53 protein-coding genes (2 of these 53 only partly in view) are annotated in these 56,417 nt (G+C 62.6%); 15 read left to right on the top strand and 38 right to left on the bottom strand.

Annotated features, from left to right (window positions below; all coding sequences use genetic code 11):
* The 12 genes from tilS to ruvC form a co-directional block, all read right to left on the bottom strand.
* Positions 1-444 carry the beginning of a tRNA lysidine(34) synthetase TilS gene (gene tilS / locus ACEN2R_RS12060; RefSeq protein WP_442042490.1) on the bottom strand. The gene continues 810 nt to the left of window position 1, outside the view, so only the first 444 of its 1,254 coding nucleotides appear in the window; its start codon is at positions 442-444; its stop codon lies beyond the left edge, outside the window.
* Positions 441-1,277: a tol-pal system protein YbgF gene (ybgF, locus tag ACEN2R_RS12055; protein WP_442042488.1), complete on the bottom strand. Its 837-nt coding sequence runs from the start codon at positions 1,275-1,277 to the stop codon at positions 441-443. The genes tilS and ybgF overlap by 4 nt, the downstream gene beginning before the upstream one ends.
* Positions 1,278-1,288: 11 nt before the next feature.
* Complete coding sequence (pal, locus tag ACEN2R_RS12050) at positions 1,289-1,819, bottom strand: peptidoglycan-associated lipoprotein Pal (protein ID WP_442042486.1); 531 nt, start codon at positions 1,817-1,819, stop codon at positions 1,289-1,291.
* Positions 1,820-1,900: 81 nt separating this feature from the next.
* Complete coding sequence (gene tolB / locus ACEN2R_RS12045; RefSeq protein ID WP_442042484.1) at positions 1,901-3,217, bottom strand: Tol-Pal system beta propeller repeat protein TolB; 1,317 nt, start codon at positions 3,215-3,217, stop codon at positions 1,901-1,903.
* Position 3,218: 1 nt separating this feature from the next.
* On the bottom strand, positions 3,219-4,400 hold the full coding sequence (locus ACEN2R_RS12040; RefSeq protein ID WP_442042482.1) for an energy transducer TonB: 1,182 nt from the start codon (positions 4,398-4,400) through the stop codon (positions 3,219-3,221).
* Between the two features lie 12 nt (positions 4,401-4,412).
* Positions 4,413-4,886, bottom strand: a complete 474-nt coding sequence (tolR, locus tag ACEN2R_RS12035; RefSeq protein ID WP_442042480.1) for a protein TolR — start codon at positions 4,884-4,886, stop codon at positions 4,413-4,415.
* A 3-nt stretch (positions 4,887-4,889) separates the two neighbouring features.
* Positions 4,890-5,585: a protein TolQ gene (gene tolQ / locus ACEN2R_RS12030; RefSeq protein WP_442042478.1), complete on the bottom strand. Its 696-nt coding sequence runs from the start codon at positions 5,583-5,585 to the stop codon at positions 4,890-4,892.
* A 112-nt stretch (positions 5,586-5,697) separates the two neighbouring features.
* Positions 5,698-6,087 (bottom strand): tol-pal system-associated acyl-CoA thioesterase, encoded by a 390-nt coding sequence (gene ybgC, locus ACEN2R_RS12025; RefSeq protein WP_442042476.1) that lies wholly within the window; start codon positions 6,085-6,087, stop codon positions 5,698-5,700.
* Positions 6,084-6,707, bottom strand: coding sequence for a hypothetical protein (locus ACEN2R_RS12020; RefSeq protein ID WP_442042475.1), 624 nt, complete (start codon positions 6,705-6,707; stop codon positions 6,084-6,086). Before ACEN2R_RS12020 ends, ybgC begins: the two co-directional genes overlap by 4 nt.
* Before the next feature lie 33 nt (positions 6,708-6,740).
* On the bottom strand, positions 6,741-7,769 hold the full coding sequence (gene ruvB / locus ACEN2R_RS12015; protein ID WP_442042473.1) for a Holliday junction branch migration DNA helicase RuvB: 1,029 nt from the start codon (positions 7,767-7,769) through the stop codon (positions 6,741-6,743).
* 3 nt (positions 7,770-7,772) lie between these two features.
* Positions 7,773-8,441 carry a Holliday junction branch migration protein RuvA gene (ruvA, locus tag ACEN2R_RS12010; RefSeq protein WP_442042471.1) on the bottom strand — a complete coding sequence of 223 codons (669 nt, stop codon included), beginning with the start codon at positions 8,439-8,441 and terminating at the stop codon, positions 7,773-7,775.
* A complete protein-coding gene (gene ruvC, locus ACEN2R_RS12005; protein ID WP_442042469.1) occupies positions 8,438-8,968 on the bottom strand; it encodes a crossover junction endodeoxyribonuclease RuvC in 531 nt (176 codons plus the stop codon). The genes ruvA and ruvC overlap by 4 nt, the downstream gene beginning before the upstream one ends.
* A 334-nt stretch (positions 8,969-9,302) precedes the next feature.
* On the opposite strand from ruvC, the gene ACEN2R_RS12000 reads away from it, so the two are divergent.
* Positions 9,303-9,512, top strand: a complete 210-nt coding sequence (locus ACEN2R_RS12000; RefSeq protein WP_442042467.1) for a DUF1127 domain-containing protein — start codon at positions 9,303-9,305, stop codon at positions 9,510-9,512.
* Positions 9,513-9,623: 111 nt separating this feature from the next.
* On the opposite strand, the gene ACEN2R_RS11995 is transcribed toward ACEN2R_RS12000, so the two are convergent.
* The 4 genes from ACEN2R_RS11995 to ACEN2R_RS11980 form a co-directional block, all read right to left on the bottom strand.
* Entirely contained in the window at positions 9,624-9,812 is a 189-nt protein-coding gene (locus ACEN2R_RS11995; RefSeq protein WP_442042465.1) for a hypothetical protein, read from the bottom strand.
* A 265-nt stretch (positions 9,813-10,077) separates the two neighbouring features.
* Positions 10,078-10,947, bottom strand: coding sequence for a 50S ribosomal protein L11 methyltransferase (locus ACEN2R_RS11990; protein ID WP_442042463.1), 870 nt, complete (start codon positions 10,945-10,947; stop codon positions 10,078-10,080).
* Between the two features lie 66 nt (positions 10,948-11,013).
* Positions 11,014-11,664 (bottom strand): peptide-methionine (S)-S-oxide reductase MsrA, encoded by a 651-nt coding sequence (gene msrA / locus ACEN2R_RS11985; protein ID WP_442042461.1) that lies wholly within the window; start codon positions 11,662-11,664, stop codon positions 11,014-11,016.
* Between the two features lie 67 nt (positions 11,665-11,731).
* Positions 11,732-12,973, bottom strand: a complete 1,242-nt coding sequence (locus ACEN2R_RS11980; RefSeq protein WP_442042459.1) for an MFS transporter — start codon at positions 12,971-12,973, stop codon at positions 11,732-11,734.
* 120 nt (positions 12,974-13,093) lie between these two features.
* On the opposite strand from ACEN2R_RS11980, the gene ACEN2R_RS11975 reads away from it, so the two are divergent.
* The gene (locus tag ACEN2R_RS11975) at positions 13,094-14,158 is read left to right on the top strand and encodes a YeeE/YedE family protein (protein ID WP_442042457.1); all 1,065 of its coding nucleotides are present in this window, start codon (positions 13,094-13,096) and stop codon (positions 14,156-14,158) included.
* 3 nt (positions 14,159-14,161) lie between these two features.
* Here the strand turns inward: ACEN2R_RS11975 and ACEN2R_RS11970 are convergent, their stop codons facing one another.
* Together ACEN2R_RS11970 and ACEN2R_RS11965 are read right to left on the bottom strand one after the other, a co-directional pair.
* Positions 14,162-15,016, bottom strand: coding sequence for a LysR family transcriptional regulator (locus ACEN2R_RS11970; protein ID WP_442042455.1), 855 nt, complete (start codon positions 15,014-15,016; stop codon positions 14,162-14,164).
* Positions 15,017-15,184: 168 nt separating this feature from the next.
* Positions 15,185-17,380: a primosomal protein N' gene (locus ACEN2R_RS11965; protein ID WP_442042453.1), complete on the bottom strand. Its 2,196-nt coding sequence runs from the start codon at positions 17,378-17,380 to the stop codon at positions 15,185-15,187.
* Positions 17,381-17,469: 89 nt separating this feature from the next.
* Between ACEN2R_RS11965 and fsa the strand changes: the two genes are divergently transcribed.
* From fsa to ACEN2R_RS11945, 4 genes are read left to right on the top strand one after another with little or no spacing between them, the layout of a single operon-like run.
* On the top strand, positions 17,470-18,123 hold the full coding sequence (gene fsa / locus ACEN2R_RS11960) for a fructose-6-phosphate aldolase (RefSeq protein WP_442042451.1): 654 nt from the start codon (positions 17,470-17,472) through the stop codon (positions 18,121-18,123).
* 36 nt (positions 18,124-18,159) lie between these two features.
* Positions 18,160-18,867 carry a DUF484 family protein gene (locus ACEN2R_RS11955; RefSeq protein ID WP_442042449.1) on the top strand — a complete coding sequence of 236 codons (708 nt, stop codon included), beginning with the start codon at positions 18,160-18,162 and terminating at the stop codon, positions 18,865-18,867.
* Positions 18,867-19,781, top strand: coding sequence for a tyrosine recombinase XerC (locus tag ACEN2R_RS11950; RefSeq protein ID WP_442042447.1), 915 nt, complete (start codon positions 18,867-18,869; stop codon positions 19,779-19,781). The genes ACEN2R_RS11955 and ACEN2R_RS11950 overlap by 1 nt, the downstream gene beginning before the upstream one ends.
* A 40-nt stretch (positions 19,782-19,821) precedes the next feature.
* Positions 19,822-20,511 (top strand): CDP-alcohol phosphatidyltransferase family protein, encoded by a 690-nt coding sequence (locus tag ACEN2R_RS11945; protein ID WP_442042445.1) that lies wholly within the window; start codon positions 19,822-19,824, stop codon positions 20,509-20,511.
* Between the two features lie 10 nt (positions 20,512-20,521).
* Here ACEN2R_RS11945 and ACEN2R_RS11940 read toward each other — a convergent pair whose 3' ends face one another.
* The 3 genes from ACEN2R_RS11940 to ACEN2R_RS11930 form a co-directional block, all read right to left on the bottom strand.
* Entirely contained in the window at positions 20,522-20,956 is a 435-nt protein-coding gene (locus ACEN2R_RS11940) for a GNAT family N-acetyltransferase (protein WP_442042443.1), read from the bottom strand.
* Entirely contained in the window at positions 20,953-23,856 is a 2,904-nt protein-coding gene (gene ileS, locus ACEN2R_RS11935) for an isoleucine--tRNA ligase (protein ID WP_442042441.1), read from the bottom strand. The genes ACEN2R_RS11940 and ileS overlap by 4 nt, the downstream gene beginning before the upstream one ends.
* A 179-nt stretch (positions 23,857-24,035) precedes the next feature.
* Entirely contained in the window at positions 24,036-26,729 is a 2,694-nt protein-coding gene (locus tag ACEN2R_RS11930; protein ID WP_442042439.1) for a DUF2339 domain-containing protein, read from the bottom strand.
* A gap of 167 nt (positions 26,730-26,896) precedes the next feature.
* Between ACEN2R_RS11930 and ACEN2R_RS11925 the strand changes: the two genes are divergently transcribed.
* Both ACEN2R_RS11925 and ACEN2R_RS11920 read left to right on the top strand, forming a co-directional pair.
* Positions 26,897-27,055 carry a hypothetical protein gene (locus tag ACEN2R_RS11925; protein WP_442042437.1) on the top strand — a complete coding sequence of 53 codons (159 nt, stop codon included), beginning with the start codon at positions 26,897-26,899 and terminating at the stop codon, positions 27,053-27,055.
* Complete coding sequence (locus tag ACEN2R_RS11920; protein ID WP_442042435.1) at positions 27,052-27,477, top strand: group III truncated hemoglobin; 426 nt, start codon at positions 27,052-27,054, stop codon at positions 27,475-27,477. Before ACEN2R_RS11925 ends, ACEN2R_RS11920 begins: the two co-directional genes overlap by 4 nt.
* A gap of 5 nt (positions 27,478-27,482) precedes the next feature.
* On the opposite strand, the gene ACEN2R_RS11915 is transcribed toward ACEN2R_RS11920, so the two are convergent.
* Together ACEN2R_RS11915 and ACEN2R_RS11910 are read right to left on the bottom strand one after the other, a co-directional pair.
* A complete protein-coding gene (locus tag ACEN2R_RS11915) occupies positions 27,483-28,481 on the bottom strand; it encodes a YcjF family protein (protein ID WP_442042433.1) in 999 nt (332 codons plus the stop codon).
* Positions 28,478-29,896: a YcjX family protein gene (locus ACEN2R_RS11910; RefSeq protein ID WP_442042431.1), complete on the bottom strand. Its 1,419-nt coding sequence runs from the start codon at positions 29,894-29,896 to the stop codon at positions 28,478-28,480. Before ACEN2R_RS11910 ends, ACEN2R_RS11915 begins: the two co-directional genes overlap by 4 nt.
* A 133-nt stretch (positions 29,897-30,029) precedes the next feature.
* On the opposite strand from ACEN2R_RS11910, the gene truA reads away from it, so the two are divergent.
* Positions 30,030-30,812 carry a tRNA pseudouridine(38-40) synthase TruA gene (truA, locus tag ACEN2R_RS11905; RefSeq protein WP_442042429.1) on the top strand — a complete coding sequence of 261 codons (783 nt, stop codon included), beginning with the start codon at positions 30,030-30,032 and terminating at the stop codon, positions 30,810-30,812.
* Between the two features lie 108 nt (positions 30,813-30,920).
* Here the strand turns inward: truA and ACEN2R_RS11900 are convergent, their stop codons facing one another.
* From ACEN2R_RS11900 to ACEN2R_RS11880, 5 genes are all read right to left on the bottom strand, one after another.
* Positions 30,921-31,790, bottom strand: a complete 870-nt coding sequence (locus ACEN2R_RS11900; protein WP_442042427.1) for a substrate-binding domain-containing protein — start codon at positions 31,788-31,790, stop codon at positions 30,921-30,923.
* Between the two features lie 88 nt (positions 31,791-31,878).
* Positions 31,879-32,829 (bottom strand): FAD:protein FMN transferase, encoded by a 951-nt coding sequence (locus ACEN2R_RS11895; protein WP_442042425.1) that lies wholly within the window; start codon positions 32,827-32,829, stop codon positions 31,879-31,881.
* Positions 32,819-35,026, bottom strand: coding sequence for a PepSY domain-containing protein (locus tag ACEN2R_RS11890; RefSeq protein ID WP_442042423.1), 2,208 nt, complete (start codon positions 35,024-35,026; stop codon positions 32,819-32,821). Before ACEN2R_RS11890 ends, ACEN2R_RS11895 begins: the two co-directional genes overlap by 11 nt.
* A gap of 27 nt (positions 35,027-35,053) precedes the next feature.
* Positions 35,054-35,524: a DUF2271 domain-containing protein gene (locus ACEN2R_RS11885; RefSeq protein ID WP_442042532.1), complete on the bottom strand. Its 471-nt coding sequence runs from the start codon at positions 35,522-35,524 to the stop codon at positions 35,054-35,056.
* 209 nt (positions 35,525-35,733) lie between these two features.
* Positions 35,734-36,087 (bottom strand): PepSY domain-containing protein, encoded by a 354-nt coding sequence (locus ACEN2R_RS11880; protein ID WP_442042421.1) that lies wholly within the window; start codon positions 36,085-36,087, stop codon positions 35,734-35,736.
* Between the two features lie 138 nt (positions 36,088-36,225).
* Here ACEN2R_RS11880 and ACEN2R_RS11875 point away from each other — a divergent pair, with 138 nt between their 5' ends.
* Together ACEN2R_RS11875 and ACEN2R_RS11870 are read left to right on the top strand one after the other, a co-directional pair.
* Complete coding sequence (locus ACEN2R_RS11875) at positions 36,226-36,888, top strand: response regulator transcription factor (RefSeq protein ID WP_442042419.1); 663 nt, start codon at positions 36,226-36,228, stop codon at positions 36,886-36,888.
* Positions 36,888-38,201 (top strand): ATP-binding protein, encoded by a 1,314-nt coding sequence (locus ACEN2R_RS11870; RefSeq protein ID WP_442042417.1) that lies wholly within the window; start codon positions 36,888-36,890, stop codon positions 38,199-38,201. The genes ACEN2R_RS11875 and ACEN2R_RS11870 overlap by 1 nt, the downstream gene beginning before the upstream one ends.
* Here the strand turns inward: ACEN2R_RS11870 and tcuB are convergent.
* The 3 genes from tcuB to ACEN2R_RS11855 are packed head-to-tail and all read right to left on the bottom strand — an operon-like array spanning position 38,186 to position 41,347.
* Positions 38,186-39,262, bottom strand: a complete 1,077-nt coding sequence (gene tcuB, locus ACEN2R_RS11865) for a tricarballylate utilization 4Fe-4S protein TcuB (protein WP_442042415.1) — start codon at positions 39,260-39,262, stop codon at positions 38,186-38,188. The two genes, ACEN2R_RS11870 and tcuB, sit on opposite strands and share 16 nt — an antisense overlap.
* Complete coding sequence (gene tcuA / locus ACEN2R_RS11860; protein ID WP_442042413.1) at positions 39,252-40,658, bottom strand: FAD-dependent tricarballylate dehydrogenase TcuA; 1,407 nt, start codon at positions 40,656-40,658, stop codon at positions 39,252-39,254. Before tcuA ends, tcuB begins: the two co-directional genes overlap by 11 nt.
* A gap of 5 nt (positions 40,659-40,663) precedes the next feature.
* The gene (locus ACEN2R_RS11855) at positions 40,664-41,347 is read right to left on the bottom strand and encodes a GntR family transcriptional regulator (protein WP_442042411.1); all 684 of its coding nucleotides are present in this window, start codon (positions 41,345-41,347) and stop codon (positions 40,664-40,666) included.
* Between the two features lie 91 nt (positions 41,348-41,438).
* Between ACEN2R_RS11855 and ACEN2R_RS11850 the strand changes: the two genes are divergently transcribed.
* Positions 41,439-42,479 (top strand): AbrB family transcriptional regulator, encoded by a 1,041-nt coding sequence (locus ACEN2R_RS11850; RefSeq protein ID WP_442042409.1) that lies wholly within the window; start codon positions 41,439-41,441, stop codon positions 42,477-42,479.
* Here ACEN2R_RS11850 and ACEN2R_RS11845 read toward each other — a convergent pair.
* The 3 genes from ACEN2R_RS11845 to ACEN2R_RS11835 form a co-directional block, all read right to left on the bottom strand.
* A complete protein-coding gene (locus tag ACEN2R_RS11845; protein WP_442042407.1) occupies positions 42,476-43,570 on the bottom strand; it encodes a 4-oxalomesaconate tautomerase in 1,095 nt (364 codons plus the stop codon). The genes ACEN2R_RS11850 and ACEN2R_RS11845 overlap by 4 nt on opposite strands.
* Before the next feature lie 11 nt (positions 43,571-43,581).
* Entirely contained in the window at positions 43,582-45,561 is a 1,980-nt protein-coding gene (locus tag ACEN2R_RS11840; protein ID WP_442042405.1) for a tripartite tricarboxylate transporter permease, read from the bottom strand.
* Between the two features lie 80 nt (positions 45,562-45,641).
* Positions 45,642-46,748, bottom strand: a complete 1,107-nt coding sequence (locus tag ACEN2R_RS11835; protein WP_442042403.1) for a tripartite tricarboxylate transporter substrate-binding protein — start codon at positions 46,746-46,748, stop codon at positions 45,642-45,644.
* A 168-nt stretch (positions 46,749-46,916) separates the two neighbouring features.
* On the opposite strand from ACEN2R_RS11835, the gene ACEN2R_RS11830 reads away from it, so the two are divergent.
* Together ACEN2R_RS11830 and ACEN2R_RS11825 are read left to right on the top strand one after the other, a co-directional pair.
* The gene (locus tag ACEN2R_RS11830; RefSeq protein ID WP_442042401.1) at positions 46,917-47,588 is read left to right on the top strand and encodes a response regulator transcription factor; all 672 of its coding nucleotides are present in this window, start codon (positions 46,917-46,919) and stop codon (positions 47,586-47,588) included.
* Positions 47,585-49,006, top strand: a complete 1,422-nt coding sequence (locus ACEN2R_RS11825; RefSeq protein ID WP_442042399.1) for a sensor histidine kinase N-terminal domain-containing protein — start codon at positions 47,585-47,587, stop codon at positions 49,004-49,006. Before ACEN2R_RS11830 ends, ACEN2R_RS11825 begins: the two co-directional genes overlap by 4 nt.
* Before the next feature lie 25 nt (positions 49,007-49,031).
* On the opposite strand, the gene ACEN2R_RS11820 is transcribed toward ACEN2R_RS11825, so the two are convergent.
* The 4 genes from ACEN2R_RS11820 to ACEN2R_RS11805 are packed head-to-tail and all read right to left on the bottom strand — an operon-like array spanning position 49,032 to position 53,747.
* Positions 49,032-50,204, bottom strand: a complete 1,173-nt coding sequence (locus ACEN2R_RS11820; RefSeq protein WP_442042397.1) for an OpgC family protein — start codon at positions 50,202-50,204, stop codon at positions 49,032-49,034.
* A complete protein-coding gene (mdoH, locus tag ACEN2R_RS11815) occupies positions 50,197-51,981 on the bottom strand; it encodes a glucans biosynthesis glucosyltransferase MdoH (protein WP_442042395.1) in 1,785 nt (594 codons plus the stop codon). Before mdoH ends, ACEN2R_RS11820 begins: the two co-directional genes overlap by 8 nt.
* A 3-nt stretch (positions 51,982-51,984) precedes the next feature.
* Positions 51,985-52,161 (bottom strand): hypothetical protein, encoded by a 177-nt coding sequence (locus ACEN2R_RS11810; RefSeq protein ID WP_442042393.1) that lies wholly within the window; start codon positions 52,159-52,161, stop codon positions 51,985-51,987.
* On the bottom strand, positions 52,158-53,747 hold the full coding sequence (locus tag ACEN2R_RS11805) for a glucan biosynthesis protein (protein WP_442042391.1): 1,590 nt from the start codon (positions 53,745-53,747) through the stop codon (positions 52,158-52,160). The genes ACEN2R_RS11810 and ACEN2R_RS11805 overlap by 4 nt, the downstream gene beginning before the upstream one ends.
* 344 nt (positions 53,748-54,091) lie before the next feature.
* On the opposite strand from ACEN2R_RS11805, the gene ACEN2R_RS11800 reads away from it, so the two are divergent.
* Positions 54,092-56,417, top strand: the 5' portion of a protein-coding gene (locus ACEN2R_RS11800) for an erythromycin esterase family protein (RefSeq protein ID WP_442042389.1). 341 nt of this gene lie beyond the right edge of the window; the window shows 2,326 of its 2,667 coding nt (coding positions 1-2,326); its start codon is at positions 54,092-54,094; its stop codon lies off the right edge, out of view.

Below are 56,417 nucleotides of genomic sequence, written 5' to 3'. Positions count from 1 at the left end.
CGACAACCCGTCAACACCCGCCCCGCGGCCAAGGCGCATCAGCACCGTTTCCGCCTGATCGGTCGCCGTGTGACCAAGGGCGATACAGGGAATACCCCGGTCTTTGGCCCAATCGGTCATCAGCGCATAGCGCGCCCGCCGCGCCTGATCTTGCAGGTTGCCTGTGGGGTCGCGGTCGGTCCAGCGCAGGATCGTGTGATCCACACCCAGCGCGGCGCACAGCCCCGCAACGCCTGCCGCCTCGGTCGCCGAAGCATCGCGCAGCCCGTGATCGACCGTCACCGCCGACACGCGCAGCCCGGACCGCGCCGCCCAGCCGACAGCCGCATGCAACAGCGCGACAGAGTCCCCCCCGCCCGAGACGGCAATCCCGATATGAGACAGGCGAAGCGGCGCGACCGCAGCCCCGAAGGCCTGCGTCAGGTTTTCGATCCCGACGCTCAATTGCAGCTGAGGTTGCGCATCGCCGTTTGCGCCAGCGCGGTCGCGGGCGAGGTCGGGAACCGGACCCCGACTTCTCCCAATGTCACGCAGGCCTCTTTGGTTTGGCCAAGCGCACCCAGCGATGTGCCAAGTTTATATAGCGCATCCGCCGATTTCGGGCCGGACGGCGAGCCACTGAAACTTTCGAGATAGGCGCGCGCCGCCCCCGATGTTTCGCCAAGCTGTTCCAATGCGTCGCCGCGCAGGTAATGCGCCTCGCCGCTTAGCGGACCACCCGGGTAGGTTTCGGTAAAGGCCGCAAACTGGTCAGCGGCGGTGCGAAAGTCACCCGAGGCGAGCGACCCCTGCGCCCGCTCGAAATCGGCTTTCTCTCCGACGGCCAGTTCCGGGCCTGACCCAGCGGGGGCGGCAGGCGGTGGCAAGGCGGCCCCCGCAACAGCTTCGCCGCCCAAAGGCAGTGTTTGCCCGATCGCCCCCAGATCGCCGCCCTCAAGCTCGACCAGCCGGAACTCCAGATCGCCCAGACGGTTGGTGCCGTCGGTGACAACGCGGTTGATCCGGTTTTCAAGCTCTTCGGTCTTGGACGTCAGGCGCTGCAATTCCGCCTCGATCGCATCGACGCGTTGCAAAGGCGTGTTGGGCCCCAAGTTGGCAGAGACGGCCCCCGTCGTGGACAGCTCTGTTTTCAGGCGTTGAACGTCAACGAACAGGATCGAAAGCTCTTGCCGGATGTCGGCAAGGGTTTCGGGCGAGGCTTGCGCATGGGCAGGTGCGGACATAGCCACACCCGCACCGATTGCTGCACTCAGGAATAGCGCCTTCAGGCGGGTCATCGCAGTCTCCGTTAGCTGCCAATACCGGCAGAAATGACCGTGACAGCACGGCGGTTTTTGGAATAGCAGGCCTCGGTCGAACACACCTCCAGCGGGCGCTCCTTGCCGTAGCTGACAACACGCATACGGCTGTTGGCGATGCCCTGGCTTGCAAGATATTCACGCACCGCATTGGCGCGCTTTTCGCCAAGTGCAAGGTTGTATTCGCGTGTGCCCTGCTCGTCGGCGTGGCCTTCGATGATGGCGGCAAATTCAGGGTTGTTCTGCAACCACAACGCCTGACCGTCCAGCGTATTGCGCCCCAGATCGGACACGGTGCTTTGGTCAACCGCGAACAGAACGCGGTCGCCCACTGTCTGCTGGAAATAGGCAACCGAACGCGGATCGTTCGCGCCGCCCAGCATGCTGCTGTCGATACCGGCGGCATTCGCGCCATTCAGGCCGGCGGCATCGCTGCCACCTGCGCCAAAGCGATCAGCGTTCGTGCAGGCCGTGACGGCCAGCGTTGCGATCAGAAAGACCGCCTTGGTCATATGTTTCATCTGCTCTATCCTGCGTTTGTTTCTTGGCTCGATTGCCGAAACCTTACCATTCCCGCCCCCGTTTGAAAACGAGGGTTTTCCCTATTTCAACAAAGGTGACCACGCCGGATCCGACGCGAAGCCTTCGGTTTTGACCTTGTTCAGAACCCGCCCCGAAATATCGACAGAGTAAAGCGCGGGTGCGCCGCCCTCGCCCTGCGTTTCGCGGGTGAACATGATGACGCGGCCGTTGGGTGACCATGACGGCCCCTCGTCAAGGAACGACGCGGTCAACAGCCGCTCTTCGCTGCCGTCGGTCCGCATCACCCCGATATGGAACCGGCCCGCGTTTTGCTTGGTGAAGGCAACGTAATCACCACGCGGCGACCAGACGGGCGTGCCGTAACGCCCCTCGCCAAAGCTGATGCGCCGCGCTTCGCCGCCGCCTGCGGGCATGATGTACAGCTGCTGCGTGCCGCTGCGGTCGGATTCAAACACGATCTGGCTGCCGTCGGGCGAATAGCTGGGCGCGGTCTCGATCGAGGGCGCATTGGTCAGGCGCGTTGGCGTGCCGCCTATGTTCTGGCTGTAAAGATCGGTATTGCCACCAGCGGACAGCGAATAAACCACCGTCTGGCCATTGGGCGCAAAGCGGGGCGCAAAGGTCATTGTGCCCGGTTGTTCGCCAAGCGCGGTGCGACCAACAGTGGCCACATCCAGCAAATAGATCTGCGGAAATCCCGACACATAGGAGGTATAAAGCACCCGGTCGCCATTCGGCGAAAAGCGCGGCGCAAGCACGATAGACGAGCTATCGGTCAGATACTGCACATTCGCCCCGTCATAATCCATGATCGCCAGACGCTTTTCGCGGGCGTTCTTCGGGCCTTTTTCCGATACGTAAACAACGCGGCTGTCGAAATACCCACCCTCGCCGGTGATCCGGCTGTAGACCTGGTCGGCGACCTTATGCGCAATCCGCCGCCAACTGCCCGTGGTCCCGCCCAACTGCATCCCGTCGCCAAGTTCGGTGCCCGAGAACACGTCATACAGGCGGAACTTTACCGTCACGCGCCCGTCGGACCCTGCGCTGACCGCGCCGGTGATCAGCGCTTGCGCATTGATCGCCTTCCAGTCCGCATATTGGACGGGGCTGTCAAAGCTGGTGACGTTCGAGATGAAGGCAGAGGCGGGCAGTTCCCGGAACAAACCGGTCCCCGACAGATCGGCGGCGATCACCCGTGCGATGTCCTGCGCATATTGCGCCGCCGCAGCGTTTTCCGCTATGAAAGCAGGCACCGCAAAGGGCAAGGGCTCGATCACGCCCTCGGTGATCTCGATCCGAAGCGGGCCATTCTGGGCCGCCGCGATTGTAGCACAGCCCAGACAGGCCAGCACGAGGGTCAGGATACGCAACATGTTATTTGATCCTCATTTTTTCGGGGTTAAACGTCATTTCAATATCTTGCCACTCTGCATATTTCTCGCCCGGCAGGTTAAAACCGCTGGCACCGCACCGGATGATCGCACGGCGCGCCGCCTCGAAGGCCTGCCGTGCCGCCCCATCTGATCCGCCATCGTACGAAGCCATCTTGATGCTCGATGCCTCTGGCTTTGCATCCTGCGTCATCGAGACCGTAACGACAACCGTTGTGCCCAATGCCTCTGTCGACAACGAACCGACGTTCCAGCACGCCTGAACCGCCACACGCAGCGCGTCTTTCTCTCCGCTGGTCATCGGCGGACCGGCGGGGGCGGAACTTGCGGCGGGTTTTGCCGCAGCAGCGGGCGTTGCTGTCGCCTCGGACACGGCGGCGGCCACAGCATCCGAGACCGCATCGGCCAACGGATCGGCGGCTGGCGTGGCGGGGGGCACCGGTTTCACAGGTGTCTCTGCCGCCGCGACCTGCGGTTTGGGGGGCGTTGGGCGCGACTTCGGGCGCGACGATGTGCTGGGTGCCAAAGGTGGCGCGGGGACTGCTGCCGCAGGTTTTTCCGCCTCGGTCACAATCTCGGTCGCGGCCTCTTCGGGGGCTGTTGCCTCCTGCGCGGGCTTCGGCTTTTCGGCGGCCGCATCCGGCACGGCCTCTTCCTGCACCGTCTCCGCAACCTTTGCGTCAGGGGCCGGGGCCTCTGCCGCCTTGGGCGCGATCCGGGGGGCCGGCTTTTCCTTCGGGGGGGCGGTGACCTTCGGCAAGGGCGCCACGCTTTGCTCGACCGGGGGCGGAGCGGGCGATGCCGGCGCGGGCTCGACCACCTGCTCTTGTGGCAAAGGCTCTATCTGGCTGGTGTCGGGGGCGGCGTCGGGCTCCGGCTGTGGCTCTGGTTCCGGCGCGGGCTGCGGCGCGGGCCTGGGCGCAGGCGCAGGCGCAGGCGGCGGCGTTTCCTCGGCCAAAGGGGCCTCTTGCACGGGAACGTCATCAGTCGCCTCGGGCGATGGATTGGGTGTGCTGAGCGCGGCAAACTGCTCTCCGGTGATAATCGACACCTCGGCCACGTCCAAAGGACGATCAGGGCGGGGATTGAACAACAATCCACCCATCAGGATCCAGGCAATCAGGGCGCCATGCCCGATCCCAGAGATATAGTTGCCGGTATTCATCAGTCGGATGCCTTATCCGTCGCTGCCATCAAGACGCGGCCCGCCGGTATCGGTCACCAGTCCGATGTTGCGGAACCCGCCCGCATTCAACGCCCCCATGACCTGCACCACTTGTTCGTAAGGAATTGCGCCGTCGGCCCGCAGGAACACTTTGTCGTCCTGACGTTCAGCCGCTATCGCGCGCAGCTTGGCGATCATTTCGGATGGCTGGATCTCGGTGTTCTGGATCATCATGATCCCGTCCAGCGTCAACGTGACCGTCAGCGGCTCTTCTTGTTCTGTCGGCAAACTTGACGCCGCCGTTTTCGGCAGTTCCACCGGAACCCCGACCGTCATCAAGGGTGCCGCGACCATAAAGATGATCAACAGCACCAGCATCACGTCGACAAAAGGCGTGACGTTGATTTCGGCCATGACGGCGGATTTCCCGCGGCGGCGGCCCCTGCGGCCACCCCCGCCCCCTGATTTGATGACACCTGCGCCCATGGCTCAGCTATCCAACTGACGCGACAGGATCGTCGCGAATTCATCGGCGAACGCCTCGTATCCATTGACGATACGGTCACTGTCAGCCGACAGTTTGTTGTAGAAAATGACGGCAGGAATAGCGGCCAGCAGGCCAAGCCCCGTTGCCAGCAACGCCTCGGCGATACCGGGGGCCACAACCGCAAGGTCGGTGTTCTTCGCGATCGCGATTTCCTCGAAAGCGTGCTTGATGCCCCAGACCGTGCCGAACAGACCCACAAACGGGCCGGTCGACCCGACCGTCGCCAGAAACGCCAGCCCGCCGGTCAGCGTCTCGGCTTCCTTGGCGATCGCCACATCCATGGACCGGTCGATCCGCGCCTGCGCACCCGCGATCAATCCACCGTCCTGGCGGTGGCTGCGACGCCATTCCATCATGCCGGACGCAAATATCTTTTCCGATGGTCCGCTTGGTTGCGGCCCGATCTTGTCGAACAGCTCGTCCAACGGCTCTCCCGACCAGAACGCGCGATCAAAGATGCTCGCCTCGCCGCGGGCCTTGCGGAAGGCGATGTGTTTCTGGATGATGATCGACCACGACCAGAAAGACGCGACGATCAACATGATCATCACGAGCTTCACGATAAGGGTAGCACGCATAAAAAGCGCCAGAAGGGAGAAATCAATCTCCTGCGCCATCGCAAGGGTTTCCGTATTCATGTGCCTGCTCGTTTAGGGGGCTGCATTGTCGCAGCTCTGATTACAGGCAGAAATACAGGAAGTTCAGAGGGATTGCCAACACATGCGCGTCATCGGCATCAAAATTCACATATTAGTGTAAGATTAGGCGAATATTCGCTGGTAATCTGGCCGCATGACCCGTTTCCGTCAGACAAACAAGGGTCACGAGCGCCGAAAACAGCACTGTGCCCGCGCGCGTCACCTCCTGCTTCATGACAATGCGGGCACCGGTGACCGCATCCAGCGTCGTCAGCACCACCAGTTCGTCGTCGAATTTGGCAGGCGCCAGATAATCCGCCTCGACACGGCGCACCGCAAACACCAGCCCCTCGTCCCGTTTCAGCGCGGTCTGGTCAATGCCAAGACCCCGCACATATTCCGTTCGCGCCCGTTCGATGAACTTCAGGTAATTGGCATAATAGACGATACCCGCAAGGTCGGTATCCTCATAGTAGACACGCAGCGGAAAACTATGGGTCATCGGGCTTTCTCCATTCTCGCAAACAATCGCAGCGCATGGGACGCATCCCCCGCCGCGACAGGCATAAGCGGATCATAGGCCGCGCGTATGACATTTGCGATATCGGGCCGCAAGATCGCACCCTCCCCCGCCGCAAGCAAGGGAGAGGCACCGGAAAACGCCGTATCGCTCCAAAGCACAATAGCCTGAACCGCCTGCCCCAGCGCGATGGTTTCCGCCGGCACGTCCTGCAAATGCGCGTCCATCCGCACAAAGACAAAGGCCGCCTTGATGCTGCCATCCGGGTCAAACCGGAACACGCGATACTGGTTCGCATCCCCGCTCTGCAACCGCTCGACAAGCGGCCCCAGGTCCGGCACGAGGCGGTCAAGGTTCGGCGTCTCGGTCAGTTCCCGCCAGTCACTGACGAAGAACACCATCAGGTTCGCGCCCAGCTCCGGGTCGGTCTCTGCCATCTTGTGACCGGCCAGCGTCACGACAGCCTCTATCGCGCCTTTCAGCACCGATAGCGTCGCGTCGTCGACCCCGAACACCATAGGCACAATCGGCCTGCCCCAGCGGGCAAACACATAATCCTTGCCCGACCGCGTAAATAGCGCCTGAACCGCCTCTGGCGTCATGCCCGCCCCCCACTTTGTTCCATAAATACTCTCTTACTTGCCGAACAAATCAGATTGTCCGACAGGTTTGGGCGCATCAAGCCCCAGATGTGTCCATGCCTTTTGCGCCAGCATCCGGCCACGCGGTGTGCGCTGGATCAATCCCTGTTGCAACAGGAACGGCTCTATCACCTCTTCCAGCGCATCGCGGCTTTCCGACAGGGCGGCCGACATCGTCTCGATCCCGACGGGCCCGCCGGCATAGTTTTCCGCGATCAGCGTCAGATAGCGCCGGTCGGCACCATCCAGCCCCAGATGATCCACCCCCAGCCGCGTCAGCGCGCTGTCAGCGATCGCCTGCGTGATCCGTCCGTCGCCCTCGACCAGCGCGAAATCCACGACGCGGCGCAACAGCCGCCCCGCGATCCGCGGCGTGCCACGCCCGCGCTTGGCAATCTCGCGTGCGCCTTCGGGGTCGGCGGGAATGCCAAGCATCCGCGCACCACGGGTAACGATCTCGTTCAATTCCTCGACGGTGTAGAACTGCAACCGCGTCGGGATGCCGAAACGGTCACGAAGCGGCGTCGTCAACAGGCCAAGCCGCGTTGTCGCGCCCACCAGCGTGAAGGGCTGCAATTCGATGCGCACCGTCCGCGCGGCAGGCCCCTCGCCGATCACAAGGTCCAGCTCGAAGTCTTCCAGCGCGGGATACAGGATCTCCTCGACCACCGGATTAAGCCGGTGGATCTCGTCGATAAACAGCACATCGCGGGCTTCAAGGTTGGTCAGGATCGCCGCCAGATCGCCCGCCTTGGCCAGAACCGGGCCCGATGTCATCCGGAAATTCACCCCCAACTCTCGCGCCATGATCTGCGCAAGCGTCGTCTTTCCCAACCCCGGCGGGCCGTGAAACAAGGTGTGGTCCATCGCCTCGCCGCGCATCTTGGCGGATTCGATGAAGATTTTCAGGTTTCCGCGCGCCTCTTGCTGGCCGATGAAGTCGTCCAGCACCTTGGGCCGCATCGCGCGGTCGTGGTCCTCTGGCTGGCGCACACCGCGCAGGGTCGGGTCGGGGGTTTCCATGCCCTAGCCCTTTGGTGCCAGCAGCTTCAGCGCTGCGCGGATCAGGGTGGATGTGTCGGACCCGGGGGCATCGCCAGCGGCCTGGGCCACGGCCCCTGCGGCCTCGCCCGGCGCATAGCCAAGGTTGGACAGCGCCGACAGCGCCTCTGCCTGCGCCGAGGCATTGGGGTTCGGGGCGGGGGCGGGCCGGGCCTTGGGCGGGTCGCTTTCGATCACGTCTGCCTGTTCCGTTCCCTGCGCCTGCGCCACGGTGCCGCCCATCGCCATGACGCCGGGCGCTTTGGCTTTCAGTTCCAGCACCACACGCTGGGCAATCTTGGGGCCGACGCCGGGGGCCGCCTTGACCGCGTTCCAGTCGCCAAGGGCAATCGCGCGGCCAACGCCATCGGGGCCAAGCGTGCCCAGTATGGCCATCGCGGCCTTCGCCCCGATCCCCTGAACCGAAATCAGCAAGCGGTGCCATTCCTTTTCGACCAGCGTGGTAAAGCCGAACAACTGCAACAGATCCTCGCGCACCAACAGTTCGGTATAAAGCGCCACCGCCTCGCCCGCCGGGGGCAGGCCGGCCAGCGTCCGGTCAGAGCAATAGACGATATACCCGACCCCGCGCACATCGATCAGAACGTGATCGGTCCCGCGATAGTCGATCCTGCCACTTAGTTTCCCGATCATGCCCCGGCTTTCATCTGTGACCTGTTTTCAGCCTGCAAAAGGGCCGCTGCCAGCCGCCCTGCCGACTTTGCATGATGCGCATGACAAAGCGCAATAGCCAGCGCATCGGTCGCATCGGGCCCCATCAGCACGACACCCGGCAATTGCAGCTTTACCATATGGGCAACCTGCGCCTTGTCCGCGTGCCCGACGCCAACGACCGTCTTCTTGATCGCGTTGGGTGCATATTCACCAACGGTCAGCCCCGCCTGCGCCGGAACCAGCAGCGCAATCGCCCGCGCCTGCCCCAGTTTCAGCGTGCCAGCCCCGTCCTTGTTCACGAATGTCAGTTCCACAGCGGCAGTGTCGGGCGCATAGCGCTGGACCACCTCGGTCATCTGCGTGTGAAGGCTAAGAAGTCGCTGCGCCAGATCATCCCCGACAGAGTGGCAGACCCCGTTCGCCACATGACTGAGTCGCGACCCGTCGACATCGATCAGGCCCCAACCCATGTTCCGAAGCCCCGGATCAATCCCCAAAACCCGCATGCCCTGTCCTGACTCAATAAAGTTGTTTCTTTTTTGACGCAGTAGCACGAAACGCGAACATCCGCCAGTCTTAAGACTTTCTGCAGGATGTTTACTCCATTTTCGCGGCAATCCATAAAATGCGGATGCAATACGTCGCGCGCCTGCCTGAAAACGACATTTGTCGCCTTTGAAGCATGCCCCGGAAACCGACCTTTTTCATCCGAAAGATGCCATGCATAAAACGCATAGTTATTATGCAATCGCACCGTATTGCTGTGCAGAATATTAGCTCCTAGATGACGGTCATCAAGGCAACAGCATAAGGCGTGTTGCGCATTCAAGGACCGCTGAAATGGCAGCTTTTGACACCACCCGCCCTCTGGCCACCGGCTCTTCTTTCGGAAGCCGCCTGTCCAAATTCGTGATGAACACTTTTGCGGCCGTTGCAACCTGGAACGATGCCCGCGTCACACGGTCGTCGCTGTCCAAGCTGACCGACCGCGAGCTGGACGATATCGGCCTGTGCCGTGGCGATATCGAGGCGATCGCAGGCAGCAAGTAGTCGCTGTCGGCATTCCTGTCGTTTTCGACATTGGCAAAAGGCCGCGACCGGATAAAACCGGCGCGGCCTTTCTCGTATGAAATGAATTTTCTTTGAATACCTTTTTAAAATTCACTTAAGAACATTGTGAATTTGATCCGCAACCCAAAGCGTTACAGGGTCGGCCTGCATGACATAGGCGCCGAACTGTTCGACGACAGTGCCGCTTTGCAGCTTTCCAACGCGTTCGGTGTAGGTGATTGCGCCAAGGTTCACATACAGGAACCCTTTCAGACCGAACAAGGCAATCAGCGTCAGCACCAAACCCTTTACGGGAACTCGCGGGCCGCTGCGTCTTGGTCGTGCAATGATAAGGCCGTCATGATTTACAGAGGTAATATACCCCTGCGCCATCTTTCGATGTTTACTGTTCAATCTGGTCAACCGTTTACCGAAATCCTGGAGATTGGCATCAGCCATAACAGCCTCCGAAGGTTCAGGCCCCCGCCCGCATGCCTTTATTAAGACACATTGTGGCAATACTAAGGCAACCCCGTGGATTCAGCCATATAAACAAGGGTTTTCGTTAAAGCTTGCCAAGCGTCAGGGTCGTCCAGTCAACAATCTCTTCACGATGGACCACATTAAATCCATTGCGTGCATAAACGCCCGCAACCTCATCCGCCTGTTCATTCAGAATTCCCGAAAGAATCGCATAGCCACCCGGAACAATGGCCTTGGCCATATCGGGCGACAGCATAATCAGCGGGCCTTTCAGGATATTGGCAAAGACCAGATCGAATGGCGCGGCGCCTGACAGCACAGGGTGGTCGAACCCTGCGGCCTCGACACATGTCACCCGGCCCTCCAGCGCGTTGCAGGCCACATTGGCAACCGCCACATCGACGGCGACCATGTCGATGTCGCTTGCCAGAACCGGATTTGGCCAGATCTTGGCCGCAGCCATCGCCAGAACAGCCGTTCCGCAGCCGATGTCGGCCACGTTCGACCCGACAAACCCAGCCGTTGCCAGACGGTCCAATGCGCGCAAGCAGCCCAGCGTCGTGCCGTGGTGGCCGGTGCCAAAGGCCATCGCGGCCTCGATCAGCAGGGGGATGCTATCCGCGGGGACCTTGTCGGCATCATGGCTGCCATATACGAAAAACCGCCCGGCGACGACCGGGGCCAGATCGCGGCGGACTTTGGCGACCCAATCGGTTTCGGGCAGTTCGGACACCGCGAACGGCGCGGCGTCATAGGCCGCGGCAAGCAAGGCCAGATCGGCGCTGTCCGGTGCCTCGACGAAATAGCCGCCGACCTCCCACAAGCCGCTGCCATCCTCGATCTCGAACACGCCGACGCCGGTGGGTTCCGGTGTCATCATCTCCATCGCCTCGCCCATCGCTTCGGCGGCGTCTTTGTCGGCAAGGGTTGTCAGGGCGGTGTAGGTTGGCATGTCAGCGACCTTTCAAACGGGTTAGGGCGCGGATAGACCGCGCCCCTGCCCCCGTCAAGCCATGCGTCAGGCGTTTGTGCCGATCGGGCAGGTCACGCCTGTGCCGCCGATGCCGCAATATCCCGCCGGATTTTTCGCCAGATACTGCTGATGATACTCTTCGGCAAAGTAGAAGGTCGGCGCATCGGCAATCTCTGTGGTAATCGCGCCAAAGCCCGCCGTGGCCAGACGCGGCGCGTAGCCGGCGCGCGACGCCTCTGCCGCTGTCTTTTGCGCGGCGGTATAGGTGTAGATACCCGAACGGTACTGCGTGCCGCTGTCGTTGCCCTGTCGCATACCTTGGGTCGGGTTGTGCCCCTGCCAGAAAACGCGCAACAGGTCGTCGTAGCCGATGACCGCAGGGTCATAGACCACGCGCACCACCTCGTTATGGCCGGTCTGGCCTGTGCAGACCTCCTGATAGGTCGCATTGGGGGTATATCCGCCCGCATAGCCGACCATGGTGGAATAGACGCCGTCCAGTTGCCAGAAGATACGCTCTACCCCCCAGAAACAGCCCATGCCGAACATCGCCTCCTCCATCCCATGGGGAACATCCAGCGACAAAGGCGCGCCGTTCACAAAATGGGTTTTGGCGGTGGGGATGGCGGTTGCGCGACCGGCAAGGGCGTCCTTGGCGGTGATCATATCGGTTTTCTTGCGGGAAAGGCCGAACATTGCAGGTCTCCTGTTTACGGGGTGCCTTTGTATATAAGCGGGTCCGCGCGATTTTCCACTCTGCGTTCTACTCTGCCGGCAGGGGCAGCGCGCGTGAAAACACCGTCTCGTGACCCTTGACCGGGTGGCGCGGGATCAACATTGCCAGCGCCAGCGACGTTGCCGCCATCCCTGCCGCAAGAAAAAACACGGCCCCCGGCGATGTCACCCAAAGATAGCCCAGGAAGGCCGGCAAAAACACCGCCGCGATGTGGTTGATGGTAAAGGCCACGGCGGCTGTCGGCGCGATGTCTTGCGGGTCGGCGATTTTCTGAAAATAGGTCTTTAGCGCGAAGGCCAGCGAAAAGAACAGATGGTCGATGACATACAGCGTTGCCGCCAGCAGGACACCCCAACCGGCATAGTAGATCCCGCCATAGGCCAGGAACACGCAGATCAGCCCGGCATATTCGAACATCAGCATCCGGCGCTCGCCAAAGAACGCAACGGCGCGGCCCATCAGGGGTGCAAAGATCATATTCGCCAAAAAGTTGATCAGGAACAATGCCGTGACCTCGTGCACCTCAAAGCCGAACTTTTCGACCATCATGAAGGCGGCAAAGACGGTGAAGATCTGGCGCCGCGCACCGGACATGAATTGCAGCGCATAATACAGCCAGTAACGGCGGCGCAGGACAAATGTTTTCAACTGCGGATGTGGCGATTCAAACTGTGGGTAGGCGATAAAGCAGAACAGCGCGATCAGCGCGGTGGTGCCGCCCGCGATCATGTAAACCGTATTGTAAGACAGATCGAACGTCTTCCACGTGGCGACCAGCAGCCCGTAGGACACCAGCGAAGCGGCCGACCCCATGGCGACGATCCAGCCCAAAGTCTGCGGCGCGCGGTCTTTGGGGATCCACTGCAACTGTAGCGACTGGTTGACCGTTTCAAAGTAGTGAAACCCGATAGAGCTGAGCAGGGTCAGCGTCAGAATCCCGTAAAGGCCGGGAAACCACGCGGTCAGCGCCGTGGCACAGCCCAGCAGCGCCAGCGCGATCAACCCCAGCACCTGCTCGCGGATGACCATGATCAGGGCGATTACCCCGATCGCCAGAAATCCCGGAACCTCGCGGACGGTATGAAGCCACCCGATGTGGACCCCGTCGAAATGCGCCACCTCGATGACAAAGTTGTTCAGCAGCGCCGACCATGTGGCAAAGGCGATCGGCATGGCAAAGGCCATGAGGAACAACAGCGTCTGCGGTCGTCGCCACCGCGGAAGATGCCGCGCTTCGGCAAGGGGGAAGGGTGCGAAATGTGAAGCCATCCCTCGCAGATATGCGGAAACCCGAACCTTGGCGAGTGAAACTTGACCCTATGATCTGAATCAATGTCGCCCCTTTGCCATTCTGGCATCAAGCAGCAAACATACGAAAAGGGCAGACGAATGGACATTCTTGGCATTGTAAATCGCATCGGCGAGGCCCCCACCGCCGCTCTGTTCGGGTTGATCACCGGCCTGATCTTTGGCGTCGCGGCGCAGCGGTCCAAATTCTGCCTGCGAGCGGCCACGGTGGAATTCGCGCGTGGCCAGATGGGCCCTCGCGTATCGGTCTGGTTGCTAACGTTTTCCACCGCTTTGGTCTGGGTTCAGGCCGCAGCGCTTGCGGGGCTGATGCGCCCTGCCGATGCCCGCATGATGGCCGTCACCGGATCGTGGTCGGGGGCCGTGATCGGCGGGCTTGTCTTTGGCGTTGGCATGGTTCTGGCGCGCGGGTGCTCTGGCCGGTTGCTGGTGCTGGCGGCATCTGGCAACCTGCGGTCGCTGGTTTCGGGCCTGATATTCGCCGTTGTCGCCCAGATGAGCCTTCAGGGCATGCTGTCGCCCTTGCGTGACCGGTTGGCGGCGCTTTGGATGACCGAAGGCGGCAAGAACGTGAACCTGCTCGACGCTTCGGGTTTGCCTGCGGCCTCGGGGCTGGTGCTTGGCCTGATGATCGCCGCGCTGGCCCTTGTGATATCGCGGCGCAACCGGATCGGGTTGTCGCGGCTGGTCTTTGCCTCTGGTGTCGGGTTTTCTGTTGCCGTGGGCTGGGTGCTGACCTTTGGGCTGGCACAGATAGCCTTTGACCCCGTCCAGATCGAAAGTGCGACATTCACCGGCCCGTCGGCGCATAGCCTGATGTTTTTCCTTAGCCGGAACGCGGTTCTGGAATTCGATGTGGGGCTGGTGCCCGGCGTTGTTCTGGGCGCTTTTCTGGCGGCTGTCGCAACGCGGGAATTCAAGTTCGAAGGGTTCGAGACAGAAGCCAACATGCGGCGCGCGATGCTGGGCGCGGCCTTGATGGGTTTTGGCGGGATGCTGGCAGGCGGCTGCGCCATCGGGGCGGGCGTGACCGGGGGGTCTATCTTTGTGGGCACCGCCTGGCTGGCGCTGGCCTCTATGTGGGCGGGGGCTATGGCAACCGACCTCATGGTCGATCAGCGCGCGGGCCGGTTGCAGGCAGGGTAGGTCCTATCTGCCAGACAGGTGCATGGATTTGAAGCAATGTTCGATCCAGTCCGCAACCCGCCGCAGGGTCGGATCCTTGCGCCGGGTTTCATGAAAGACCAACCAGATTTCACGCGTCACACTACACTGTCCTTCGCCCTGTGCCCCAAGCAAGGGGCGCAGGTTCGCCCCCTCGGGCACCTGAAATCCGGGCGCGACGCATCCCAGTCCGGTTATATCCGCCGCCGATACGATCGCTTGAAATGTCTGAAGCCGGATCTTGGGTGGGCGCCCGAAAAACGCCTCTGCCGCTTGCATCTCCGCTGTCCAGTCCAGTTCCCTTGGCAACCCGACCCAATCGGGGTTCGTTGACCCTTCATTGCGGAAAAACCCGATCGGGACTTCGCCGATCTGCTTTCCGATCAGCCGCCCTTCTGTCGGACGGCCAAGACGGACCGACAGATCGGCCTCGCCATAGGCAAGACTGACCGTCTTGTCGCTGGTGATGATATCAAGTTCGACATTCGGGCAGGTTTCCTGAAACAGGGGCAGGAACGGAATCAGGCATTCGTGCATCAGAAACTCGATTGTGCTGATGCTGATCCGGCGCAACGCCGTGTCTTCCTGAAGGACGCCCGCGTTCAATTCCGCCAGACGGCTGTCGAACTCTTCCGCAAGCTCCACCAGCGCGGCCCCGTGCCCCGTCAGCGCCCAACCGGTCTTCGTGCGGGTGACGATCTGCTCGTTCGTGCCTTCGGACAGCCGCTGGATCCGCCGCGAGACAGTCGTCACATTGGTGCCGATATTCCGCGCGGCATCGCTCATTGATCCAAAGCGGGCCAGTGCCATCACAATCCGGTAGTCGTCCCAGTTTTCCACACGCTCTCCCTGATTACAGACATTTTCTCGATATTTACCGAACCGACGCCCCTGATCACATATTGAAACGGCACGCGACAACCTGCCCATTTGGACAGGCGGCAGATCGCAAATATCCGAAGGCGGGCCACCCCTGTCCGGCCAGCCTACTGTAAATCCGCGAAAACCTTAGAAGAAATTCTGGGGATCAATATCAATCTGCAAACGGATGCTGTTCGGGATCTTGAACTGGGCCACCCATTTCTGCAGCGCCGATTGCAAAGGTGCCGCCTTTTCGGCTTTCACCAGCAACCGCACACGGTGCCGCCCCCTGATCCGCGCGATGGGGGCCGGTGCGGGTCCGTAGACCTGCGCCCCGATTGCCCGCAAAGGGCCGTCATGCCGCGCCATCTGTGCCCCCAGATCGAAGACCTGCGCAACATCGGGCGACGACAGGATGATCCCCGCCATCCGCCCGTAAGGGGGAACCCCCGCAGCCTTGCGCTCTTCCGCCTCGGCCTTCCAGAACCCCTCCTCGTCGCCGGACAGAATCGCGCGGATCACGGGGTGTTCGGGCTGGTAGGTCTGCAAAAGGGCCATGCCGGGTTTGTCCATCCGCCCCGCCCGCCCCGCAACCTGACGCATCAGCTGGAATGTCCGTTCGGCGGCCCGTAGGTCCGATCCCTGCAAACCCAGATCGGCGTCGATCACCCCCACAAGGGTCAGCAAAGGAAAGTTGTGCCCCTTGGCCACCAATTGCGTTCCGATGATGATATCGGCCTCGCCATCCGCGATTGCCTTGATCTGCGCCTTCAGCGCCCGCGCCGATCCGAACAGATCCGACGACAAGACCGCGACGCGGGCATCGGGGAACAGCGCCGCGGTTTCCTCGCCCAACCGCTCTACCCCCGGACCAACAGGGGCCAGCCGGTCTTCGGCACCGCAACCGGGGCAGATCGTGGGCATCGGTTTCGTCTCGCCGCACTGGTGGCACACAAGGCGGTTCTGGAACCTGTGTTCGACCATGCGCGCGTCGCAATGGTCACAGCCGATCTGATGCCCGCACGCGCGGCACAGCGTAATCGGGGCATAGCCGCGGCGGTTGATGAACAACAACGACTGTTCGCCCTTCGCCAACCGCTTGCGCACCTCGCCCGCCAGAACATCCGAGATCCAGCGGGTCGACGGCAACGCCTCTGGCCGCATGTCGATCGCCTTCATGTCCGGCATCACCGCCGCTCCGAACCGCGAGGTCAACGTCAGGCGAGTGTATTTGCCCGCGTCTGCATTGACCCAGCTTTCAAGACTGGGCGTTGCAGAGGCCAGAACCACCTGCGCCCCGCAGATGGCAGCCCGCAGAACGGCCATGTCGCGGGCGTTGTACATCACACCCTCTTCCTGCTTGTAGGATGTGTCGTGTTCTTCATCGACCACAATCAGGCCAAGGTCGCGGTAGGGCAGGAACAGCGCCGACCGTGCGCCCACAATCAGTTGCGCCTCCCCCTCGCCCACCATGCGCCAGCAGCGGCGGCGCTCGGTCGTGGTGACGCCGGAATGCCATTCGGCGGGGCGTGCGCCGAACCGCGCCTCGACCCGCGTCAGGAATTCCGATGTCAGTGCGATTTCCGGCAACAGCACCAGCGCCTGACGGCCCTTGCGCAGGCATTCGGCGACCGCCTCCAGATAGACCTCTGTCTTGCCCGATCCGGTAACGCCTTTCAGCAAGGTCGTGCCGTATTTGCCAGAGGCGACAGCGGCGCATAATCTGGCCGATCCTTCGGCCTGCTCGGGTGTCAGGTCCACCGCACTGTGACCCGCATCAAGGCGCGGATAGGGCAGATCACGCGGCGTGTCCTCTTCGACAATGACCCCTTGCTTGACCAATCCCTTGATCACGCCCGTGCCAACACCCGCGTATTCCGCAAGTTCGGCAGGGGTGAACGCCAGCCCGCCGTATTCCTGCATCACCCCGATCACCCGCCGCCGCGCGTCGGTGGCGCGATCGGGGTCGGCATTCGCCAATCGCAGAACCTTGCGCATCGAGGGCGGATCACCCAAGCCCGGCGACCGGGTGGCCAGCCGCAACATCGCGGTCAGCGGCGTCAGCGTGTAATCCGCCGCCCGGATCAGAAAGCTCCGCATTTCATGGCGCATCGGGACGGCATCCAGCACACGGATAACGGCCCGCACCTTGGCAAGGTCATATCCGCCCTGCCCTTCGCCCCAGACAACCCCCAGCACCTTGCGCGGGCCCAGCGGCACCTCGACAAAGGCCCCCAGCATACATCCGCCTTCGGGTGCCTTGTAATCCAGCACACGGTCCAGCGGTTGCGCGGTCAGAACACCGATCAGGGCGCCTTCGTGAAAAAATTGCAGGTCAGACAAACGGCAGGTTCCCTAAAGGGCTTTCAGCAAGCCCGTGCATAGGCTAGAACACAGCCGAACCAAAGACCAACCCAAGCAGGACAAAAACCATGAAATTCTTTGTCGATACAGCCGAGATCAACGAAATCGCCGAACTCAACGATCTGGGAATGGTTGATGGAGTCACGACCAACCCCTCCCTGATCATGAAGTCCGGTCGCAACATTCTTGAAGTGACCAAGGAAATCTGCGGGATCGTGTCCGGCCCCGTCAGCGCCGAAGTGGTTGCCACCGAAGCCGACGACATGATCGCCGAGGGCCGCAAGCTGGCCAAGATCGCCGATAACATCGCCGTAAAGGTGCCGCTGACATGGGCCGGCCTGAAGGCGTGCAAGGTTCTGTCGGGCGAAGGCAACATGGTCAACGTGACGCTGTGTTTTTCGGCCAATCAGGCGCTGCTGGCGGCCAAAGCCGGCGCAACCTTCATCTCTCCGTTCATCGGTCGCCTTGACGACGTGAACATCGACGGCATGGAACTGATCGCGGATATCCGCCAGATCTATGACAACTACGGCTTTGAAACGCAGATCCTTGCGGCCTCGATCCGCACTGTGAACCACATCACCGACGCCGCGCGCATCGGTGCCGATGTGATCACCGCACCGCCATCGGTCATCAAAAAGCTGGCCGATCACCCGCTGACAGACGCCGGTCTTGCGCAGTTTTTGAAAGACTGGGAAAAAACCGGTCAGAAAATCCTGTAACCTGCGCTATAGTTCGCGAAACAAGACGAGGCAGGCATGACAAACAGCGCCCTGATACAGGACGACCTTCGCGAAAAGATCATCGCGGACCCGGATGTGATTCTGGAAGATCATGACCTGATGCGTGCCTTGATCGCCGCGAACGAAAAGCAACTTGGCGGGAATATCGTCGATCTGCGCGGCATTGCCATGGAACGGCTCGAGGCGCGTCTTGACCGCCTCGAGGATACCCATCGCAGCGTGATCGCCGCCGCATATGAAAACCTCGCGGGCACAAATCAGGTTCACCGCGCGGTTCTGAAAATGCTCGATCCCGTCGAATTCGAAGCCTTCCTGAAGAACCTTGGCGTTGAAGTGGCCGAAATTCTGCGGGTGGATTGCGTCAAGCTGGTGCTGGAAACGGTGCAAAAGGGCGACGATCCGGCGATCCGGAAACTGGGGGCGGTCCTGCATTCCGCCGAACCGGGTTTCATCGACGCCTATCTGACCGGCGGGCGCAATATCCCCGTGCGACAGGTCACATTGCGCCAGCTGAAACCGAACGACAACGTGATCTACGGCGAAGCCTCTGACTGGATCAGGTCCGAGGCCGCGCTGAAGCTGGACTTTGGCGCAGGCCGCCTGCCCGGCATGCTGGTTCTGGGCGCCGAAGACCCGCACCAATTCAAACCACAGCAGGGCACCGACCTTCTGGCCTTCTTTGCGGGCGTCTTTGAAAGAGCCATGCGCCGCTGGCTGTCGTGATGATTTCCCCCGCCGCGCGGGATGCGATGGAGGGGTGGCTTTCCCACCTCAAATCGCTTGACGGCGCGGCGGCGAACACGATTTCAGCCTACCGGACCGATGTTCTGGGCTTTCTGGCGTTCATCACCCAACATTTTGGCGACAGCACCGGAATCGCCCCGCTAAAGACGCTTGCCCTGTCCGACATGCGCGCCTGGATGGCGCACGAGCGTGCGCGCGGTGTGGGCGCGCGGTCGCTGGCGCGGTCGTTGTCGGCGGTCAAGACCTTTTTCCGCTGGCTGGCAGAGCGCGAGGATTTCGACCCGACCGCCGTTCTGGCCACCCGCAGCCCGAAGTTCCAGAAAAAGCTGCCGCGCCCTCTGGCCGAAGACGCCGCCCGCGCGATGATCGAAACCGTCGAACTGCAATCGCGCACCGACTGGATCGCGCTGCGCGATGTCGCCGCCGTTACCCTGCTTTATGGCTGCGGATTGCGGATATCAGAGGCGCTGGGGCTGACCGGCGCCGACGCGCCCCTGCCAGAGGTTTTGCGCATCATCGGCAAGGGCGGCAAGGAACGCATCGTGCCCGTGATCGACGTCGCACGCGATGCCGTCGCCCGTTACACCCGCGCCTGTCCCTATCCGGTCGAGCGGGACCAGCCGCTGTTTCGTGGCGCACGCGGCGGGCCATTGTCGCCGCGTCTGATCCAAAAGGCGATGGAGCAGGCCCGCATGCAGCTTGGCCTACCCGCCACTGCGACGCCCCATGCCATGCGCCATTCCTTTGCGACGCATCTCTTAAGCGCGGGGGGCGACCTTCGGACCATTCAGGAATTGCTGGGCCATGCGTCCCTGTCAACCACGCAGGCCTATACCGCAGTCGACACCGCGCGCCTGATGGAAGTCTACGAAAAATCCCATCCCAAGGCCTGAGCCGTTGCACATTCGGCTATTTTCGGCCATGAGGCGATCCATGACACCACAAATCCGCGCCCTTGCCGTTCATCTGTTCACCGCCACCGGCGCGGTCTTTGCCATGCTTGCGATGCTGGCGGCCGTCGACCAGAAATGGAGCCTGATGTTCCTCTGGCTGGTCGTCGCCTTTGCGGTGGATGGCGTCGACGGCCCATTGGCCCGCAAATATGATGTGAAAACCCACGCGGCGCAGTTCGATGGCGTCCTTCTGGACCTGATCATCGACTACCTGACCTATGTGTTCATTCCGGCCTACGCCCTGTTCAAGTCCGGCCTGTTGCCCGGATGGACCGGCTGGATCGTCATCATTGTCATCACCTTTGCCAGCGCGATGTATTTCGCCGACACCCGGATGAAGACCAAAGACAACAGCTTTTCGGGCTTTCCGGGGTGCTGGAACATGCTGGTCATCGTATTGTTCGCGCTGGAGCCGAATTTCTGGATCATACTGGCACTGGTCAGCCTGTTGGCAGGGGCAATGTTCGTTCCGCTGAAATTCATCCACCCCGTGCGGACAGAGCGTTGGCGCAGCCTCTCTTTGCCGGTCGCGCTGGCGTGGACGGGTTTTGCCGGATGGTCGGCGTGGATTGATTTTGGCGCGGGCAGCTATTCCCATTGGGGGCTGGTTGTGACCAGCATCTATCTGCTGTTCGCCGGTATCGCCCAGCAGATTTTCCCGAAGCGCTGACAACAGCAGCCTAAAGGGTAAGCGCCATGTCGCGGTGCGTTATCCCCGCATCCAGATAGATGTCGCCAAAGGGTTCGAACCCCAGCTTTTGATAAAACCCGACCGCATGGATCTGCGCCCCCAGAACCACGCGCCCGACGGTGCCGCCGGTGCGGATATGCGCGATCACCTCGCGCATGATCGTCGCGCCAAGGCCCGTTCCCCGTGCGAACGGCAGGACTGCGACGCGTTGGATTTTGGCATAGCCATCGACCATGGCCAGACGCGCCGTGCCCGACACCTCGCCCTGATGGACCGCAAGGAAATGGGTGCAAGCGGCGTCCTGATCATCCCACTCGTCTTCGGCGGGAACCTTCTGTTCCTCGACAAAGACCTTGCGCCGGATCGCCAGGCAAAGGTCAAGGTCCGCCTGTGTTTCGACAACGCGGACCTTTGCACCGGTCATGACAACGCCGCGTCGCAGCGGGCGCAAACGCCTGCATGGGCATGGCGGCCCACGTCCGGCAGGATCTTCCAGCAGCGTTGGCACTTGTCGCCATCCGCCCGCGCGAACACCGCCGCAACGCCGACCACATCGTCCAGCGTGAACGCGCCATCGGGTGCCGCGTCGGTCGACACATGAATACCAGAGGTGATGCAAATGTCGTCGAAGGTGACGGTTTTCAGCACCTCTGCGGTCGCCGCATCGACATAGACGGTCGGGGCCGCTTCCAGACTTGCGCCGATCTCTTTTGCGGTGCGCTGGACCTCCAGCGCACCGGTCACAACGCGGCGCACACGGCGCACGGTGGACCATTTCGCGGCCAGGGCCTCGTCGCGCCACCGGGCAGGCGTTTCGGGGATATCGGTCAGGTGAACAGAGCTGTCATCGCCGGGGAACCGCTCCAGCCAGACCTCTTCCATGGTGAATACCAGAATCGGGGCCAGCCAGGTTGTCAGGCGGTGATACAGGATATCAAGAACCGTCAGCGCCGCATCACGGCGGGCAGAGGCACCGTCGCAATACAAGACATCCTTGCGCACGTCGAAATAGAACGCCGACAGATCGACCGTCGCGAAGGTGAAAATCGCCTGGAACACGCCCTGGAAATCGTATTTCGCATAGCCCTCGCGCACGGTCACATCCAGTTCGGCCAGACGGTGCAGCACCCAACGCTCCATTTCTGGCATCGCCTCTGGGGCCACGCGCTTGTCCTCTGAAAAATCGTTCAGCGACCCCAAAAGGAAACGCATGGTGTTGCGCAACCGGCGATAGCTGTCTGCAACGCCCTTCAGGATCTCGTCGCCGATCCGCAGGTCGGTCGTATAGTCGGACTGCGCCACCCAAAGCCGCAGGATATCGGCGCCGTATTGCTGGATCACCTTTTCGGGGGCGACGGTATTGCCGACCGACTTGGACATCTTGTTGCCCTTGGCGTCCAAGGTAAAGCCATGGGTCAGCACCCCGCGATAAGGCGCGCGGCCAATGGTGCCGCAGGCCTGCAACATCGACGAATGGAACCAGCCGCGATGCTGGTCGGTGCCTTCCAGATAGAGGTCGGCCAAACCATCGGCAGAACCATCCTTGCGGTCGCGCAACACGAACGCATGGGTCGAGCCACTGTCGAACCAGACGTCCAGAATGTCGAACACCTGTGTATAGGCGTCGGTGTCATGCAGCCCGCCAAGGAACCGCTCTTTCGCGCCATCCATATACCACGCGTCGGCGCCCTCGGCCTCGAACGCGTCAACGATGCGGGCATTGACCGCAGGGTCGCGCAGCAGAAAGTCGGGGTCTGTCGGCAGCGCATCTTTTTTGGTAAAACAGGTCAGCGGCACACCCCAGGCCCGCTGACGCGACAGAACCCAGTCGGGCCGCGCCTCGATCATGGAATACAGGCGGTTGCGGCCGGTCTGCGGCGTCCACGTCACCAGCTGGTCGATGCTGGTCAGCGCCCGCTGGCGGATCGTGGTGCCATAGGTGTCCTGCCCGTCGCCGACGGGGCGGTCGATGGCGGCAAACCACTGCGGCGTGTTGCGGAAGATGATCGGTGCCTTTGACCGCCAGCTGTGCGGATAGCTGTGGTTGACCGTGCCGCGCGCGATGATCGCACCGGCCTCGACCAGCTTCTGGATCACGGTGGTGTTGGCCTTGCCTTCCTTGCCCTTGCGGTCAAAGACCTGCAGCCCCGCAAAGAACGGCACATGCGGCAGGAATTCGGATTCCTCGCCGACGTTGTGGGTCATCCGGTCGGTCCAGCCGCGCTTCACGAACGCCTCGTAGTCGTCGGCGCCGTGGCTGGGTGCTGTATGGACAAAGCCCGTGCCCGCGTCATCGGTCACATGATCGCCGTCGATCATCGGAACCGGGTAGTCCCAGAAGCCGTTCGCACCGTCGAGACCGGCAAGCGGGTGGGCAAGGGTCAAACCGCCCAGTTCCTCTGCGCTGACATCGCGCAGGCGGGTGTGCTCTGTCACGCGGGATTTGGTCAAAACCTCTTCGGCCAGCGCGTCCGACAGCAGATAGAGATCGCCGGCGGCAGTCCAGCTTTCCTCTGCCGTCGCATCGACGCGGTACAGGCCGTAGGCGATGGACGGGTTGAACGCGACGGCCTTGTTCGACGGGATCGTCCAGGGGGTTGTCGTCCAGATCACGACGCGCGCGGATGCCAGATCACCGAAGCCGCCCGCAATGCGGAACGGCACCCAGATCGTGTGGCTCTTGTGGTCGTGATACTCGATCTCGGCCTCGGCCAGCGCGGTCTTTTCGACCGGCGACCACATCACGGGTTTCGATCCCTGATACAGCGTGCCTGTCATCAGGAACTTCTGGAATTCCTCGGCGATCACGCGTTCGGCGTGGAAGTTCATCGTCAGATAGGGGTTGTCCCATTTGCCGGTGACGCCCAGACGCTTGAATTCCTCGCGCTGGATATCCACCCAGCCTTCGGCGAATTTGCGGCATTCCTGACGGAAATCCACAACCGGCACTTCGTCCTTGTTCTTGCCCTTGGCGCGGTATTGTTCCTCGATCTTCCATTCGATCGGCAGACCGTGACAATCCCAGCCGGGGATATAGCGGGCGTCCTTGCCCATCATCTGCTGACTGCGCACGACCATATCCTTCAGGATCTTGTTCAGCGCGTGGCCGATGTGCAGGTGCCCGTTCGCATAGGGGGGGCCGTCGTGCAGCGTAAAGGGCGCGCGGCCGGTCTTTTCACGCAGGCGGTCGTAGACGCCGATCTTCGCCCAGCGGTCCAGCCATTCGGGCTCTCGCTTGGGCAGTCCCGCCCGCATCGGAAAGTCGGTTTCGGGCAGGTTGAGCGTGGCTTTATAGTCGGGAAGGTCGGGCGTATCGGCGCACATGGGGCGGTCCTGTCAGGGTATTCGGAATGGGGATCAGGGGCGGCGCGGAGGGATCATACGCCTTGTCCCGGCGGCTTGACTTGTCAAAGCGCCGGGCACGTAATTCGAATGATAATCGCGAATATACGGGTCATAGGCCGCGTTATAGGCCCGCCCGCGCGCCCCGTCCAGTGCCCGCGCTATGTTGGTGCGGGCGGCTCTGCCCCGCTGCCCCCCGCCCTGCCCGCCGCCCAGCGGTTCAGCCATGCCAGACCGGCCAGCGACAGGCCAAGCGCCAGCAACGAGAAGACCCGCGTCAGCCCCGAAAGCCCCGCAATGTCGATCAGGAACACTTTGGCCACGGTCAGCCCGATCACCCCCATTCCGGCCTTGCGCAACAAGGGCGCGCGCCGCGCGATGGCCTGATACAGCAACCCCGCCCCCGCGATCAGCAGCGCGACGGTATAGCTGTAGAGTTCGGGCGAGGTGACACCGGACGCGGCAATATCCGCGCCGCGCCAGAAATGCCGGATGGCAAGGCCGGTATAAAGCACCACAAGCGCCACCGCCAAGCCGCCCAACCCCTGCCGGACGCGCCGGTTCAGATGCGTCAACCGCTGCACGATCAGGCCCAGTGCCACCGCCGGAAACAGATAGGCAACCGCCAGCGTATTGGCAAAGACAGGACCAAGCACCGCATCCCTGCCGAACAAGAAGTTGCCCCCCGACAGCGGATTCAGCAAAACAGCCGCAAAGACCACCGCGACCAGCGCGATGGCCCAGAACACACCGCCCAACACCTTGCGCACCCCCGCCAAAGGCCCGCCCGCGCGGATCCGGTCGATCTGCGCAAAGCCTGCGGCAAGCCAGATGACGGCTGCAATACCCATGCCCCAATGGCTGAAAAACCCGCTTTCGCTGCCGGTCGAGGCCTTGATGGCGCGGAACAGCATGACAGAGGCAAACACCCCGATATAGCCGAACATCGCCGATTCCAGCACGACCTTTGTCGCGGGCCGGTGCCGGCTGCCCAACGCAAAGGACGCCCCCACAACCGCGCCGATCGCCCCGAGAAAGGACAACAGAACCGCGCCAAGCGGGCCATAAAAGCCGAAATCTATGCCCGGGTCCGCGACCAGCCGATACCCCAGAACGACCGCGCCCAGCTGAATGAAGGCCGACAGCGGCGGCAGGTCGAACCGCCGGTCCAGTGCCGCCGCCGCCAGAACCGTAATCGCCAGCGCCACAGTCAGCGCGGCAGAGCTGAGCACCAGAACAAAGGCAAGGGCGATCATCACCAAAGCGCCCAGCACGGCAAAGGATGTGCGCATCCTGTCCGCCCCGTCGCGCCGCGAAAAGCGTTCGGCCAGAACGGTCATCACTGCGGCGATCACCACCGCATGAAGCGCCCATGGGTAGGCCCCGATCACCCGCGCGGGATGCCACAGCGCCTCTAGCAGGATCGCGGTCAAAGGCGCGAATGTCGCCGACGCCCCCGCCCATTGGCGCGGCCAGTGCGTTTCGACCAGACTGCGCCAGCCGGCCATCAGGCTGCCCAGCAGCCCAAGGCCCGCAATCACGCTGGCCGCTATGGCAAAGGGCGCGTTGGTGTTCGGTTCGGGCAGCGTGCTGAACGCCCGGTAGACCGCGCCGTAATCCATCGCCTCGAATGCGACCACGGCAAGAAATCCGGCGGCGGGCAGGACCGCCAGATCGCCAAGCGCGGGCGCGTTGCGGCACCAAAGCGCCAGCGCCGCGATCAGCACAGTGAACAGCATCAGCGCCAGCCAGACCTCTGCCTGCCCTGCCTGCACAGCCTGCGCGGTCACGAACAGGATCGCACAGGCGGACATCAAGGTGCCCGCCACCAGCCGCGTCGGAAACTCGGGGAACACAGCCTTGCGTCGGGTGATCAGCGACGACAGCGCACTGCCGGACTGCGCGGGAGCAAGCGACAGGGGCGGGATTGCGATACTGGCCAGGGTCAGGGCGACCGCGAAGGTCATGTAATACTCTGCCCCGCCCGATCCCGCGTACAGCAGCCACGCCGCGCCAAATGCCAGCACAAGCGACAGCACCGACACCCAGGCCCAGCGTCTGACCGCATCCACCGCCAGCCCCGCGCCCGCAATCAGCGCGAAATACCCATACAGCCAATAGGGCGTGGTGCTGTCACCGCCGACGACGAATGGCGCGCCCATCGCGCCGGCAATCCCGATCGCCGCCAGTAACGGGCCATAGAACCAGCCCAGAACGATGCCCGAAGCGGCGGTCAACACCAATCCCGCCAAGGCCAGTTCGGGGCCGATCAGGCCATAAAGCTGACGCGCTGAGATGATAGCCGCGAACAGAACGACGATGCCCGCGCCGGAAAAGGTCGAGGGCAGATAGGCCGCGCTGCTGTCCTCTGTATCGCCGAACCGGCGGCGGATCACCTCTCCCGACGCGACCAGCGCGGCCCCGAAAAGCAGCGCAAAACCCACGCGTGCAACGGGGGGCAACAGGCCCCGCTCCATCCCGTATTGCACAAGGAATATCCCCGCCAACGCCAGCGACACTGCGGAAATTGCATAGAACCAGTTCTCGCGCAGCCATTTGGCCAAGGCGGTCAACCGGTCCCGACGCAAGACAATGGCGCGGGGCGGGGTCTGATGTTCGGCTGGGACAACCGGTTCAGCTGGCAAAGTTGCCGCCAACCCCTTGTCCCACGGGCCGGGCTGCGCCGGATCGGGCAGGCCCGTGGTCTTGGGAACAGCCGCGGACCGCAGGGTCGCAAGCTGGAGTTGCAGTGCGTCCACCCGCTGCCGCAGCCGGGTGTGACTGATCAAAAGATATAGCACCGCGACCGGAATACCGATCAAGACCACAACGCCCAGCAAGATAAGTCCGTCCACCGCCAAAATCCTTTTCCCACGACATTAGCACAGCGCACAGGCTTGGAAAGCCACGTTAGGGGGTTTGGCTGGGTAGCTGCGCTGCGGCCGGAATGAGCATTTGAAAGTTACGTAAAATACATCTATTAGTATTATACCTTAATCGCAGATCAAAGGAGAAACCGGCTATGGTGAAGAAAATCGCAGATGCGTTTTTGTGGCCTGGAACTAAGGTCTGCCTTTATCTGGGGGTAAACCCGGAGGACGACATGGGACTGATCCGTTCGATGTTCAACATGCTGTTCTATCTGACGCTCAGCCTGATCGTCGTCTGGATCGTCCTATGACCGCCAGCGCCCTGCCCCCCCGCCTGCCGCTCAATGCCACAGAGATCGACAGCGTCGTTGCGCTATTCTACGCCCGTATCCGCAATGACGCGGTTCTGGGGCCGGTCTTTTTCAACGCCATAGGCGATGACGCCGACATCTGGGCAACGCACGAGGCCAAGATCGCCGCCTTCTGGCGCAACAGCATCCTGCGCGAACGCAGCTATAGCGGCAACCCGATGCAGGTGCACATGGGCGTCAAAGGTATCGAGCCGGAACATTTCGACCGCTGGCTGGCACTGTTTTCTGCCACCTGTGCCGATGTCCTGCCCACAACCAAGGCCGAGGGGTTTGCCGGTCTTGCAACGCGGATCGGGGCGGGCCTGAAAATGGGTGTCGCGCAATCCCGGCGGGCGCCGACGGATGTGCCGATCCTGCGCTAAGCCCGTTAACGGCTGAACAAACCGGTCAGCGCCCTTTGCACCAATCCGGTGACCGAGGGCCGTTTGACGGTGTGAAACGGCATCGGGCGGCACACTTCCATCGCGGCAACACCCACGCGGGCGGTCAGGGCGCCATTGACCACGCCCTCGCCAAAGCGGCGCGATATCTTTGACAAAAGCCCGCCGCCGGCGATGGACTGGATCAGGTCATCCCCGACCGCAACGGCCCCCGTCGCCACCAGATGTGTCAGCACGGTGCGGGTCAGGCGCCAACTGCCCAGCGTTCCGGCGCGGCCTCCGTATACTTCGGCGACGCGGCGGATCATCCGCAGGTTTCCGGTTAGTGCGGCGGCCACATCCGCGAGCGCCAAGGGCACAATCGCAGTCACCGTGGCGACCTGCCGCGCGGCCGCCTCGACCTCTCGCATGGCACGCAGGTCCAGCGGCGCGATCACCTCGCGCTCTGCCAGACCAAGCAAGGCGTCGGCATCGAACATGTCGCCCTTGTGTTCTGCCAGCCGGTCCAGCCCCCACCGCACATCCGCGCGCCCCGCATAAAGCGCAGCAATCTGGTCGGTGACCTTTCGCGCCGCGCCAAGATCCTGCGCCGCCAGCGCCGCCACCGCAGCACGGTGCACCGCATCCAGTCGTTTCAGCCGCGCGAAAGAGGCCAGTTCCTTGACCGCAATCGCCAGCAGAACGGCAACGAACAGGCCCGTCAGAACCAGCGCCGTATAGCCAAGAACCGGGTTGCGGGCGATCATTCCGTTAACGAAATCCCACGCGGCGATTGAAACCACAAAGGCCAGAAGCGCCGACAAAAGCGTCCAGAACCACCGCGCCAGCCGCGATGGCTTGCGTGCGGCCAATGTCGCCAGCATTTCCATCGCCTTGCCGGTGGGGGCCTCTGTCATAAGGTCAGGCACGGCAGGAGCGGCATCAGGCGTTGCCGCCGGTGCATCGGCATCAAATTCGATCAGAACCGGACCAACGGGCTTTTTCATCTTAGGCGATCTCCGATCAGGAACTCTGTGGCCTTGTCCAGGCGGATATGCGGCGGACCATCGCCCGGCCTAAGGGTCAGGCTGGCAGGGGCGAAGTTCATGATCTGGTAATCGGCATCCAGCCAGTCCATTGCCCCCGCCCGCGCCGGGTTCAACAGATGCGCCGGATCATCCGGCAGTTCACCGGGATATAACGCCGCCTGCTTGCCCGTGGTCAGCAAGGCGCCACGCACGCAATCAAGTTTTGCACCGTTATGGTCCAGCGTTTCCTCGACCGTGGCGCGCAGCGATGCGATGGACATCGCCGATGTCACAGCGCCGGCAAAGTCGGCACGGTCACGGGCGTCACGCACAAGCGCCTCCATTATAGCGGTCAGCCGCGGATGCTGCCGGTGGTGCAGATGATCGGCTTTCGTTGCGCAGAACAGGATTTTTTCAACGCGCTTGCCCATGAACAGCTGGGTCAGGAACGCGTTGCGACCGGGGCGAAACGCCCCCAGAATGTCGGACATGGCATGGCGCAGATCCTCGACCGCCTGCGGGCCCTTGTGAATGGCCCCCAGCGCGTCGACCAGCACAACCTGACGATCAATCCGCGAGAAATGATCGCGGAAAAACGGCTGGACCACCTGTTTCTTATAGGCCTCGAACCGGCGATCCATCTCTCGATACATCGTGCCCCGTCCTGATTTGGCGGGCTTTGCCATCGGCGCAAAAGTCAGCACGGGCGACCCTGCCAACTCCCCCGGCAAGATAAAGCGCCCCGGCGTGCAATCCGAGAACCCCGCCTCGCGGGCGGCATTCAGGTAGGCCGTGAACGACGCCGAAAGGGACTTTGCCGCCGGTTCCTCGAATTTTGCGGTGGCATCGGTGGCCGCCACATCTGCCAGAAACGCCGCTGCGACGGGGCGCGCGCTGATGCGCGACAGGGTCTCGGCGGACCAGCTTTCATAGGTCTTGTCCATCAAAGCCAGATCCAGCAACCATTCGCCGGGATAATCCACAATATCCAGATGCACCGTGCGCGGCCCCTGCAACGCGCCGAACAGACCCGAGGGCTGCACCCGCAATGACAACCGCAACTCGCTGACCGTGCGGGTGCTTTCGGGCCAGTGCGGGGCCTTTGCCGTCAGCGCGGCGAGATGCGCCTCGTAGTCAAAGCGCGGGACGGTATCATCGGGTTGCGGCTGTAAATAGGCGGTCTTGATTGCACCGTTCGCGGCGGCCACCAGTTGCGGCATCCGGCCACGATCCATCAGATTGGCCACCAAAGACGTGATAAACACCGTCTTTCCCGCGCGACTAAGCCCTGTCACGCCCAACCGGATCACCGGCTCGAAAAAGGCGCCGGAGACCGCCTGGGTTACCCCCTCAACGCTGCGGGTCACCCCGTCGGCAATCGTTCCCAGCACCAAATCCGCAACTCCTGTTCACTTGCCATGCAACATAGGCGCACCGCGCCCCCCGCGCTAGGGGATGCCCGCAGGTATTGTCCCCGCTATTGTCACCACTATTGTCCCTGTGCAATTCCCGCGTTACCTAGCGCTTATGCCTCGTTATGCCCTCAAGATCGAATACAACGGCGCGCCCTTCTTTGGATGGCAGCGCCAAAAAGAGCACGTCAGCGTGCAGGGTGCGATTGAACACGCCCTGACGAAGATCACCCCCGAGGCCCCGCTGGTGCAGGGCGCGGGCCGCACCGACGCGGGCGTTCACGCCACGGGGCAGGTCGCGCATCTGGATCTGGCGCGCGACTGGGACCCGTTCCGCCTGTCCGAAGCACTGAATTATCACCTGCGCAACGATCCGGTGGCCATTCTGACCGCCGCCCGCGTAGACGACATGTTTCACGCAAGGTTCGGCGCGGTAGAGCGGGAATATCTGTTTCGCGTGATCAGCCGCCGCGCCCCCATGACCCATGAGGCGGGGCTAGTCTGGTGCGTGAAATACCCGCTTAATCTGGACGCAATGCGGCAGGCCACCAGCCACCTGATCGGCAAGCATGATTTCACCACGTTCCGGTCCACCATTTGTCAGGCGCAATCGCCGGTCAAAACGCTGGACGAATTGCGGATCGAGGCGGTCGACATTCCATATGGCACGGAATTCCGGTTCCATATCCGCGCGCGCAGTTTCCTGCACAATCAGGTGCGCAGCTTTGTCGGATCGCTGGTGCAGGTCGGGTCGGGGTCCTGGGCCCCCATTGACATGAAGACCGCGCTGGCGGCCCGCGAGCGCCCCGCCTGCGGCCCGGTCGCCCCGCCGCACGGGCTATACCTTGCCCATGTGCGCTATCCGGTGGACCCCTTCGCGGGGAAAACGCCGGTTTGATCCGTGACGGCGGAAAATCCGACCGGCCCACATGCTGATCCGTTGGATTTTTGGATATTTAAACCAAGAAGAACGCAAAGCGGTGTCTGCCTGACCGGGCAGGGCTGATCAGGCGTTGAACGTTATCTGGCCCAGACCGGACACATCGTAGCCATGCCAGTCCAGCGCGCGGGCCCGGAAACGGTCGCTGCGGCAGAAGGTCAGAAAAGTCTGCATGGGGGGATCGAACCACGCCTTGCGGTCCACCATCAGATCAAAGCGTTCGGTCAGGATCGGCACAAAAGCCAGCTTGTGCACTTTGGCCAGGGCGGACAGGCCAAGCGTCGCATCTGCCCGCCCCTCTGACACGATCTGCACGGCGTCGGCTTCGGTTCGGGCCGGATCGGTAAAGGTGACGTCGCCGGGGGTCAGCCCCGCTTGCGCCAGAAGCGACAGCAGCAGTGTCTGTGCGCCGGCCTCGGTTTGGCGGGTGGCGATGGTCAGCCCGCGCAGATCCGCCACCGTGCGCGGCTTTTGGGTGACATGGTCGGCGACAATCAGGCCGCGTTGGCGTTTGGCCCATTCGATCAGCACGATGTTGTCGTTGCTGAACCGCGCCGTCACCGCCGCCACGTTCCATGTGCCCGATGCCGCGTCGAACAGATGCAGCCCCGTTGCAATCCCCTCGTCTTCCGCGAAACGGTCCAGCCCGTCATCGCTGCCGTCAAAGAACGTCGCAAGACCGCAGCGGGATTCGCGCAAGGCCCAGTCAAGCAGGGGATCATGGCTGCCCAGCACCACGTTGGGCCGATTGCGCGGCACAGGTGCCATGGCACCACCGCCCCCCGCGATGAACCGGTTCACCGCATCGGCGGGAAATAACAGCTTTCCGGTGGCACGCGAACAGGGCAATGCACCGGAATTGGCAAGGTCATAGACCTTGCGTGTCTTGAGGCGCAAAAGCGCGGCAACTTCGCCCGTCGTCAGGTAATCAGGCATCACACCGTCACATCCAATGGAACACCAACATTCCCGATTGTTATGGCCGAGATCGGCACCAAGCGCAAAGCAAAGCTGCGACCCTATACTAGAGTGCCGCGAAAACTGTGCCCACCGCCACCCGCCTGAACCCTGCGCCATCGCGCAAGACGAACAGCGCGTCCAGCCCGTGTTTGCCTGCCAGCGCCGCTCCTCGCGCCTCGCCCGCGACCAAAAGTGCCGTGGCCCATGCATCCGCCATCATGCAGCTTTGCGCGATGACAGACACGGAGGCGACCCCGCCAAGCGCTGGCCCGCCGCGCGTCCCGTCCATGTTGTGTGACAGCCGCGCGCCCCCCACATCGACCCAATGCCGGTAGTCCCCCGATGTGGCGATGGCCGCATCCTGAAGGGTGATGACCGCCATCGGGCTGCGGGCCTCGTAATCCGGTTCTTCCAATGCGATGGCCCAAGGCGTCTGATCAGGCTTCAGCCCGATCGCCTTCAATTCGCCGTCCAGCCCGACAAGGGCGTTTTCGATGCCCGCCTCTTGCAACACGCGGATCATTTCGTCCACCGCGAAACCTTTGGCGATACCGGACAAATCGAACGTCAGGGGCGCAAGTTTGCAGGCGCGGGAACCGGCGGCATCCAGATCAAGCACATCATAGGTTGCGGGCCGCACCCTATGCAGCGCCGCCTGAACGGCAAGACCGTCGGGGTCCGCCCCCGTCGGGCCAAACCCCCAGGCGTTCACCATATCGCCCAGACCGATGTCGAAACATTCCCCCGACGCATGGCCAACCTCCAGCCCGGCCGCCAAAACAAAGGCCAGCTCTGGCGGCAGGTCCACCCATTGATCAACGCGGGCCGCGTTCAGGCGCATCAGGTCGCTGTCGGGCTTCCATGTCGACATCTGTTGGTCGACACGGGCCACCGCAGATGCCAATGCCGCATCGACCGGCGCAACATCAAAGCCCTGCGGCGCATGGAACAGCGCCGACCAGCGGGTTCCCATCGTCGCGCCGCTCAACGCATGGCGACAAAGATCAGTAGACATCTTCTGCATAGCGCCCCGCAGCCTTGAGGGTGACAGGATCAAGGCCGACCGGCAACAGCACCTCTGCCAGCGCATCCCTGACACCCTGCGCCATATCGCGGCCACCGCACACCATGATCTGCGCCCCGCCCGCGATCAGATCCCGCAGGTGCGGCGCATCCCGGCGCAAGCTGTCCTGCACATAGGCGCGACCGGCCACGCGAGAGAATGCCGTGGTCAGCGTGGTCAGGTTCTTGTCCGCCAGCCAGCGATAGAGTTCGGACCGATAGAGGAAATCCGACGCCGGATCACGGCCCCCGAAATACAGATGCATCGGGCGCGCCTTATGGTTATTTCGGATGAACCCGGCCAGCGGCCCCACACCGGTGCCCGCACCGATCAGGATCACCGGCGACCGGCCCTTTGCGGGGCGGAAATCGGGGTTGGACTTTATAAAGCACTCGATCCGGTCGCCCTGTTGCAGCCCGTGCAAATGGCCGGAACACAGCCCGCCGGGGTGCTTGCGCACGCAGATTTCCAGCACCCCGTCGCAGGACGAGGAGGCCAGAGAATAGTAGCGCGGCATCGTGCTGTCGGGTGCCATGATCCCCACCAGATCACCGGCGGCAAAGCGCGGAAAGGCGCGGCCTGTCAGGCGGGCGAACAGCCCGTGGCCGGGCAGGGCAAAGCGGAAGATGCTTGTCGGTGCCTGCACCTCTGCCCCGTAGTCGCTGCGCGAAAGCAGGGTCAGGGACCGGCTGCGTGGCAGGACGGGCACATGCACCAGATCAACCGGCTGCGGCAGATGGACCGACAGCGCCTGCCCCCACCGCGCAAACTCCTGCGCGGATTGCCGGTCGATCCTGTGCGACGGCATCAGTGCGGCCCAGCCCTTTTGCGCCAGCGCCTCCTCTATATCTGTGGCGAATTGGCAGAACTTCGGGAATTGCCTGTCGCCGAACCCCAGAACCGCCACCGGAAAGGCGGGTGCGGTCATCCCATCCAGCCGCGCCATAAAGTCCCTGGCACTGGCCGGAGCCGCGCCATCGCCGTAGGTTGCCGCCAGAATGAACATGCGCTGCGCTGCGGCATAGTCTGGCGCGATGTTGCCCATGGCACCGGTATGCACCTTGTGCCCCAAGGCTGTCAGCGCGTCATGCAGGGTGCGCGCAAACCCCCATGTGCTGCCGCCCTCGCTGCCGACAAGGATGATGGTATCTGCCGAATGCGCCGCGACATTGGCGGCGATGCGGGGGCGCGCGCGCCTGCGGGCCCACCAGACGAGTGCGCCGGTCGCGGCCATGACGGGCACGCCCAGCGCCATCACGCCAAGGATCAGGCCCAGCCACCACAGCCCCTGCCCCGTGTGCAGCATATAGATGAATTCATAGACCCGCTGTGCGGTGTTGAACTCCTGCCAGACCAGCATCTGCCCCGTGGCCTGATCTATAAAGCCCTCGCCAGTAGCGGTGGTCAGGGTGAACACATCTGTCGGATCACCGGCATAGGGAAAGCTCAGCTCGCGGAACTCGGCCAAGGCCACGTTTTGCAGCGCTGCGATCTGTTCCACCGGACGCGTCGCACCGCCGTTCAGTTCGGTTGGAAATGCGGGGGATGACGACATACCGTCGGGTATGATCGCGAATGTGGTCATCACCATGTAAAACGCCGTGACCGACGACAGCAGCAACCCCGCGACCGCAATCCGGCCCAGATCAACGTGCAGGCGCTGTGCCCCTGTGCCACGCGCAGGCCGCAGCAGAAACCGCCAACCGCCCATCCGCCGCGCGGTCATCTGCAACCCCGACACCGCCAGCAGTATCATCGCCAGCGCGCCCGCCCCCGCGACCATCCGCCCGCCATCATCCAGAAACAACGAGCGGTGCAGGTCTGTCACCCAACGCTCCACCCGCGACGACTGAACCGGCCCAAGCCCCGCGCCCGTCGCCGGATCGACCACCACCGCGCCGGGCACGTCTTTGTCAAAGTAATAGGCGACGATCTTGCCCGAGGCGCTGCGCTTTATCTGCTCTACACCGGGATAATGCGCCACCACCCGCCCCGCCAGTTCCGCCACATCCGGCGGGCTGGCTGGCTGGGCCACGGTTTGCACCCTTTCCAGTGCGGGGAAAACCGACAGAACAGAGCCGCTTGATGCCAGAACGGTGACAAGCACACCCGCAATCAGACCCGGAAACTTATGAAGCTGGCGCAGCATGGCTGTCGTCCCTTTCCGCTGTTGCGCTTACATGTCGTATTGGAAGGACTGGATATAGCGGCGGCCCTTGGCGGGTTTTCCGCCCCCCGCAGCAGTCAGCGGCACGACGATCTCGGAGGGGCTGTCGCGCATGTCCTCGACCGCGGCGTCGATGTGCAGTTCATAGCCTGCGTCGATCAGCGCGTCGGCCACATCAACCGAGATTTTCAGCGACCGTCCCTGACCGACGCTGGCCCCCGTGATCCCGTCGACCCGGGAAAGATCAGCCCCTGCGACGCGCGACCAGTCAGACAAGTGCTTGTAATATTTCGTTTTACCACCCGCCACCCAAAGCGTTTCAACATAGGCACCCTTTGCGTCGGTGACATAAAGGGCAAGATACGCGCCCTGCCCGCCGTATTGGCTTAACGTGGCGGTCAGTGTCACGGGGCGGGCAAACGCCATCCCCGGAAGGGTCAGCGCCGTCGTCATCGCAAGGGCGGTCAAAAGGGATTTCATCGGGGGTACTCCGGTCATTTATTTCACTATGTATCGGGTCTACGGGCGGGGCCTGACGGCATCCTGAACGGCGGGGGGAACCTGCTTCAGGTCGGCGTCAGCTTTTATTCCTTGTCGGGGAAAAAGAAGCGCCCCGCAGGGGAGGTGCGGGGCGCTTCATGGTCGGGCCTTTGGTGCCGATCAACACCGGCAGGACCCGACGCATGCGATTATTTCACGGGTAGCCTGCGATTGTCGCTGTCGTCGTCGCTGTCGTCGCTGTCGTCGCCACCCGATTGTTTGCAGTGATGTTCGCGTTCCAGCTTGATGATCTTCAGCGTCGCAGGGTCGACCTTGGCTTCGATCTCGCACCCGGTTTCATCGCGGGCTTTGATTTCATAGCAGCCGTCATCGGTCTTTATCCTGCGCACGGTCCAACCATTGGCCTCGGCCATGTCCTGCACCGCGCCGCGCGGCTGCCAGTTGGCCATCGGCACATAGCAGTCGTCACTGTCGGCATGGGCGACACCAGCCCAGAGAGGCAGCATCAACGCCGCCGCGAAAATCATTTTGTAGGTCATCATTCTGGCTCCCGTTCGGGGTGGATGCTGCCTTTTCGCATGCTTGCCTGACGCCAACCTTAAGGCGGGGAAATTTGAACTTAAGGTGGCCGTCAGCTTTGCAGCGCAATAAGCTGTAGGAAAAGACAGAAGGATAACGGAATGCGCGTGCTGCTGATCGAGGATGATACCGTTCTGGGGGCCGCTGTGCGCGACCAGATCGACGCCGACGGTCATTCGGTTGATTGGGTCACGCGGCTGGACGATGCCAGCGACCATGTCGACAGCGCCACCTATGACCTTGTGCTGCTGGACCTGATGCTGCCCGACGGGCGCGGCCTGCCGTTCTTGCGTGCGCGCAGGGCCAGCGGCGATGTCACGCCGGTGATCATCCTGACCGCGCTTGACCAGATATCCGACCGTATCGAGGGGCTGAACGCGGGCGCCGACGACTATATGGTCAAGCCATTCAACCTGTCGGAACTTTCCGCACGGCTGAACGCGGTCGCGCGGCGCTATTCCGGCAATCCAAACCCATTGGTCGAGATCGGCGCCTTGCAGATAGATCTGGCCGCCCGCGCCATTCGCCGCGCCGGAAAACCTGTCGCGCTGACCGCCCGCGAATGGGTCCTGTTCGAGGCGTTCGTGCAGCGGCCTGGCCAGATCATGTCGAAGGCGCAACTGGAGGAACGGCTGTATTCCTTTAGCGCAGAGGTCGAAAGCAACACGATCGAGGTGCATGTCAGCCGCTTGCGCAAAAAGCTGGGGCATGACGCGATCGAAACCCAGCGTGGCGTCGGTTACCGGCTTGGCGGTTGCGCCTGATGTGGCCGCGCAGCCTGCAATGGCGGTTGTCGATAAGCCTTGTTCTGGGGATCAGCCTGTTGTGGGTGGCGGCCAGCGTCGTGACCGCCCGCAACATGCGCCACGAAATGGACGAGGTGTTCGACAGCGCACTTGAGGAAACAGCGCAGCGCATCCTGCCCTTGGCGGTTCTCGACATCATCAACCGCGAGGAAGAAGGCCTGTCGCAGCGCGTCGCCACGCTGCGCGCCCATGACGAATATTTCACCTATCTGGTGCGCGATGCCGAGGGTCGCGTTTTGCTGCGGTCGCATGATGCACAGGATGACGTATTTCCGCCCTTCACGCAGAACGGCTTTGCCAATAGCGCGACCCACCGCCTTTATTTCGACAGCGCCCTGCAAGGCACCGTGAGCATCGCCGTTGCCGAACCGCTGTCCCATCGCCGGTCCGTCGCAAAAGAGGCGCTGACGGGTCTGGCCTATCCGCTTGGCGTTCTTGTTCCGCTTAGCCTGTTGGGTATCTGGGCGCTGGTTCGCGTTTCCATGCGACAGGTCCGCGCCCTCCGCTCCGAGATCGAGGCGCGCGGCAGCGGCGATCTGGCCCCTGTCGCGACGGGCAACCTGCCGTCGGAAATCGAGCCCCTTGCGGGGGCCGTGAACACCTTGTTAACGCGGGTGCGCCGCACATTGGAGGCAGAGCGCAGTTTCACCGCCAATTCCGCGCATGAGTTACGCACGCCGGTTGCCGCGGCTTTGGCCCAGACGCAAAGACTGATCGCCGAGACCAATGACAAAACCGCCCGCGATCGCGCAATCCTGATCGAGGGATCGCTGCAACGGCTGTCGCGACTGTCCGAGAAACTGATGCAACTGGCACGGGCCGAAGGCGGACAGTTGCGGTCGGAAACGCCCGTCGATGTGGCACCCGCGCTGGCGCTGGTGGTGGCCGAGCTTGGCCCGGATGCCGCGCGGGTAAGGGTGACGCGGCCCAAGGGGCCTGCCCTGTCGAGCGTCGATCTGGATGCCTTTGCCATTCTGGCGCGAAACCTGATCGAGAATGCCCTGAAACATGGCGAGCCCGCCCAACCCGTCCTTGTCGCCCTGACGGACGATGGCGGGCTGACCGTGACCAATGCGGGGCCGTTCGTTCCCCCCGATCTGTTGGCGCAGCTTTCGCGCCCCTTCACCCGTGGAACGACAGGGGCAGATGGCACCGGGCTTGGCCTTGCCATCGCTGCCGCGATTGCCACGGGGTCGGGCGGAACGCTTGCCCTTGCATCCCCGGCGACGGGGCACTCGGCCGGGTTCGAGGCGCGCTACCGCCCCGCGTGATTCGCCGCCTTTTGGTGTTCCACAATCAGCGCCGCCATCCGGTAAAACCCGTGGATCATCTTGGTGTAGGGCAGCAACAGAAAGAACGCCAGAACCGCGCCCAGATGCACCGCCAGCAATGCGGGCACCGCCGCCGTTCCCGTCGCCGCATAAAGCACCAGACCGGTCAGTGCGACGGCGAACAGCAGGGCCACGAACCCCATCTCTCCGCCCCAGACCCGCACGGCCCCCAGCGCCGGATCGGCCTTTGTTTTCAGATAGGCCAACCCGACAGTGCCTATACACAACAGAATCCCGCCCGGCACGCCCAGCAGTTTCGGCAGGCTGAAAAATCCATAGGGCGCCTCTATCCCCGCAAGATAGTGCAGCAGGGTCGCGGACCCCGTCGAGGCAAAGCACAAAAGAAAGCCATACATCACTGCCTGATGCAAATAGCGCCGCGCGTTGGAATAGCGGTCTTCCTGTTCAAAGTTGCACCCCTGCCCCTGCCCGCCGTCCAGATTGCGCATCGTCCCTGCGGATTTTGACGCGGCCAGAACCTCTGCCCACCTGATGCCGCGCCCGCCCACCTCGCGCCAGTAGGCGCGCAGTGACAGGGCGACAGTCAACAGCGGCAGCAAAAACGCAGGGGCGAAAATGGCGACCATCGCGGTATGAGCCAGGGACGCATAGAACCCCTCGCCGCTTGCGGGTGTAAGCCACTGGATCGCGGCGAACAGCGCCGCCAGCGTCACGACCAACACGCCCGCAATCGCAACGCCGCTGGACTGGTACGCAGTCGCAAAGGGTTTCGGCCATGCGTGCCGTTCCCAGCTGTCCTGCCGCACCTCGGCCAGCGCCGCGGGCAGGTTCAGGGCAAATTCATGCGGTTCGGTGTATTGGCACGAATAGTAGCAGCCCCGGCAGTTGTGGCACAGGTTCGCCAGATGGGTGATGTCGCCATCGGCAAACGCCTTGTCCCGCGTCATGGCGGGAAACACCGAACAGAACCCCTCGCAATAGCGGCAGGCGTTGCAAATCTCGATCTGGCGGCGCGCCTCGTCTATCAGTTCAATTGACATAGGCAGCGGCCTCTTTTCCTGCGATGCGTCCAAAGACGGTTCCGATTGTCATGCCAAATCCCGCCAGATACCCCTGACCAAGGATCGAGCCTGCCATGATTTCCCCAGCGGCCCAGACGTTCTGCAACGGGCCTGCGGGGGTATGGACCTGCGCGGTGTTCGACACCTTCAGCCCCAGATAGGTGAAGGTCACACCGGGGCGCAGCTGATAGCCATAGAACGGCGGCGTATCTATGGGCCGCGCCCAGTTGGTTTTGGGGATATTGATGCCCTTGGTCGCAACTCCGTCCAGTTCCGTCGGGTGAAAGTCCCCCGGCTGGCAGGCCGCGTTGAAGCTGGCGACGGTCTTGGCAAGGGCCGCGCCGGAAATGCCCAGTTGCTCGCCCAGCTCCTCGATCGTGTCGGCCTTGACCGGTTTGAACACCGAAGGCATGAACAGGTCGATCGACTTGCTGTCGATGATGGAATAGCCCACCTGTTCGGGCTGCCCCGCCACCAGCCGCCCCCAGATCGCATAGCGTTTGGGCCAGACATCCTCGCCCTCGTCATAGAAACGGTCGCCGTCCTTGTTGACCACGATCGAGAACGGCACACAGTCCAGCCGCGTGACGATCCCGCCGTCGTATTTCGGTGCGCGCCCGTCGATGGCAACGGCGTGGCACTGGGTGGGATCGCCGACGCTGTCACAGCCCTGATCCAGCATATCCTTCAGCACGACACCGCGGTTGTAGGGCGTGCCGCGAATAAGAAAGTTCCGCGCCGCCGGCCCCCATGCCCGCGCAAGCCAGTCCAGATCGGCCTGAAACCCGCCCGATGCAATGACAATTGCCCGCCCGTCTATCTTCAGCTCCTGCCCGCCGATGGTGGCGTAAAGATGGGTGAACCGGTCGTGATCCAGATGCACATGGGTCACCTCGGCGTCATAGGCGACGGTGACGCCCAGATCCTGCGCCGTGTTGTAATAGGCATTCACCAGCGCCTTCCCCCCGCCCAGAAAGAACGCATTGGTGCGCGACAGCGACAATGTGCCGGACAGCGACGGCTGGAACCGGACGCCATGCGCCTCCATCCATGGCAGACATTCCTCGGACGAGCGGATCGTCATCCTCGCCAGCGCCTCGTCGGTCTTGCCCTTGGTGACCAGCATCAGGTCGTCGAAATACTCGTCTTCCTCGTAGCGGTCCGTCAGCACCGACAACGGCCCCTGATGCATGCAGCGAAAGTTGCGGGTGTGGCGCGAGTTTCCACCGCGATAGGATTTGGGCGCGGATTCAAGGATCAGCACCTTCGCGCCGGTCTCTGCCGCTGTGATCGCGGCACAAAGGGCGGCGTTCCCCCCGCCCACGACGATGATGTCCCACAGGCCGCGATAGGCGTGGTGTTCGGTGTTTGGCATCTGGATCAGCTTTCCTCAATCGGGCGTTCACGGGTGCGAAGCCCACGCAGGCGAACCCGGTGCGCGGCCTCGATATGGGCGCGCATCTGCACCTCGGCGGCGGCCCCGTCGCGGGCTCGCATCGCGTCCAGCACGCGGGCATGTTCGACGACGGCCAGCTCTGCACGTTCCGGTTCGATCAGCGTGGTCGGGCCAAGGATAAGCAGCGTCTTTTGCAGGGCGTTCATGGATTTCACCAGATAGCGGTTCTTGGCGGCATCCAGCAGCGTCAGGTGGAACTGGCGGTTCAGATCAAAGGCGGTGCCGGCATCGCCTGCCTCTGCCAGCTCGGTGTTCAGCGCCTCCAGCTCTCCCAGTTCGATCTCGCTTGCGGCGCGGGCGGCCATGCGCGCGGCGGTGCCTTCCAGCACGGCGCGCATCTCGTACAGCTCCATCACCTCGGCGTAATCCAGACTGCGGATCGTGGCACCCTGACGGGCGATATGAACGACAAGCCCGTCCGCCTCAAGCTGGCGGATCGCCTCGCGCACGGGGGTGCGGCTGATCCCCAGACGGTCGGCAAGCTCGACCTCGCGCAGGCGGGCACCGGGGGCAAGGACGCCACTGCGGATGTCGTCCAGCAGACGTCTGTAGGCCGACTGGCCCTGCGGCGCGTCGCCCGTATCTTCGACAAGTTCAAGGCGAGTCATGGGAACCTCATTGCATATTGCATCCAAATGTATACAGATGAATTCATTCACACGTCAAGACCGACTCGAACACCCGGTTCCAAGGAACATCATGCGCCGATTTTTCACCAAAGCCCGCCTTTTGACGATTGCCGCCGCCGCTCTCGGGACCGCCGCGTTCAGCCTTGCCCAACTGCCGCTGCCCTTTCTGTTCGGCCCTATGTGCGCGTGCCTTCTGGCGGCTTTGGCAGGCGCGAAACTTCAGGGGCTTGGGCAGGTCTCGGTCGGTGCGCGCACCATTCTGGGCGTCGCGGTCGGGGCCTCTATCACGCCTGCGCTGCTGCACCAGTTGCCGCTGATGGCCGCCTCTGTCGCCCTGATCCCGCTTTATATTGCGGTGATCGGCCTGATCGGGGTGCCGTTCTTTCGCAAGGTCTGCGGCTTTGATCCGGTCACCGCCTATTACGCGGCCATGCCGGGCGGCCTGCAGGACATGGTGATCTTCGGCGAGGCGGCAGGCGCGAATGTGCGCATTCTGTCGCTGGTCCATGCGACCCGCGTTCTGATCATCGTCACCATCGCACCGATCCTGCTGACCACGCTTTACGGTGTCACGCTGAGCAACCCGATCGGCGCCCCTATCGCCGACATTCCTCTGACCGAGCTTTTGATCATGGCCGCCGCCGCCCTGATCGGCTGGAAGGGAGGAGAGCGGATCGGCCTGTTCGGGGCCTCGATCCTTGGCCCGATGATTGTCACGGCGATCCTGTCGCTGATGGGGCTGATTCACATGCGCCCCCCGAAAGAGGCCATTCTGGCGGCGCAGTTCCTTATCGGGATGGGGATCGGTATTTACTACGTCGGCGTCACCCTGCGCGAATTGCGGCAGGTCGTCGCCTCTGGCGTGGCTTTTGTGCTGGTGCTGGCGGTATTGGCGGCAGGGTTCACTGAACTGGTGACGCTGACGGGCCTTGCAAAACCGGTCGAGGCGTTCCTGGCCTTTGCCCCCGGCGGGCAGGCCGAAATGACCGTTCTTGCGATTGTTGCGGGGGCCGATCTTGGATTTGTGATCACCCACCACCTGACCCGGATCATATTGGTGATCACAGGCGCGCCGATCGTGGCGCGCCTGATGGGTGTTCGAAAAGCTTAAAGCGTGCCGTCCCAGACAGAGGCCGGCACAAAGACCTCGCCCCGCGCCAGAAGACGGGCGGTGCGCAGCAATCCGGCCGAGTGCAGCTTGAACCCGTCGGGGCCATTCTCGTAATCCACCGTCACGTCGATGCTGCCTGCGGGATGTTCGATAACCACAAGCGCGGGGTTGCCCGTCGTCGGTGCGGGCAGGCCGTCGGCCACGGTGCCGGGCGCAAGAACGCAGGACGCGATACACTGCGCGCCGGTCACGGCCATCGTCGGATGACAGGCCTTGGGCATGAAATATCGTGCGGTGATGGTGCCGCCGTCACGCGCGGGGGCAAGCATGGCGAACTTGGGCGTGACAGAATTGGACACATCGCCCATGCCCATCAGGCGGCCCGCCTCGCGGCGTAGCGGTTCCATCCGGTCGTAAAACGCGCGGTTCTCGTCCAGCTCTGCGGCGCTTTCGTATCCGCTCAGACCAAAGGCGTCGGCGCGGGCGATGACCACGGGCATGGCCACATCCATGCAGGTCACCTCGATCCCGTCGATCACATCGCGCAGGTTCCCCGTGGGCAAAAGCGACCCGCAATTCGATCCGACAACATCCATGAAGTTCAGGTAGATCGGCGCGGCGGTGCCCGGAACGCCGTCGATCGCGGCCTCTCCTTCGTAGGCGACCCTGCCGTTCGGCGTTTCCACGATTGCCTCGATCATCGCACCGGTGTTGGTGCTGTGAATACGGACGCGGGTGCGGTCGCCGGTCGGGGCAATCAGGCCCATCTCGAGTGCGGCGGGGCCGACACCGGACAGGATATTGCCACAGGTCGGTTTGAAATCGACGCTGCGGTCAAGCACCGAAACCTGAGCAAAGAAGTAATCGATATCGGCATCGGGATGATCCGATTTCGACAGCATGGCAACCTTTGTCGTCACCGCCGCCCCGCCACCGATCCCGTCGATGTTCAGCGCCTGCCCCGACCCGACAACACTGATCAGGATCTGGGCCAGCAGATCGCGGTCCTCTGGCAGGTCCGTGCGATTGAAATACGGACCGCGCGACGTGCCCCCGCGAAAGAAATGGTAGGGAATGCCTGTTTGGGTCATCGTGTGTATCCTCAGCGAATGGGCCAGGGCAGGTCGTATGTGTTCTGCAACCAGCCGGATGGAAAGTTCAACGAAAGCATATACGCCAAACCGAGGATGAAACCAGCGGCACACGCCGTCATGGTGATGGTCCTGAGCCACGACGCCTGTGCCCGAACCCGCAGGAAGGCAATGAAGAACACGATCATCGCGATGTAAAAGCCCACCAGCGACGTCGCGACCACCAGCCCGCCCAGCCACGCAGGGCCGGTCCAGAACCAGCCGTTGCTGTCTGCGCCGACATGGTCGCCGACGATTTCATAGTCGAAAAAGGCGGGGTGGTCTTCGTGCCCGCGCACCAAATGGATCAGCAGCATCACGCCGAACACCATGCCGACGACGCCAACGCCAATCGGAAAGACCCCGCCAAGGAACGAATGCCCCGACGCATCCCACAGCGCCATCCCGAAGAAGCCAAGCATGGCGATCGCAAAGGCGATCTGAACATTGCGGCTGGTGTGCGAGGTCAGTGTGACCTCTCCCGTCGGGCCGGTGTCGTCAACACGGTTCTTCAGGCCAAAGTAGATCGAGGTCAGCGTCAGCGCACCGATGATCAGCACACCGGGCCGGATCAGGAATTCCCAGCCGTTGAATTGCAGCGCCTGATAAAAGAACGTCTCGGCCTGCGGTGCCAGAACATACCCGATCAGCAGCGCGGGGCGCGGCCAGCCGAAGCGTTTCATCAAGATGCCCAGAAGGCCGATCGACAAAAGCGCCACAAGGTCGGCCAGATCGCGCGTTGCCTGAAACGCGGCAAAGCAGATCAGCGCGATCATGAAGGGCGCAAGATAGTGGAACGGAATGGTCGTCAGGCGCGAAATAGGTTGCGCCAGCATGATGCAGATACCGGCCCCCATGATATTGGCAAGCGCCAGGGACCAGATGATCGAATAGGTGATGTGCAGATCGGCACCGACCATGGACGGGCCGGGCTCTATCCCCAAAAGGACCATACCGCCAAGGAACACCGCCATAGAGCCGGACCCGGGAATGCCGAACAGCATCGTCGGCAACAACGCCCCGCCCTGCATCGCGTTGTTGGCGCTTTCGGGTGCGACCACACCGCGGATGTCGCCCCTGCCGAATTTGGAACTGTCCTTGGCGGTTTGCACGGCATGGCCGTAGGCGATCCAGTCCACGACAGACCCGCCAAGACCGGGAATCGCCCCGATCATGCAGCCCAGACCCGCACAGCGGATCGACAGGAACAGGTTTGACCACCAGTCGCGCACGCCCTGGAACCAGCCGGACCCCAGCGCGTTGCCCTCGGCAATGGTGCTGTTCTTGCGCAACAGATCCGAGATTTCGGGAATGGCAAAAAGGCCCAGACCGATGATGACCAGCGGGATACCGTCATACAGATACTCGAACCCGTAAATCATGCGGAATTCGCCCGTCGCAGGCGCCCCGCCGATAGAACCGATCAACAGACCCACCGCACAGGCGGCAAGCCCCTTGGGCAGGCTGCGCCCGGCCAGAACGGCGACCATCGACAGGCCGAACAGCGCCAGCATAAACAGTTCCGCCGAACCGAACAGCAGGATCAGCGGCCGCGCGATCAGCACGAAACCGGTCAGGATCACCGCACCGACGATCCCGCCGAACAGCGACGATATGAACGCCGCCGACAACGCGCGCGCGGCTTGCCCCTGCTTGGCCAGCGGAAAACCGTCAAGCACGGTGGCCTGACTGGCGCTGGAGCCGGGAATGCCCATCAGGACAGAGGAAAACGTATCAGACGTCGGGATAACCGCCACAAGACCGATCAACATGCCAAGCGCGGAAATTGAATCCATCCCGTAAAGAAAAGGCACCAGCAAAGACAGCCCGGCGATACCGCCCAGACCGGGGATCACCCCGATCACAAGGCCGACAGAAACACCAAGCAACATATAGGCAAGATGCTGAACCGTCAGCAACGCCGCAAAAGCGGTTAGTAAGGTATCAATCATTGGGGGCCCCTCCGACGGGTGGTCTTGGCAAGCGGGGCGGCCCGAACACGCAGGCCGCCCCGAAACATATCAGCGCAGGCTTATTCGCCCAGCTTCACGCCATAGTCGGCGGCCAGCATGTCAACGACCAGCTTGCGCAGCTCCGGCGAAATGCGGGTGCCTTTTGCGAACAACGCGTCGGCGGCTTTGCCGGTCACCTGCTCGTAGGTGCCCAGAACGGCGACTTTGTTCGCCTGATAGTCGGGGTCCGCCTTCATGGCCTCGAACGCGGCCTGATAGGCATCGACGATTTCTTGCGACGTGTCCTTCGGCAGGAACACCATCTTCTGCGCGGGGAAACCTGCGGTAAAGAAGGCAAAGTAGGCGTCATATTCCGCACCGGTCGGCGCGGCCCCTGTCATCGTCTTGAACGCCTCGCCGAAGTCGGGAAGATCGGGGAAGGTCGGGTCACGCATCAGGTTGCCGTCGGCATCCAGAACACCCCAGGAAAACAGCGGGATCGCCGTGCCGGCATCGACCAGCGGCTGCACATTCTTGAGGTACGCAGACGAGGTCTGGTAATCGATATTGGTCTCGCCACGCTCGAACGCCAGACGGCCATCACCACGGCCCTTGAAGCCGAAGACGTGCTGCACATCCAGCCCCATCATCTTGAACCCCAGCAGCGGCACAAGATCCAGCGAGGTCGCGCCCTGGCTTGCGTAGACCAGTTTCTGCCCCACAAGTTTGGCAATATCGCCGGTGCCGGTCACGCCGGTCGAAGGCGAGGTGTAGACAACGCCGCCCGTCGGGGCCGCCATAGCGATCTTCCAATCGGCATATTCATACCGCACGCGCGGATCGCCCAGCAGATAGGGAAACTGGGTCGAGCCGGATGTGCCGAGAATGGTCAGGCCATCGGGCTTTGCGCGGGCCGCGAACAGGTTGGAACCCTTGGTCGAGCCGCCACCGGGTTCGTTCACCACGACCACTGTCGGGTTGCCGGGCAGGTATTTGCCCAAAAGCGGCGCGTTGAACCGCGCCCATGTGTCAGAACCGCCGCCGGCCGAGAACGGAATGATCCACTCGATGGTTTTGCCTTCGAACGAAACCTCTGCCGACGCAGGCGCCGCAAAGCCCAATGCGGCCGCAGCACCAAATGCGAGGCCAAGCGCGCCGCGGCGCGTTGTCTTGAATAGTCCGGTCATTGTGATCCTCCCAGATCATTTTCTAGTCGCAAGGCGCTCCGGTTTCCGGTTGCCCGCGGATGGTCGCCTGATTATTGCAATCGTCCACCGGAATGATTCCCATTCTGGCGGCTTGATCTCGGGCTTTATATGGGTGCATCCTGTCGTGAACCTGTCGAGTGAAAAAACATGCGGATAACACTGGTCGAGGACAATGCAAGCCTTGCGAAAGGCATTCAGAACTCCCTTCAAGATCAAGGTCATGCGGTCGATTGGCTGGCCGATGGAGACGAGGCGGACCGGTTTCTGGAGGCCGAGGGTGCCGATCTGGTGATCGTCGACGTCAACCTTCCGGGGATGAGCGGGCTGGATGTGGTGCGTGGTTTGCGGCGGCGGGGCAGTGCGATGCCGGTGATCATTCTGACAGCGCGCGGCGACACGCTTGACCGGGTCGAGGGGCTGGACGCGGGCGCCGACGACTATCTGGTAAAACCGTTCCAGATGGCGGAACTGGCCGCCCGCATCCGCGCCCTGTCGCGCAGACGCCCCGAGATGCAGCGCCACAAGGAACCGGTCGGTCGTCTGATGTTCGACCGTTCGGGCCGCCAGCTGAGCGGGCCTTCGGGCCTGATCGACCTGCCCCGCCGTGAACTGGCGCTGTTCGAGTGCCTGCTGGATCACAACGGGCGCATCGTTCCGAAAGAGCGGATCGCGGAGCGGCTTTATGGCGTCGGGTCAGAGGTGGAGCCGAACGCAGTCGAACTGCTGATCTCTCGTCTGCGCCGCAAACTGGCCGATACCGGTGTTGAAATCCGCACGGTGCGGGGCCTTGGCTATCTTCTGGACGACACAAGTCAATGAACAGTTGGTCCCTGCGCAGCCGGTTGTTCGTGCTGATCGTGCTGCCCCTGATCGTAATCGCCGCCTTTGCCTCGATCGCGCGGTATATGATGGCTGAACGGATGTCAGAACGTCTGTATGACAACACGCTTCTTGCCGTCGCACTGACGATTTCCCGCGATGTGGTCCTGAGCGAGGGCGATGTTCTGGCCGAACAATTGCTGGACGAGCTGACCAAGGCCCTTGGCGATCCGGTCTATTATCAGGTCACGGGGCCCGACGGCAGGTTTGTCACCGGATACAGCAATCCCCCCCAGATGCCGAAGGATGCGAAAGTCACCCGGGGTGTGCCGTATTTCTACGACGCGGTCGTTCTGGGCCAGCCGGTGCGCGCGGTTGTCTTGCAGGAATTCATATCGGAACCGCAGTTTGGCGGCTGGGTGACGGTCGAGGTCTGGCAAACCGTGTTCCAGCGCGACGCGTTGAGCCTGCAACTCTTGACGCAGGCCATCATTCTGATGACCACCGTGATCGCCTCGGCGGCGCTGCTGGTCTGGTTCGGGATCAATCGCGGGCTCAGGCCCTTGCTGAAACTGCGCGAGGCTGTCGCGCTGCGCTCGCCGGACGATCTTGGCCCGATCCGCCGCAAAGTCCCGCGCGAGGTCAGAAGCCTTGTCACTGCGATGAACGCGCTGTTTTCGCGGTTGTCAGAGGCATTTGCCCTGCGCGACGCGTTCATTTCGGATGCCGCCCATCAATTACGCAACCCGATCGCCGCCATTCAGGCGCAGGCAGAGGCCGCGACGACAGCCCCGAACGAGGCAGAGCTACGGTCGCGCGTCGCAGAGCTGGCCGATACCGCGCGCCGGACGGGCCGCCTGACGCAGCAACTTTTGTCGATGGAAAAGGCGCGCGGGCGCGGCGCATCCGTGCAGTTGAAAGACACCGATCTGACAAGGCTTGTCGGCGACCTTGCCCGCCGCAGCGCCGAAACCGCCTTACGCATGGGCGTCTCTGTTTCGCTTGACGTGCGGGGGCAGGCACGGCCGGTTCCGGTCGATGCGGTGATGATCGGCGAGGCGGTTGAAAACCTTCTGGACAATGCGCTGCGCTATGGCTGTCCGGCGGGGGGCGAGGTGAACATTGATCTGGTCTACGATCCCGACAGCGTGACCATTCGGGTGGCGGACACTGGGCCGGGCATCCCCCCAGAGCATAGGAACCGCGTGTTCGACAGGTTCTACCGCATCGCGGATGACACGACGGGGGGCTGCGGCCTGGGGCTTGCCATCGTTCAAAAGGTGGCAGAGGCCCACAACGGAACCGCGCAGATCGGGGCCGGAGAGACCGGTGCCGCGGTCGAAATGATACTGCCGATAGCCCCGGTGCGTCTTATGGATATTGATGAGGGCGACAGTCCTTCGCGCCCTTTGGCGTAGAAAACCGGCCCTTGCACAGCACGTCTCAGGCAACCGGCACAGAATTCGAGCACGCCCGTCCTGCGCCGGTCCGGTCCTTTGCCCATGCCATCCCGAACAACAGCGAAATCCCGCCGCCGATCACCGCCGCGTCCAGCAAAAAGCTGTCCGGCGTCGCCTCGCGGATCACCTGCGCGCTATAGGCCAACACGGTGCCAAGGGCGAAAACCGGCAATGAATGCCGCCCCATCATCGCCAAGGGCCGCAGTGCAGACAACCCCGCCCAATCGCGCACAGCCGACAATGACCCCAGCAGATAGGCCAGCGCCAGAATGTGCAACAGGCGGGGCAGCGTCAGAAAGGTTTTATCAAAGGCGGTGAACTGCCGGTGAACGCCGTGATCCTCGATGAACCATAAAACCGCGCCGACCTTGCCCGCGAACGGCAGATAGGTCACGGTCGCAAGCGAAATCAACAGATAAGCACCCGCCAGAACCTGGGCCCACCCCCGCACGGGAAACAGGGTTTCCCCGCGCCGCATCGTGATTCCCACCAGCAGACCTGTCACGAAAATCACCTGCCACGACAAGGGGTTGAAAAACCAGCCCCCGGAATTGGGATAGTTCGGCAGGCTGACCCAGTTCATTCCCGCCCAGGCCCAAAGCACCACGGCCCCCAAAAGCAAAGCGCGCGGATGGCGCTGCCCGATCATAATGGCAAAGGGCGTAACCAACAACAAAACCGCATACATCGGCAGGATATTGGCATAGCCGATCTGATGGGTCAGCAGCGGTATCCCGATCTGCGTGCCCAATGGGTTGGCGTAGATCGGACGGAAATTGTTCATCTCCAGCAGGGCCGTGGTGCCCAGCCAGACCGCACCGCCTGCAACCACCGCGATGCTGAGCAATGTGGACAGAAGATGCACAAGATACAGCACCCAGACGCGGTGCCAGACTTTGCGGATCGCCGGCCAGAACGGCGGCTGCACAAAGCCGGAAGAATAGGCAAGTCCTGCGGCGATACCGGACATGATGACAAAACCTTCGGCGGCATCGGAGAACCCGAAATTGCGCGATGTCAGGCGCTCGAACACCGTGCCGGGCACATGGTTGATGAAGATCATGATCAACGAGATGCCGCGAAAGACATCCAGCCGCAGGTCGCGCGGGCGCGGTATCGGGCGCGGTGCGACGGTGCCGGTTTGCGGCTTAGACATACCGCGCCTCGCTTAGATCCGGGGTGGCGGGTGCTGTATTTTGTGTCCAGCGCGTCAGCCATGCGTCGTGAAACGCCAGAACCGGCGGAATGTCCCGTTCTGTGGGCACGGTGAACAGCGCGGACCGGCTTTCCCCCGACAGCCAACGGATGATCAGCGGCGACAGGATCATCGGAACCGCCACCGGCAACAACCAGACCAGCAGCCCGGCGGCCATCTGATCGGTCACGACAACAAGGGCAAGTCCCAGCATGGAAATCCAGCGGCTGGCGCTCCAGGATTCGGACATCGTCAGACGACCGTCGCCACGATTGTTCGTGGGCCAGCCGCCATCGCGTCCCAGCAACACCTGAACGACAGAGCGCGTCTGGAACATCAGGAAAATCGGTGCGGTCAGGCTGGACAGCGCCAGTTCGGCCAGGGTCGAAAGAAACGCCCGCACCTCGCCGCCGAACCCGACAGCCCGCCCTGAAACGCAGGCGTCCAGCGCGATCAGAACCTTGGGAAGGATCAGCAGCCCGAATACGCCGATCACCAGCCCGATCGCCTTGGATGTGGCATCATCGGGGAACACCGGAAACGGCCAGTCCGGTTCGGGGAAATAGTTGACCGGCGGCGCGAAATAGGGCGCCGCGATGCTGGCCAGCAGGAACGCCAGCCAGAACAGCGGCGCGATATAGGCAAATATGCCTTGCACGAACACGAACCTGCTCCATCCCATCAGGCCGGGGGCGGTCAGCAGCCGCGCATGTTGCAGGTTACCCTGACACCAGCGCCTGTCGCGTTTCGCGTGGTCTATGATGTTTTCCGGGCCTTCCTCGAACGACCCCTCCAGATCGTCATCCAGCCGGACGCGCCAGCCGGCCCGCGCAAGCAGCGCCGCCTCGACGTAGTCATGGCTCATCACATGGCCACCGAAGGGCGGCATGCCGCGCAATTCGGGCAGGCCACAGCTTTCGGCGAAGGCCCGCACACGGATCATGGCATTGTGCCCCCAGAACGGGCCGGATCGCCCCTGCATCATCGCAAGGCCACGCGCAAAGATCGGGGAGTAGAACGAGGCAGAGAACTGCATCGCGCGGCCAAACCGCGACCGGGCACGCACAACCTTCGGCAGGCTTTGCAGCAGGCCAAGATCCGGCTGATCCTGCATGCGGCGCACCATTTCAACGATCGTCGCGCCCTCCATCAGGCTGTCGGCGTCAAGGATCAACGCAAAGTCATAGGCAGCGCCGGACCGCATGATGAAGTCTTCGATATTTCCCGCCTTCTTGCCGGTATTCTTGGCCCGCCTGCGATAGAACATCCTGCCGTCGCCGCCACATTCGGTCAGCAGCCGTGCAAACCAGCGCTGTTCCAGTTCGGCGATGGCGTCATCACGGGTGTCGGACAGAACTGCGAAATCAAAGCTGTCAGCATAGCCCGTTCCGGCAAGGGACATATCCATCGCCGCGATCCGCGCGAAGGTGACCACCGGATCCTCGTTGTAAACCGGAACCAGAATGGCCGTCCTGCCCGAAAGGGGGGCGGTTCGGTTCACGTCGGGTGGTGTTGGCCGGGTGGTCAGGCCCAGCAAGCCCTGCGCCGCACCCCAGGCCAGCCACCAGGTCGAAACCAGGATCAGGCCGGACCGCGAAACATCGACCCAATCAAGGCCGTCCGCCGCGCCATAGGTTGCAAACAGCATCCCCGCAGAGACCGCCGCCGCAACGCTGATCGCCAGCGCCATCAGGCGCGTTGTCGCAATACCGGCCCTAGGTTGGCCATGTGCGGGCATCGTTTACAGTCCGGTTGCGGTTTTGACACCGGGCCAGCGGACCAGAAAACGCAGCCAGTAGCCCGGCTTTCGTTCCAGCACCTGCTTTGGCATCGGCAAAGGGGCGTAGGGCAAAGCCGCCGACAGAACCGTCAGATCGTCCGCCTGCGGGGCGCTGGAAACAAGATCTTGCCGCGTCACGATACGATCCACTGATAAAGCCAGGTTTCGGTCATCTTTTGCCCATACCCCGAAACATGCGCACCAAGTTCGACAGTTTCGCCTTCGGCACCCGACACGTCCAGCACCAGACGCCAGACACCGGTTCCGGGTATTTTTGACAGGGTCGAGGTCACGATTTTGCCGTCCGACACTGTGGTCACCGCCTCGACCTTTGCGTCGTCGGGCAATGCCGCCAACAGCCCGTCCTTGAAATCAATCACGAATTTCCGCGTGCCGTCGGTATTGGCAACGCCGGACACACCGCCGTGACCCGCGCGGGTCTCATGGACATGCGCCAGATCGTCACCGGGCTGCGGCGCCAAAGCCCCCCAGCGCAACCGATACGAGAATTCCCGCGCATCGCCCGCAGCGACAGGCGCATCGGGCACCCAGAACGCGACGATATTGTCGTTCACTTCCAGATCGGTCGGAATCTCGACCAACCGCACAGCCCCCTTGCCCCAGGCCCCGACAGGCTCGACCGACACCGAGGGGCGGCGTTCATAATGCGCGCTGGCGTCCTGATAATTGTCAAAGTCACGGTCGCGCTGGAACAGCCCAAAGCTTTTCGGGCTGTCCTCTACGAAATACGAGCCGGTCAGGCGCGGCGGGTTGTTCAGCGGGCGCCACAGGGCATCGCCATCCGCGCGCTCAATTTTCAGCCCGTCGCTGTCGTGCACATTCGGGCGGTAATCGTCGAAATGGCCGCGGTTCTTTTCCGAGAACAGGAACATCGACGTCAGAGGCGCTATGCCCAGTTGTTCCACCTTGTTGCGGAAAAACAGGCGCGCCGTCACGTCGATCAGCGTTTCATCGCCGGGCCGGATGACAAAACGGTAGGCCCCCGTGACGCTGTCGCTTTCCAGCGCGGCGCAGACCACGACATCCTTTGACCAGGGCGCGGGCCGTTCCAGATAGAACCGGGAAAAGCGCGGGAATTCTTCGCCCTGCGGCAGGCCGGTGTTTATCGCCAGACCGCGCGCGCTAAGCCCGTAGGCATTGCCGCGACCCAAGGCGCGGAAATAGCTGGCCCCGACAAAGGCAACAACCTCGTCGAACAGATCAGGACGGTTCAGCGGCGCATTCAGGCGAAAGCCCGCCACGCCCGGCAGCGCCGTGTGCGACGGCACCCGTGACGGCAGATCGCCCAGATATTCATAATCGTCGGTCGAGAAAACCAGTTCCCGCGCCTTGCCGTCGGCGACCTCGAACAGTTCTACCGGCTGCTCGAACAGCCAGCCCATGTGAAAGGCATGCAGCCGGAACGCACTGTCCTTGCCCTTCCAGCGCGCGCGGCGCGGCAGAAACTGGATCAGTTTATAGTCGTCATATGTCAGATCGTTCAAAAAGCTTTCCGACAGCGCGACAGCCCGCTGCGGCTGCTGTGACAGCACGCGCATCTCTTCGGAAAGGATGTCGAAACTGAACGGTTGCGGGGCCTTCGGGTCAACCGCCTGTGCCCAGCCCATACGCGGGTTTGCGGCAATCAATGCAAAGGCCGCCGCCGACAAAGAGCCAAGCAGAGAGCGTCGCGTTACAGGTAATGTGTCTGGCAGATCGAGCATCGCCCGTTTTTCCATTCTGACCGGTTCATCGCACATGTGACAGCAAGCTTACGGGAATTCTATAGGGTTAGCCCTGCGCCAGACGCAGTGCAGACCTGCGTTTTTTGCAATCCTCATGGCCATAAGGGAAAGTGTGGGACAACACCGCTGGCCCGCCCCCGGAACAGGCGAAAAAGCGCCGAAATTTATAGCGTTTTGGCGGAATTATGACCTGAACGACCATAGGCCGGTGCGTGCTTGTTGCCCGGCGCCTGCCCGTGCAGCCTCAATCACCCGGCATCCCCCTGTTGCGCCATGTCAATGAGCGGTGCAACGGGTCCGTCCATTATCGCGTGATGGACAATATGCACCTCAGATTCTCGGATCGCGCCGATGCGGGGCGGCAACTTGCGGTCAAACTGGCCGCGATGTCACTTGACCGCCCCGTCGTCTATGCGCTGCCGCGAGGCGGCGTGCCGGTCGCCGCCGCAATCGCAAAGGCGCTGAACGCACCGCTGGACATCATACTGGTCCGCAAGATCGGCGCCCCCGGCCAGCCCGAAGTCGCCCTTGGCGCAATTGTCGAAGGGTTTGAGCCCCAGACCGTCATAAACGAGGATGTGAAACGCATCTCGGGGGCCGATGACGCCTATCTGGACCGCGCCCGCGCCCATGAGCTGATCGAGCTGGAACGCCGCAGGGGGCTATACTTGGGCGATCATCCCCGGATCGACCCGGCAGGGCGCACGGCGATTGTCGTCGACGACGGTCTTGCCACGGGTGCCACGATGAAGGCCGCGCTGATTGCCCTGAAACGCCAGAATGCGGCGCGGATCGTCGTGGCCCTGCCCGTCGCCCCGAAAGACGCATTGCCAGAGATTGCAGCCCGGGCCGACGACGTTGTCTGCCTGAACCCGTCGCAAAGCTTTCGCGGCGTGGGGGCGTTCTACAACGACTTTCACCAATTGACCGACGAGGAAACCATCGGCCTGCTGCGCGAGGGCCGCGCACGCGTCGGCGGCAACCCCGGCCCCCTTGCCGATCCGGTGACCAGACGGCAGGTTTCTGTGCCGCCCCTTGACCTGACCGGCGATCTGAGCGTCCCCGATGACGCACGCGGCATCATCCTGTTTGCCCATGGCAGCGGGTCCAGCCGCCTTAGCCCGCGCAACCGCGCCGTGGCCGACGCGCTGAATGCCAAGGGATTTGCCACGCTGCTGTTCGACCTTCTGACCCCGTCCGAGGCACAGGACCGACGCAATGTCTTTGACATTCCGTTGCTGGCCGAACGCGTGGTCGAGGCCTCGCTTTGGGTCAGCGCAGAGCCCGACATCTGTGATTTGCCCCTTGGGCTGTTCGGTGCCAGCACGGGCGGTGGCGCGGCCTTGCTGGCCGCAGCCGAATTGCGCAACCGGGTCTCTGCGGTGGTGTCGCGCGGCGGGCGGCCCGATCTGGCGGGACCAAGGATCGCCGAGGTTCTCTCGCCCACATTGTTGATCGTGGGCGGAGACGATCACCAGGTCATCGCGCTGAACCAAAAGGCATATGCCGCCCTGACCTGCGAGAAGCTGTTGCGGCTGGTGCCCCACGCGGGTCATCTGTTCGAAGAACCGGGAACGATGGAGGCAATGACCGAAATGGCCGCCGCGTGGTTCCAGCACTATCTGGTGCCACCTGCGCCCGGTTTCCCCCTCGCCTCGCCCAAAGTGCCGCCTGTCGCATCCGCAAAGCCCCGGACGCCGGTCGAGATCCTGAAAACAGCAGCAGAGCCTTTGCCCGACCTTGACGATCCCGACTTCGCTGCGGCCTTTAACCGTTTCGCGGACTGCCGTGTCGTTCTGCTGGGCGAGGCATCGCATGGCACGTCGGAATTCTACCGCGCCCGCGCCGCAATCACGAAACGCCTGATCGAAAAGCACGGCTTTTCCATTGTCGCGGTCGAGGCGGACTGGCCCGATGCCGCCACCATCGACCGCTATGTGCGCAAAAGCCCGAACAAGGCGATGGGGGCCTCGCCCTTCACCCGCTTTCCGACATGGATGTGGCGCAACAGGGAGGTTGACGATTTTGTCGCCTTTCTGCGCCGTCACAACGCGGGCATCGCCGCAGAAACCCGCGTCGGGTTTTACGGGCTGGACCTGTATAATATGACGGCCTCGATGGCCGCCGTTCTGGCCTATCTGGACGACGTGGACCCCAAGGCGGCAGAGGTGGCGCGGTCGCGGTATGCCTGCCTGTCGCCCTGGTCGCGGGAACCCGCCGCATACGGTCGCGCCTCTTTGTCCGAAGGCTACGCGCTTTGCGAACAACCCGTCACCCGCATCCTTGTCGACCTTCTGCAAAAGGAATTGAGCTATGCGCAGCAGGACGGTGAACAGTTCTTTGACGCGACGCAGAATGCCCGCCTCGTTGCCAATGCAGAGCGGTATTACAGGGTGATGTACTATGGCTCTCATGAATCGTGGAACCTGCGCGATCAGCACATGTTCAATACGCTGAAGCAGATACTGGACCACGCCGGACCCGACAAAAAGGCGGTCGTCTGGGCCCACAACTCGCATATCGGCGATGCCCGTTTCACCGATATGGGCAATGAGCGGGGAGAGCTGAACATCGGTCAGCTTTGTCGGCAGGCCTACGGCAAAGAGGCCGCGCTGATCGGGTTTGGCACCCATACCGGCACCGTCGCCG

Origin of the sequence: Pseudogemmobacter sp. W21_MBD1_M6 (genome assembly GCF_052119585.1) — a bacterium.
Lineage (GTDB): Bacteria > Pseudomonadota > Alphaproteobacteria > Rhodobacterales > Rhodobacteraceae > JBGQOJ01.
Note: the sequence above shows the minus strand (reverse complement) of the source record. Positions and strands in the feature narration are given on the sequence as shown.

Bases quoted from the DNA above. Each gene is read 5' to 3' on its own strand.
- msrA (WP_442042461.1), bottom strand. From the start codon at position 11,664: ATGTTCGGCCTTTCCCGCAAGAAAACCGATATGATCACCGCCAAGGAC.
- ACEN2R_RS11825 (WP_442042399.1), top strand. From the start codon at position 47,585: ATGAACAGTTGGTCCCTGCGCAGCCGGTTGTTCGTGCTGATCGTGCTG.
- ACEN2R_RS11870 (WP_442042417.1), top strand. From the start codon at position 36,888: ATGTGGCCGCGCAGCCTGCAATGGCGGTTGTCGATAAGCCTTGTTCTG.
- ACEN2R_RS11835 (WP_442042403.1), bottom strand. From the start codon at position 46,748: ATGACCGGACTATTCAAGACAACGCGCCGCGGCGCGCTTGGCCTCGCA.
- tcuB (WP_442042415.1), bottom strand. From the start codon at position 39,262: ATGTCAATTGAACTGATAGACGAGGCGCGCCGCCAGATCGAGATTTGC.
- ACEN2R_RS11850 (WP_442042409.1), top strand. From the start codon at position 41,439: ATGCGCCGATTTTTCACCAAAGCCCGCCTTTTGACGATTGCCGCCGCC.
- ACEN2R_RS11900 (WP_442042427.1), bottom strand. From the start codon at position 31,790: ATGCCTGATTACCTGACGACGGGCGAAGTTGCCGCGCTTTTGCGCCTC.
- fsa (WP_442042451.1), top strand. From the start codon at position 17,470: ATGAAATTCTTTGTCGATACAGCCGAGATCAACGAAATCGCCGAACTC.
- ACEN2R_RS11895 (WP_442042425.1), bottom strand. From the start codon at position 32,829: ATGTCTACTGATCTTTGTCGCCATGCGTTGAGCGGCGCGACGATGGGA.
- ACEN2R_RS12000 (WP_442042467.1), top strand. From the start codon at position 9,303: ATGGCAGCTTTTGACACCACCCGCCCTCTGGCCACCGGCTCTTCTTTC.
- ACEN2R_RS11975 (WP_442042457.1), top strand. From the start codon at position 13,094: ATGGACATTCTTGGCATTGTAAATCGCATCGGCGAGGCCCCCACCGCC.
- ruvA (WP_442042471.1), bottom strand. From the start codon at position 8,441: ATGATCGGGAAACTAAGTGGCAGGATCGACTATCGCGGGACCGATCAC.
- ACEN2R_RS11890 (WP_442042423.1), bottom strand. From the start codon at position 35,026: ATGCTGCGCCAGCTTCATAAGTTTCCGGGTCTGATTGCGGGTGTGCTT.
- ACEN2R_RS11855 (WP_442042411.1), bottom strand. From the start codon at position 41,347: ATGACTCGCCTTGAACTTGTCGAAGATACGGGCGACGCGCCGCAGGGC.
- ACEN2R_RS11805 (WP_442042391.1), bottom strand. From the start codon at position 53,747: ATGCTCGATCTGCCAGACACATTACCTGTAACGCGACGCTCTCTGCTT.
- ACEN2R_RS12020 (WP_442042475.1), bottom strand. From the start codon at position 6,707: ATGACGCCAGAGGCGGTTCAGGCGCTATTTACGCGGTCGGGCAAGGAT.
- ACEN2R_RS11925 (WP_442042437.1), top strand. From the start codon at position 26,897: ATGGTGAAGAAAATCGCAGATGCGTTTTTGTGGCCTGGAACTAAGGTC.
- ileS (WP_442042441.1), bottom strand. From the start codon at position 23,856: ATGTGCGCCGATACGCCCGACCTTCCCGACTATAAAGCCACGCTCAAC.
- tolB (WP_442042484.1), bottom strand. From the start codon at position 3,217: ATGTTGCGTATCCTGACCCTCGTGCTGGCCTGTCTGGGCTGTGCTACA.
- ACEN2R_RS11955 (WP_442042449.1), top strand. From the start codon at position 18,160: ATGACAAACAGCGCCCTGATACAGGACGACCTTCGCGAAAAGATCATC.
- tolQ (WP_442042478.1), bottom strand. From the start codon at position 5,585: ATGAATACGGAAACCCTTGCGATGGCGCAGGAGATTGATTTCTCCCTT.
- ACEN2R_RS11915 (WP_442042433.1), bottom strand. From the start codon at position 28,481: ATGAAAAAGCCCGTTGGTCCGGTTCTGATCGAATTTGATGCCGATGCA.
- ybgF (WP_442042488.1), bottom strand. From the start codon at position 1,277: ATGACCCGCCTGAAGGCGCTATTCCTGAGTGCAGCAATCGGTGCGGGT.
- ACEN2R_RS11885 (WP_442042532.1), bottom strand. From the start codon at position 35,524: ATGAAATCCCTTTTGACCGCCCTTGCGATGACGACGGCGCTGACCCTT.
- ACEN2R_RS11920 (WP_442042435.1), top strand. From the start codon at position 27,052: ATGACCGCCAGCGCCCTGCCCCCCCGCCTGCCGCTCAATGCCACAGAG.
- truA (WP_442042429.1), top strand. From the start codon at position 30,030: ATGCCTCGTTATGCCCTCAAGATCGAATACAACGGCGCGCCCTTCTTT.
- ACEN2R_RS11945 (WP_442042445.1), top strand. From the start codon at position 19,822: ATGACACCACAAATCCGCGCCCTTGCCGTTCATCTGTTCACCGCCACC.
- ACEN2R_RS11990 (WP_442042463.1), bottom strand. From the start codon at position 10,947: ATGCCAACCTACACCGCCCTGACAACCCTTGCCGACAAAGACGCCGCC.
- ruvC (WP_442042469.1), bottom strand. From the start codon at position 8,968: ATGCGGGTTTTGGGGATTGATCCGGGGCTTCGGAACATGGGTTGGGGC.
- ybgC (WP_442042476.1), bottom strand. From the start codon at position 6,087: ATGACCCATAGTTTTCCGCTGCGTGTCTACTATGAGGATACCGACCTT.
- ACEN2R_RS12040 (WP_442042482.1), bottom strand. From the start codon at position 4,400: ATGAATACCGGCAACTATATCTCTGGGATCGGGCATGGCGCCCTGATT.
- ACEN2R_RS11875 (WP_442042419.1), top strand. From the start codon at position 36,226: ATGCGCGTGCTGCTGATCGAGGATGATACCGTTCTGGGGGCCGCTGTG.
- tcuA (WP_442042413.1), bottom strand. From the start codon at position 40,658: ATGCCAAACACCGAACACCACGCCTATCGCGGCCTGTGGGACATCATC.
- pal (WP_442042486.1), bottom strand. From the start codon at position 1,819: ATGAAACATATGACCAAGGCGGTCTTTCTGATCGCAACGCTGGCCGTC.
- tolR (WP_442042480.1), bottom strand. From the start codon at position 4,886: ATGGGCGCAGGTGTCATCAAATCAGGGGGCGGGGGTGGCCGCAGGGGC.
- mdoH (WP_442042395.1), bottom strand. From the start codon at position 51,981: ATGCCCGCACATGGCCAACCTAGGGCCGGTATTGCGACAACGCGCCTG.
- ACEN2R_RS11950 (WP_442042447.1), top strand. From the start codon at position 18,867: ATGATTTCCCCCGCCGCGCGGGATGCGATGGAGGGGTGGCTTTCCCAC.
- ACEN2R_RS11830 (WP_442042401.1), top strand. From the start codon at position 46,917: ATGCGGATAACACTGGTCGAGGACAATGCAAGCCTTGCGAAAGGCATT.
- ruvB (WP_442042473.1), bottom strand. From the start codon at position 7,769: ATGGAAACCCCCGACCCGACCCTGCGCGGTGTGCGCCAGCCAGAGGAC.
- ACEN2R_RS11840 (WP_442042405.1), bottom strand. From the start codon at position 45,561: ATGATTGATACCTTACTAACCGCTTTTGCGGCGTTGCTGACGGTTCAG.
- ACEN2R_RS11940 (WP_442042443.1), bottom strand. From the start codon at position 20,956: ATGACCGGTGCAAAGGTCCGCGTTGTCGAAACACAGGCGGACCTTGAC.
- ACEN2R_RS11880 (WP_442042421.1), bottom strand. From the start codon at position 36,087: ATGATGACCTACAAAATGATTTTCGCGGCGGCGTTGATGCTGCCTCTC.
- ACEN2R_RS11820 (WP_442042397.1), bottom strand. From the start codon at position 50,204: ATGTCTAAGCCGCAAACCGGCACCGTCGCACCGCGCCCGATACCGCGC.
- ACEN2R_RS11980 (WP_442042459.1), bottom strand. From the start codon at position 12,973: ATGGCTTCACATTTCGCACCCTTCCCCCTTGCCGAAGCGCGGCATCTT.
- ACEN2R_RS11845 (WP_442042407.1), bottom strand. From the start codon at position 43,570: ATGACCCAAACAGGCATTCCCTACCATTTCTTTCGCGGGGGCACGTCG.